General features: G+C 55.0%; 37 protein-coding genes (2 of these 37 only partly in view). 22 read left to right on the top strand and 15 right to left on the bottom strand.

Annotated elements, in window-relative coordinates:
* The 8 genes in view from MMC1_RS13095 to MMC1_RS13060 are tightly spaced (at most 11 nt apart) and all read left to right on the top strand, a layout consistent with a single transcriptional unit that may run on beyond the window.
* Positions 1–3,308, top strand: partial view of a phage tail tape measure protein gene (locus MMC1_RS13095; RefSeq protein ID WP_011714180.1) — the 3' portion only. It extends 244 nt beyond the left edge of the window; only the last 3,308 of its 3,552 coding nucleotides appear in the window; its start codon lies beyond the left edge, outside the window; its stop codon occupies positions 3,306–3,308.
* A gap of 7 nt (positions 3,309–3,315) precedes the next feature.
* Positions 3,316–3,681, top strand: a complete 366-nt coding sequence (locus tag MMC1_RS20280; RefSeq protein ID WP_011714179.1) for a hypothetical protein — start codon at positions 3,316–3,318, stop codon at positions 3,679–3,681.
* A 2-nt stretch (positions 3,682–3,683) separates the two neighbouring features.
* Positions 3,684–4,718, top strand: coding sequence for a hypothetical protein (locus MMC1_RS13085; RefSeq protein ID WP_011714178.1), 1,035 nt, complete (start codon positions 3,684–3,686; stop codon positions 4,716–4,718).
* 5 nt (positions 4,719–4,723) lie between these two features.
* Positions 4,724–5,704, top strand: a complete 981-nt coding sequence (locus tag MMC1_RS13080; protein WP_011714177.1) for a hypothetical protein — start codon at positions 4,724–4,726, stop codon at positions 5,702–5,704.
* Entirely contained in the window at positions 5,682–6,200 is a 519-nt protein-coding gene (locus MMC1_RS13075; protein WP_011714176.1) for a hypothetical protein, read from the top strand. The genes MMC1_RS13080 and MMC1_RS13075 overlap by 23 nt, the downstream gene beginning before the upstream one ends.
* Before the next feature lie 11 nt (positions 6,201–6,211).
* Positions 6,212–6,598, top strand: a complete 387-nt coding sequence (locus MMC1_RS13070; protein ID WP_011714175.1) for a hypothetical protein — start codon at positions 6,212–6,214, stop codon at positions 6,596–6,598.
* A 3-nt stretch (positions 6,599–6,601) separates the two neighbouring features.
* Positions 6,602–7,738, top strand: a complete 1,137-nt coding sequence (locus tag MMC1_RS13065; protein ID WP_011714174.1) for a hypothetical protein — start codon at positions 6,602–6,604, stop codon at positions 7,736–7,738.
* Positions 7,735–9,111 carry a hypothetical protein gene (locus MMC1_RS13060; RefSeq protein ID WP_011714173.1) on the top strand — a complete coding sequence of 459 codons (1,377 nt, stop codon included), beginning with the start codon at positions 7,735–7,737 and terminating at the stop codon, positions 9,109–9,111. The genes MMC1_RS13065 and MMC1_RS13060 overlap by 4 nt, the downstream gene beginning before the upstream one ends.
* Before the next feature lie 414 nt (positions 9,112–9,525).
* On the opposite strand, the gene MMC1_RS21285 is transcribed toward MMC1_RS13060, so the two are convergent.
* Together MMC1_RS21285 and MMC1_RS13055 are read right to left on the bottom strand one after the other, a co-directional pair.
* Complete coding sequence (locus tag MMC1_RS21285; protein ID WP_227665231.1) at positions 9,526–9,975, bottom strand: M48 family metalloprotease; 450 nt, start codon at positions 9,973–9,975, stop codon at positions 9,526–9,528.
* A gap of 60 nt (positions 9,976–10,035) precedes the next feature.
* Positions 10,036–11,310: an IS256-like element ISMama1 family transposase gene (locus tag MMC1_RS13055; RefSeq protein WP_049757689.1), complete on the bottom strand. Its 1,275-nt coding sequence runs from the start codon at positions 11,308–11,310 to the stop codon at positions 10,036–10,038.
* A 14-nt stretch (positions 11,311–11,324) separates the two neighbouring features.
* On the opposite strand from MMC1_RS13055, the gene MMC1_RS13050 reads away from it, so the two are divergent.
* On the top strand, positions 11,325–12,365 hold the full coding sequence (locus MMC1_RS13050) for an integrase core domain-containing protein (RefSeq protein WP_227665226.1): 1,041 nt from the start codon (positions 11,325–11,327) through the stop codon (positions 12,363–12,365).
* Positions 12,366–12,876: 511 nt separating this feature from the next.
* Here MMC1_RS13050 and MMC1_RS13045 read toward each other — a convergent pair.
* The 3 genes from MMC1_RS13045 to MMC1_RS13035 form a co-directional block, all read right to left on the bottom strand.
* Positions 12,877–14,889 carry a tetratricopeptide repeat protein gene (locus tag MMC1_RS13045; protein ID WP_011714169.1) on the bottom strand — a complete coding sequence of 671 codons (2,013 nt, stop codon included), beginning with the start codon at positions 14,887–14,889 and terminating at the stop codon, positions 12,877–12,879.
* Positions 14,889–16,055 carry an adenylyl-sulfate kinase gene (locus tag MMC1_RS13040; RefSeq protein WP_011714168.1) on the bottom strand — a complete coding sequence of 389 codons (1,167 nt, stop codon included), beginning with the start codon at positions 16,053–16,055 and terminating at the stop codon, positions 14,889–14,891. The genes MMC1_RS13045 and MMC1_RS13040 overlap by 1 nt, the downstream gene beginning before the upstream one ends.
* A 284-nt stretch (positions 16,056–16,339) precedes the next feature.
* Entirely contained in the window at positions 16,340–17,365 is a 1,026-nt protein-coding gene (locus MMC1_RS13035; protein WP_011714167.1) for an integrase core domain-containing protein, read from the bottom strand.
* A 42-nt stretch (positions 17,366–17,407) separates the two neighbouring features.
* Between MMC1_RS13035 and MMC1_RS13030 the strand changes: the two genes are divergently transcribed.
* The 3 genes from MMC1_RS13030 (at position 17,408) to MMC1_RS13015 (ending at position 32,747) form a co-directional block, all read left to right on the top strand.
* Entirely contained in the window at positions 17,408–18,352 is a 945-nt protein-coding gene (locus tag MMC1_RS13030) for an Rpn family recombination-promoting nuclease/putative transposase (RefSeq protein ID WP_011714166.1), read from the top strand.
* A 474-nt stretch (positions 18,353–18,826) separates the two neighbouring features.
* Positions 18,827–19,111, top strand: a complete 285-nt coding sequence (locus MMC1_RS13025; RefSeq protein WP_011714165.1) for an ATP-binding protein — start codon at positions 18,827–18,829, stop codon at positions 19,109–19,111.
* 298 nt (positions 19,112–19,409) lie between these two features.
* Complete coding sequence (locus tag MMC1_RS13015) at positions 19,410–32,747, top strand: hypothetical protein (protein WP_041641236.1); 13,338 nt, start codon at positions 19,410–19,412, stop codon at positions 32,745–32,747.
* A gap of 423 nt (positions 32,748–33,170) precedes the next feature.
* Here the strand turns inward: MMC1_RS13015 and MMC1_RS13010 are convergent, their stop codons facing one another.
* Positions 33,171–33,590 carry a BLUF domain-containing protein gene (locus tag MMC1_RS13010; protein WP_049757688.1) on the bottom strand — a complete coding sequence of 140 codons (420 nt, stop codon included), beginning with the start codon at positions 33,588–33,590 and terminating at the stop codon, positions 33,171–33,173.
* A 686-nt stretch (positions 33,591–34,276) separates the two neighbouring features.
* On the opposite strand from MMC1_RS13010, the gene MMC1_RS13005 reads away from it, so the two are divergent.
* Entirely contained in the window at positions 34,277–36,415 is a 2,139-nt protein-coding gene (locus tag MMC1_RS13005; protein ID WP_011714162.1) for an adenylate/guanylate cyclase domain-containing protein, read from the top strand.
* 12 nt (positions 36,416–36,427) lie between these two features.
* The gene (locus tag MMC1_RS13000; RefSeq protein ID WP_011714161.1) at positions 36,428–37,435 is read left to right on the top strand and encodes a TRAP transporter substrate-binding protein; all 1,008 of its coding nucleotides are present in this window, start codon (positions 36,428–36,430) and stop codon (positions 37,433–37,435) included.
* A 142-nt stretch (positions 37,436–37,577) separates the two neighbouring features.
* Here MMC1_RS13000 and MMC1_RS12995 read toward each other — a convergent pair whose 3' ends face one another.
* From MMC1_RS12995 to MMC1_RS12970, 7 genes are all read right to left on the bottom strand, one after another.
* Entirely contained in the window at positions 37,578–39,812 is a 2,235-nt protein-coding gene (locus MMC1_RS12995; protein ID WP_011714160.1) for a DNA topoisomerase III, read from the bottom strand.
* Between the two features lie 535 nt (positions 39,813–40,347).
* Positions 40,348–40,500, bottom strand: coding sequence for a hypothetical protein (locus MMC1_RS21955; RefSeq protein ID WP_160162714.1), 153 nt, complete (start codon positions 40,498–40,500; stop codon positions 40,348–40,350).
* A gap of 613 nt (positions 40,501–41,113) precedes the next feature.
* The gene (locus MMC1_RS12990; RefSeq protein ID WP_041641235.1) at positions 41,114–41,485 is read right to left on the bottom strand and encodes a sulfur globule family protein; all 372 of its coding nucleotides are present in this window, start codon (positions 41,483–41,485) and stop codon (positions 41,114–41,116) included.
* Positions 41,486–41,855: 370 nt separating this feature from the next.
* On the bottom strand, positions 41,856–43,043 hold the full coding sequence (locus MMC1_RS12985) for an MFS transporter (protein WP_011714156.1): 1,188 nt from the start codon (positions 43,041–43,043) through the stop codon (positions 41,856–41,858).
* Between the two features lie 270 nt (positions 43,044–43,313).
* Positions 43,314–45,719, bottom strand: coding sequence for an ATP-binding protein (locus MMC1_RS20275; RefSeq protein WP_011714155.1), 2,406 nt, complete (start codon positions 45,717–45,719; stop codon positions 43,314–43,316).
* A complete protein-coding gene (locus MMC1_RS12975; protein WP_049757687.1) occupies positions 45,716–46,627 on the bottom strand; it encodes an ABC transporter substrate-binding protein in 912 nt (303 codons plus the stop codon). Before MMC1_RS12975 ends, MMC1_RS20275 begins: the two co-directional genes overlap by 4 nt.
* 405 nt (positions 46,628–47,032) lie before the next feature.
* Positions 47,033–47,230 (bottom strand): hypothetical protein, encoded by a 198-nt coding sequence (locus MMC1_RS12970; protein WP_041641234.1) that lies wholly within the window; start codon positions 47,228–47,230, stop codon positions 47,033–47,035.
* A gap of 279 nt (positions 47,231–47,509) precedes the next feature.
* Here MMC1_RS12970 and MMC1_RS12965 point away from each other — a divergent pair, with 279 nt between their 5' ends.
* A complete protein-coding gene (locus MMC1_RS12965) occupies positions 47,510–47,851 on the top strand; it encodes a zinc ribbon domain-containing protein YjdM (protein WP_011714152.1) in 342 nt (113 codons plus the stop codon).
* Positions 47,852–48,047: 196 nt separating this feature from the next.
* Positions 48,048–48,329, top strand: coding sequence for a pyrimidine/purine nucleoside phosphorylase (gene ppnP / locus MMC1_RS12960; RefSeq protein ID WP_011714151.1), 282 nt, complete (start codon positions 48,048–48,050; stop codon positions 48,327–48,329).
* A 58-nt stretch (positions 48,330–48,387) separates the two neighbouring features.
* On the opposite strand, the gene MMC1_RS12955 is transcribed toward ppnP, so the two are convergent.
* Both MMC1_RS12955 and MMC1_RS12950 read right to left on the bottom strand, forming a co-directional pair.
* Positions 48,388–49,563 carry a glycerol-3-phosphate dehydrogenase/oxidase gene (locus MMC1_RS12955; protein ID WP_011714150.1) on the bottom strand — a complete coding sequence of 392 codons (1,176 nt, stop codon included), beginning with the start codon at positions 49,561–49,563 and terminating at the stop codon, positions 48,388–48,390.
* A gap of 78 nt (positions 49,564–49,641) precedes the next feature.
* Positions 49,642–50,622, bottom strand: coding sequence for a zinc transporter ZntB (locus tag MMC1_RS12950; RefSeq protein WP_011714149.1), 981 nt, complete (start codon positions 50,620–50,622; stop codon positions 49,642–49,644).
* A 490-nt stretch (positions 50,623–51,112) separates the two neighbouring features.
* Between MMC1_RS12950 and MMC1_RS12945 the strand changes: the two genes are divergently transcribed.
* The 6 genes from MMC1_RS12945 to MMC1_RS12920 form a co-directional block, all read left to right on the top strand.
* Positions 51,113–52,243 (top strand): SpoIIE family protein phosphatase, encoded by a 1,131-nt coding sequence (locus tag MMC1_RS12945; RefSeq protein ID WP_160162713.1) that lies wholly within the window; start codon positions 51,113–51,115, stop codon positions 52,241–52,243.
* A 203-nt stretch (positions 52,244–52,446) separates the two neighbouring features.
* Positions 52,447–53,526 carry a cytochrome-c peroxidase gene (locus MMC1_RS12940; RefSeq protein WP_011714146.1) on the top strand — a complete coding sequence of 360 codons (1,080 nt, stop codon included), beginning with the start codon at positions 52,447–52,449 and terminating at the stop codon, positions 53,524–53,526.
* A 191-nt stretch (positions 53,527–53,717) separates the two neighbouring features.
* Positions 53,718–54,929, top strand: a complete 1,212-nt coding sequence (locus MMC1_RS22450; RefSeq protein WP_011714145.1) for an HD-GYP domain-containing protein — start codon at positions 53,718–53,720, stop codon at positions 54,927–54,929.
* A 243-nt stretch (positions 54,930–55,172) separates the two neighbouring features.
* Entirely contained in the window at positions 55,173–56,057 is an 885-nt protein-coding gene (locus tag MMC1_RS12930; protein ID WP_011714144.1) for a Dyp-type peroxidase, read from the top strand.
* A 165-nt stretch (positions 56,058–56,222) separates the two neighbouring features.
* Positions 56,223–57,497 carry an efflux RND transporter periplasmic adaptor subunit gene (locus MMC1_RS12925; protein WP_011714143.1) on the top strand — a complete coding sequence of 425 codons (1,275 nt, stop codon included), beginning with the start codon at positions 56,223–56,225 and terminating at the stop codon, positions 57,495–57,497.
* Positions 57,494–57,671, top strand: the 5' portion of a protein-coding gene (locus MMC1_RS12920; protein ID WP_011714142.1) for an efflux RND transporter permease subunit. The gene runs 2,903 nt beyond the window's last position; the window shows 178 of its 3,081 coding nt (coding positions 1–178); it begins with the start codon at positions 57,494–57,496; the stop codon falls past the right edge of the window. The genes MMC1_RS12925 and MMC1_RS12920 overlap by 4 nt, the downstream gene beginning before the upstream one ends.

The following is a 57,671-nucleotide window of genomic DNA, read 5'->3' as shown; positions in this document are numbered from 1 at the left end:
TCGCGGTGCAGATGCGGGAGACCGAAACACCCACCCGCGCCATGACCCGCGCCTTTGAGCAGGCCAAGCGCAATGCCCGTTCTCTGAAGGATCAGGTAGAGGCTCAGCGGGAATCCCTTCATGGCCTGCGGGGTAACCTGCGTCAGGCCGGGATCGATACGACCCGCCTCAGTGAAAGCCAGGAGCGGCTCCAGCGGGATCTGCGCGCCTCTACCCGTGAGGTGCAGGCTCAAAGTCGCGTGAACCGTGCCTTTGCCACCATCGGCGTCCGATCCATGCGCGAGGTAGAGGACGAAGTCCAGAGGCTAGAGAATGCCTATCGGGAACTGGCCCGCTCCGGTCGGGTTTCTGCGGCGGATCTCAACCGTGCTCATCAGCAGATGCAGAGCCGGGTGCGTACCCTGCGTGGTGAAATGCAGGGCTTAAACGGTGCCATGACCGGAATGGCGGGTACTGTGCGCAATCTGGCAGCAGCGTATGCCGGGTTTGAATCCATTCGTGCGGCATCCAACTTTATCAAAGACTCCATCCTTACCTATGCCGCCTTTGACGACACCATGAGGCAGGTGGCGGCTACATCTGGCGCGACATCAGAAGAGCTGACCCAACTGACCGAGTTGGCCAAGGAGATGGGAGCCTCTACCCGATTCAGCGCCACTCAGGCAGCGGGTGGTCTCAAAGCCATGTCCCTGGCGGGGCTCTCGGCATCCCAACAGCTGCAAGCCCTACCAAAAGTTCTGGAGTTGGCTGCAGCCGGTTCGGTGAATCTGGAAACCGCAGCAGGCATCGCCACCGCCTCTATGGCCCAGTTTGGGTTGCAGGCCCGTGATCTGGGCAATGTAAACGACATCCTGGTCACCGCCTTCACCAACTCCGCCACCAACATTCAGGATCTAGGTCTTGCTCTACAGTACGCAGGACCTGTGGCGAAGGCCGCTGGAAACAGCTTTGAAGAGACCGCCACCGTGCTGGCCTTGCTGGCCAAGAACGGCTTCTCTGGGGAAAAAGCGGGTACCGCGCTGCGTAGCGCCTATGCCCGTCTGCTGGCCCCGGTGGATAAAGCCCAAGAGGCCATCAACCGTATGGGCCTTCAGACCCGTGATGCCACTGGCCAACTGCTGCCCATGACGCAAGTGCTGCGCAACCTGAGGGCAAGCGGGGCCGATGCCGCCGACATGATCCAGATCTTTGGGGTGGAAGCTGCGCCTGCGTTAACCGCTGCCGTAGGCATGTCCTCCCAGGCCTTTGAGGCGTTGGTATCCAAGTTTGAACAGGTGGGCGGTGTCGCCGGGCGTGTGGCCACAGAGATGGAAGCGGGCATGGGCGGATCCATCCGTTCCCTGGAGTCCGCCTGGGAGGGGGTGAAGATTGCGGTTGGTGAGGCCATCGACAAGCACAGCAGCCTTAATTTTCAAGAGCTCACCGCCGCCATCAATGAAAACAAGGATGCCATCGTCGAGTTGGCTCTGGCTGGTGTGGATCTGGCTGCCATGTTGGGCCGTGTGGCTCTGATGGTGGGTGAGTTCATCCTGGCGTGGAAAGAGATCATCGGCGTGCTGGGTGGGGCGTATCTGGCCATCAAAACCCTGCGTGTGGCCATGGCAGCACTCACAGCACTTCAGACCGCTCAGTGGTTTCTAACCGTTACCCGTGCTGCCTCTGGCTTGGTAGCCGTGGTAGGCGCTCAGGGATTGGTTGGCGCATTGGCGCTGGCCCGCACCCGTCTGCTCTCTCTTATCTCCATCAATCTGGCCGGGTTCTTTATCCGGGGTGCTGCGGGCATTGGTAGTCTTCTGGCTCTGCTTACCGGTCCGGTGGGGCTGGTGGCTGGGGCGACGGCGGCTGTGGGCGCACTAGGCTACATGGCCTACTCTTGGTGGAAAACCAAGGATGCCCAGGATGAAGCCGTAGCATCGGGACAGGCAGCTGTTGAGACCCAGGAGCAGTTGGCTGCCCGTTTGAAGCAGATCGGGCAGCAACTGGGGATCAACATTCCCGACATGGAGACCTTCAACCGTCTACAGCGGGAAGGCACCATCATCGCGGATAAAAGCACTGGGGGATGGCGCCTGGCTGCAAAGGCCGCTTCCGATGCCATTCAGACCCAGAGGCGCGCAGCCCAAGAAGCGGCCAACCAGCTATCCAACCTGACCCGCCAGCGGACATCTGCCCAGCGTAAACTGGCTGCTCTGGAGCAGCAACTGGCCGAAGAACAGAAGCGCCAGGCCCGTGAGGTGCTTACCGAGAAGATCCGTACTGCTGAACAGTCGGTCCAGGCCACGGAACGCGCCCTGCAACAGAGCCTGACTGCTGAGAAGCGATTGGCCGATCAGATCCAGGGCATCGAAGAGAAAAAGCGCAACGCCCGTATCTCCACCGAGGATAAGGTGCGCTCGCTATTGGAACGCAACATGTCCGACCGGGAGAAAGAGACCTCCCGCGCTGCAGCCGCCTCCCAAAAGCTGGCTGAGGCCCAACAGCTGCTCTCCAAAACAAACCTTTCCGAGCAGGATATCAAGTGGGCCGAATCCCTGGCCCGTGGGGCCCAGGATGCCTTCTCCAGCCTGAATGACACCTCCACCGCCATCCGGGGTGTGCAGGATGCCGGGGATGTGCTGGATAAGCTCTATCAGCGCCAGGAGGAGAGTGCACGAAAAGCGCTTGCTACTCAGAAGGATCAGACTGCCTCCCTCACCGAGCAGTTGGAAATAGCACGTGGTCAGGTGGATCTGCTCAAACAGGCCATGGAAGCCCTTCCTGACCGTGTGACCAAATCAGTCGAGTTGCAAGCCCAGGTTGAGCAGGCCCAATCTGCACTCTCAGCCATCGAAAAGCAGATGGCGGCACTGAAGGATAAAACCGTCACCATCACCATGAAAACCATCGAGGCCAAACAGTCAGGTGGGATGATCGGTCTAAACCGAGGTGGACGTCTACCTGGCTACGGCGGTGGGGATCGGGTTCATGCCTTGCTTGAAGCCGGTGAGATCGTGATCCGCAAAGAGCGCTCCAGGATCTTCAAGGATTTGCTGCTGACCATTAACTCCGCTCCCATGGAGACCGTGAAGCGTATCCTGCCCAACCTGCCCAGGTTTCAAACCGGGGGGATGGTGGGGTTGCCGGAGATCCCAGCGCTTCCTCAGCTCTCCTTTGCAGGAGCTGCTGGTGCTGGGCAGCCCCCAGTAGAGGGGATTGTTCAGCTTGATCTGACCATGAACGGCAGACCGACCGCTTCCATCACCAGTCCCCGGCAACAGGTGCGGCAACTGGTAGATGCCCTCAAGGAACTGCAGCGCGGTACCTTCTGATATCCCGATGAAACAACTTGGTGATTTAACACTACCTGAGTCGATCCAGTGGAACGACCGTCGGGCGTGGTCTCCTGTGGCCATGGAGGCAGCCCGTACCCTGGGGGGCACCCCTGTGCTCTGGTCCCAACCCCTGATCAAAGGCAGACCCATCACCCTGGAGGCCGCAGATGGGGTGACATGGCTGGATCAAGCCACCGTGATGGCCATTGAGGCCATGGCCGCCCAGTCCGGGGCGGTGTTCCTGCTTATCTGGGGGGCAGAGAGTTATCAGGTGATGTTTAGCCATCACGAACCACCGGCCATCCAGTTCCAACCCCTCTGGCCGCACCATGATCTCTACACCGGTACCATCAAGTTAATGGAGATTTGAAATTGCCCATCCAAACATCAGAACTACGCTTCTACAAATCCTCCACCGTCAGTGACACCTCCAGTAATGGGGGGCGCATCTCTGCCAATGAGATCGCCGATGGGGTGAAGAACAATGTCTGGCCCGACGTGCCTCAAGGGGAACGACTGGCGGGTTCCACCAAATACCGCAAGGTGTTCTTCAAGGTCGCCAATGATGCCGATATCAAGCTGATTGACCCGCGCATCTATGTGGAGACAGCCACCCCAGGGGATGATCGCATTCTGATCTTTCCCGGAACCCAAACCGATACCCAGGGGATGCTCACCGGATCCGAGCGGCTCTATGGGGCAGGAACGCTAGATGCCAATGTCTCCATCGGGGCCACCAGCATCGATGTCAACACCGAGTCGGCCACCGATGCCATCTTCCAGAACGGGGACTTGATCCGCATCTCCGATCAGGACCATGTGGATGATGCCTCCGGTAACGTCGAGTTTATCCGTCTGGCCAGCAGTGGTGGGGTGACCTGGAATGGGGATAAAGCCACGCTGACCTTTGAGGCCGGACAGAGCTTGCAGAGCGCCTATGCCTCCAGCAATACCCGCGTTGCTTCAGTCATTGAGCCCGAGGATATCGAGGCAACCTGGGGTAGCTGGACCGGATCCACCGTTGCGGGTACATACGACGGATCCGGTCCAACGATAGCGCCCACCAATATTATACCGATTCTCGATTCAATCGGCAGCATTGAACAGACCTGGACCCTGACCTTCAGCGATGCCAACAGCTTTAGCTGCGTGGGGGATATGCTGGGTAGTGTGGGCAGCGGCTCCCTCTCTGGGGGTGATTTTGCCCCCAATAACCCTGATTTCAGCCGTCCCTATTTCACCCTGCCTGTGGCGGGATGGGGCGGGGCTTGGTCCAGTGGGGAAACCATCACCTTCAAAACCCATCCCGCAGCCGTGCCCATCTGGTGGAAACGTATTGTTCCCGCTGGGGCCAATAGTCTCTCAGCGGACAAGGTCGTCGTCGCCATTACAGGTGAGAGTGCGTAATCGCCATGGGTGAAATCAGCACCTCACTCACGATTCAGTTTTCAGCGCCTGAACTGGATGAGCCCTTTGAGCTGGTGGTTAACGATGATGACCAAGGGGGCTCTGCGCCAGTGCAGGTGGCTTTTAGCCGTCTAACCTCGGGTGTCTGTGGCTGGGGGCGTATCTGCTATAGCATGAGTCAGATCACGCCCCTTGAGGTGATAGAACCCGGCAAAAAGCGCGTAAAGCTCTACTGCTCCAAGCGCGTGGCGGCCACCGCCCGGCTCATCATCAGCGGCGGTGAGGCGCGTCTGGTCGGGCGTCGCTCCGAAACGGTGGTGGAAACCATTACCTGGTCCAAAGAGCATACCAAGAAACTGCGCTGGCTCTATGACAACCCGGTGTTGGAAATCATCGAGCAGACCTCCTTTCGCAACAAGCAGGGGGATCTGGTCACACCACCCCGTTATGACCGCCAAAGGGGTGCGTTTCATGCATCCCAAGAGGTAATCGGGGCCCTGGTGGTGCGCTACACCACCGGCTTCTCCCTCTATGAAATCACCTATGGCAATGGAGAGGAGAGCGTCTCAGTCGCCCAGTTTGTTGAGATGCAGAATGCCTGGCAGTCCGGCAACGTGGAATCGGCAGAGGTTCCACCGGTACGCATCATTGCCCTGTCCGACTGGCATGCCACCCAGGCCTCCTTCCCCCGTAAATTCTGGCCCTCGGGAGCCCCCAGCGTCAGCCTGCGCCAAGCTTCCCCTTCAGGTGGTAGTGATGAGGACGCCCCCGCAGAGGACGAGGTGGACGAGCCCTCCCAATCCGACAGCTTCTACCAGGAGGTTCCAGGGACCCGTCAAACGGTATTGGAAAAGGTCTATCACCCCGATGATCCCGAGCAGTTCATAGAGGTGAAAAAGACCCTCTATCTGGAGGCTCGGGACAGCTCAACCGGTAATACCCTGAAGCTCAGGTTCCTCAACCATGCCACTTCAAGCCCCTCTTGATCTCGGTTTTTTGGAGGAACTGTCGGGCTATCGATGGATCACCGACAAGGTCTGCATCACCATCATTGATGAGGCCTCCCCCTACGCCGCAGTTCCCCACGATAGCTTCTACGCGGACCTGGCTCAACTGAGGGCGACTCTCTCCTCAACACGCGTTCAGGTTGGCTGTATGGAGCTGAAAAGCCGCCCCTCATCCCTATTGACCCCCGTAGGGGTCCCCTTTCCCAGCGAGGTCCATCGATGGGTCAGCCAAAGGCCCTCCATAGAGGATTGGGATATGTTGTTGCAGAGCATGAGATCTATGCCCAAGCGTGTGCTGCTCTCCTGTGATGCATCCGGTTCAACCAATGGGTTTGGTGACAGCCGGATCAGAGTCAGCCTTTTCGCCTGGATAGCACAGCTTGAAAACAGGGGGGTAACGGTCATTACCCGTGAGTATCAAGATGAGCGGTGGTTACGACAGCTTGTTAAAGATATCTCTGAAAACTCGGCATAAAGGAGAATCCCATGACCCTTTTTTTTAATGACACCCTGCGCAACTCCCTGATGAACAATCTGAGGAGCTACATCGATGGGATCTGTTTTGTCTATCCTGGCACCCGCCCGCCCAACCCTGATTTCCCCACATCAGAGCTGCCCCTGGTGCGCTTTACGCTGCAGTATAACAGCGCCACCGACGGAATGATCAGCTTGAGCAACGCACCGGTAGCCAGTGAGGTGGAAGCGACGGGCATCGCTACTTGGTTTCGGCTGGAGGATGGCAACTACAAGATTGATGGGGATGTCTCTGTCGAGGGGGGCAGTGGTGATGCCATCCTGGATAATGTGAGCCTGACCGCTGGGGAGATGGTAACCCTCAAGCAGATGGACTTCTCCATTCCCAACCCTGCCTGATCCATGCCCCTCTCTGCTGCTATCCAGTGCCCGTGGTCCATCCTTCAAGAAAAGGCCCTTGGTGCGCCCTACAGCTTGACCTTGGAGCAAACCCTTTCAACCTCCTGGTCCATTCAGGTCTCTTGTGGGGTAGGGGGGTGGGCACCGTTGCTGCTGTCCCGGCAACTTGAAGCCACCTTCGATTATCTCCCCCCATCGTTTGCGCTCAACACCCAACTGCCCATTGCCCTGACAGCGGATCTGAACCGGGCCAGGCGCTTTACGCTCCATCATGAGCTTACGTTCGCCTTGAGCAGTCGCTTCAGTGCCAGGGTGCAGGATGCCCGGGCAAGTTTCACACTCCCCATAGAGAGCACCACACGCCTTCAGGCGGATGCCTATGGTATGCGCTGTTCGGCGGCATTGGGATTTTCCCTCGTTTCCCGTGCCGAGCATGGCAGCCGGGACATCTCCATCACCGGCGAGATCCCCCTCTTTCTCAGCGGCGCCATCACGGCAGCGCGACATACAGCCCGGGCCTCTGGCGTTATCACCGTTGAATCCCCCGCCATTCTCCTTACCGCCCAAAGTAGCACTCTGCAAGCCGCACCATCACTGCCCATCCAGTTGCGGGGTCACATCTCCTTTGCCCCCAGGTCCAGGCAGGTGACCATCCCCTATGCCATCCGCTTTCCCGTTACGCGTTATTTGGCCGCAGGGTATCGGTGTGGAACGTTCATTGAACAACACCTGGAAGCTTCGTGGGGCATTCAGGTCACGGGCTCATGCCGCACGCCATGGGCGCTGGGTGAATTTGTTTGGCCGCACTCTCTTACCGCTTCGTGGAAGGTTCAGGTTGGGCGGGGGTTGGAGGCTCGTTACGGTGCCCCTATCGACCGCGCGCTCTCTGCCCCCTATCAGGATGCTCTGCTCAAGACCTTACAAGCGGGCTATGCGCTGATGGGGTCGGTGCAGCAAAGTTTGACTTGCCAATGGTCTGCTACCCAGCCGGTGCATGCATCTCTCACAACGGGCTATCAGCTTCAAGCGCGGGACTCTGCTCATAAGGCTGTGACCGCATGGTGGGATCTGCTGGTGGATCAGCCTCCCGTGCAAGCCTCTTCTGGCGTTCGTGCCATCCACTTTGGGTTGCCGCTATGAGCGTGATCTCCGCATCCCTGGCCATGGCCGAGGGAGACTATGCTTGGACCGGCACCATGGAGCTGGCGGACCCTGCCTCGTTCCAGCGCATCCGTATCGACGATCCCGTGACCTTGGAGTTGGGTGGGGAAACCTTCCAGATGATGGTGGATAACAAGACTCTCTCCCGAGATGGGGTAAGCAGGCCCAGACTGGTGGTATCGCTGATCAGCCTCACGGCCCGTTTTGCGGCACCCCGGGCCACATCTATGGAGCGAATGTGGAATAGCCCTGTTTCCGCGCGTGCGGCCGCCGAGGAGGCTGTAGGAGAATCCATTCAATGGGACCTGGTGGATTGGACCATTCCCGGTGGGCGGTTGGCGGTCTATGATGCTGCGCCCCTTGATGTGGTGCGTACCATTGCAGAGGCGGCCGGTGGGGTGGTGGAGACTACGCCCGGGGGCACGCTACGCGTTCGTCATCGCTTTCCAACCGCTGTGCCCCAGTGGGTCAGTGCTACACCAGATCACATCCTCACCGATGCTACCGATAACCTTTCATGTCGAGAATCACACCGCGCCCGCTATCGGGTAAACAGAGTGACGGTGAGGGGGTGGTTGCCCAGCGGCGGCCATCTGTCGGCGGAAGTGGACCGGCGCGAGGAGGGCCTCAACCGGGGCTGCACCAGCTTCCATTCCTGCGGCACCGCTCATCTGCTGGTGAATAGCGGCCCGGAGACCGCCATTCAGGGCATCACCACCTCCACCGGCGCGGTTCTGGCCAATGCCGACCAGTCCTTCACCGTCACCGAAGATGTCACCTTCGACGGGAGCAACACCGCCACGCTCTCCCAGCCCGCCCAATCCATCCAGTCGGTGATTTGGTTGGGCAATGATCTGGGCGCATTGACACTGGCCTCAGACGGTATGACCGTTACGTCGACCAATAGTAGCGTAGCCATCGCCCGGGTCACCTTCACCGTGCTGACCCGGTCCTGGCGACTTTCCGTCCCCAGCCGGGTGGCGGGGCTGGATTCATTCCCGGTACAGGTACGAATCACCGGCCAGTCTGGTGATCTGGTGGGCGATGGCGAGATCGTCTGCCAGCGGGGCGATGGTGCACACCCTGGTGAAGATATCTCCGATCCGCTTCTGGCCACTACCGAAGTCAAACTATCCCGTGGCCGGGCTGAGATTGATGCCGGGGAAGATCTGCAAGAGGTGTCTCTCACCTGTGTTCATCGGCCCGGCATCATGCCCGGACAAATTATTGAGGTTCATGATGCCCTTATGGGCCGATCCTGGCGGGGGAAGGTGACTGGCGTTGCCCATGAGGCCGCTGGTCCCCGCATCACTACATCTCTGGAGGTGGTTCGTGTCGCACCCAGTTCATGATTTGCAGCGACTTATAGTAAGCCAAAAGTCAGTTACAGGGCGAGTGGTTGCCATTAAAGGCGGTAAGACCCGCATAGCAACAGGGCAGGGGATCGTTCAAGCAACGGGGAATAACCTTGCTGTGGGTGACTGTGTTGTGGTGGAAAATGGCACTACGCGTCCAATTTCCCAATCAACACAACAGGTCACCCACAAGGTATAACCACATGCCGGAGCCAGCTCGTACCTGTTGGGGAGCTCTGTGTCCGGGAGTGGATATCTCGATTTTCAAAGAGCTGATTATGACGTGAGCCAGCATATCACGCTGATGGGAAAATAGCTGTTATTTCAACGTGGATGAGGTTTTTGGGAGGGACAGCGGTGGCCAGATGCGGAGAACTTCCATTTGAATCCGTATTTCGGCCCAGAATTTTTCTACCTCCACTCCCATCGGATCGCTGGCCGATAAATCACCGGGCGAATCACTCGAGATCGCGGTTGTACATACGTTTGTCTTGGGCGAGAGAGTACTTGCACAGGATGTGAATGGATGACCTGATCTGCTCCTGACATGGAGAGTAATTTATCGATACGGGCCTGGATGTCCGGGTGCGTTTTTAACCAGTGGTACTCCCGCTGGTGCTGAATGGGGCGGAGAAAACGTGACATCCAGTTCCACCTGGGCATCTCAATGCGCTTGAGTGCTGAGGCCAGCCCATGAGGGTCATTGGTCAAGTCGACAGCGCTTCGATCCGCTTCAAATTCACGTGTGCGAGAGAGAGCCAGTTGAAGCGCGATCCCCACAAATGGGGCCGCCAGCAGAATCAGAAGGGCCAGCCAGGAGATCTGTACAATACCCAGTATCCATAAGGGAATGGCAAACAAGATGATGATCTGGGGATTGTCCCGAGCTCTGTTGAAATTCGGATGGGTGCCTGATCCATCTTACGCGGCCTCAGATTGCTTTTGAAGCGAAGTTTCCGCCAAGACCTTTTGCGTATGTTCCTCAAGTTTGGCCTTTAAGTGGGGTAGCTGTCTATAGGCCCGTAGACGCTGGAACCCTTTTTTGGCCTCCAGCATACCGGCAGCAGTCCACCTGAGGCGCATATTGCTGTTTTTCCACCGCTTGACGTTGCGCGTCACACGCCGAATGGTTCCCATCATATTTTCGATGGCATTGGTGGTAGCCAGCGCCTTGCGCAGTTCTGGTGGTAATCCGAGCCGAATCAGGCAAAGAATCTCATCCAACCCCTCCAGAATACTGGCTGCAGCCTGCTGATTGGTTGATTTTAGGCGATTGGCCAGATTGCGCAGCAGTTTTTCAGCCAATTCTGGGCTCTCAGCATCCCACGCCTGTCTAAGAGCCTTGCGCACGGAAATCTTCATGGCCTCATCCAGTCGGTCGAGGATATTCCGCGACTTATGAACCTGACAACGCTGAATCAGCGCCAATTGGCCGTAAGTGTTGCGCACTGCCTTACTCAGCGCTTTGGACCCATCCAGTAAGAAGAACATGGCGCGTTTTGGATTCACACCCCGCTCAATAAGATCATCCAGAAGAGCCTGTACCACCACGTGGTTTTCAGTGGCTCCCTCCATCAAAGACAGTGGGTGCTTGATACCTTTGGTGTCAATACCCATGGCCGCTATCATAGAGTGTTTGTTCACCACCAAACCGTCAATTTGGATCACCAACAGGTCCAAATCCGATAGGTCCTGTTGCAACCACTCCTGCATTTTAACTTGGCTAAGGGCCACAAAACGACGGGATACAGCGGATTTGGATGTGCCATCCCCATCCTGGCGTGGGATATCTCCTTCGGGTAGGCGCACCGAGCGACCAAAACGCCGGGTTGTTACGCCCAAAAGCATCTGGTTCATGGCCCAGCGGCTCAATAAGGCGTGGTCCCTTGCCTCCAGGTAGCTATCCAAAGGCTTCTCTTTGCCGGATTTATCACGCACACGGGGTCGCTTTATCTGAACCTTGCCGCCATGAAACGGGACCTCGCCCTTGGTGCTACCCCATCGATAAGCTTGCTGGTCATCTCGTGCGTGACTGGGGCCACACAACTGCTCCACTTCCTCGGCCATCAGCGTTTCGAGTGCCTCCAGTCCGGTTCGTAGGCAAAATCGGTCAAAACTCTCGCTCAATTCGTCAAAAGCTTCTCGTGTTTCTGTGGAGACTACGGTCAGTTCTTGATTTACGCTATTCTTACTCATGGGTGTCGATCTCCTTGATTGGTTTGGTCGCCAAGCAGAGCATAGCGCACTGCAGGGCGATCGACACCCACCCTCAATTTTCAACATTCAGCGGGACATCCCCAATCCTGGCTCTGCGCCATCAAATCAATATTCTTCGACGACAAAAACCAAAACGGCCAACGTTTTCACGTTGGGATAAGTTGTTCTGGGTCTGGCTTTCCCGGCGGTGGTCGGGTTGGAAGAGTGCCCTCGTGATCATTAAGCCAGCAACCGTGGTCAAGTGGCACAAACAGGGCTTTAAGCTCTACTGGAAATGGAAATCGCAACCTAAACGCCCTGGTCGTCCTCGTATTCCGAAGGAGGTGCGTGATCTGATCCGTAAGATGAGTCGGGAGAATCCACTTTGGGGTGCACCACGCATACATGGTGAGTTACTGAAATTGGACTATGATATAGGAGAGACATCAGTCTCAAAGTACATGCTCAAACCTGACAAGCCCCCTTCACAGACCTGGAGGACCTTCCTTGATAACCACGTAAATCAGATCGTGGCCATGGACTTCTTCACCATACCGACAATCTTTTTCAAGGTGCTGCACGTCCTCATTCTGATCGACCACGATCGCCGCCGGATTATCCATTTCAATGTTACGACCAATCCAACGTCAGCTTGGGTGGTTCAACAAATCCGCGAAGCATTTCCCTGGGATTCAGCTCCGCGTTTCCTGCTGCATGATCACGATCCACTCTTCATGGCCAGTCAGCACTCACTCAAAGCCATGGGGATCGAAACGCTGATCACAGCCCCAGGATCGCCTTGGCAAAATGCCATCGCAGAACGGATGATCGGTAGTTGTCGCAGAGAGTGCTTTGACCACATCATCGTGCTCAACGAAGAACACCTGCGACAGCGGCTTGGGGAGTATGTGGATTATTACCACCAGCGGACCCATTTGGGTTTGGCCAAAGATTCGCCGGTTCACCGTCCGATTCAGCACAAAGATTCAGGCGACGTTATCGTATTCCCAGTTCTCGGCGGTCTGCACCACCGATACGAACGCATCGCTGCCTGACATCTGCCAGCTATAGGTTCCTGATTTTCAAAGAGCGCATTGGCTTGACGTTCCAAACTGCTGTGTCCAAAATCAAAATTTGAGCGGGGTCCAGGCACACCAAGCACCTTATATGTCAGCAATTCTCCCAGAATTTTCCCCATCAGACCAGAAAAATGGCTCCGCCACTTTAGTAACCATGGCCATTTTCGCGCGTATGAGGTTTTCGGGAGGGACACCAAACATTTCATACCCCGTCGATTTTCCCAGATTTCGCCTCGACAGACCAGAAAAATCGCTCCGTCGTTGCATCAACCATGGCCAGACTGTGTGCAGATGGAATAAACGAGAGGGACAGTTCGTTTCGGGAGTCGAACCCTCCAGGTGAAATTCGTCAATGGGGAAAGAGCTGCAGAATCTAAGGAAAAGAGCAGGATCGCCGCCTAATCAGAAAATGCTCATACACCAGATTTGACCATAGCTCCGCTGATCCGATGCGGGCTTTTTGAGGAGGCCCTAGTTACGAAAAAAGTTATCTTGAAATGGGGCTGTACATATTAGGGTAGGTCCCATGGTGTTGAAGAAGATTCCAGCGACCCCGCAGCATGTTATGAAAGGAGCGATAGGCCCCTGTCTGTTCCAGCGCTGGGATATGTTGTGGGAACGTCATAGCCAACTGCTTTTCAAAATCAAAAGGCTGGTCAAGCATCGGCTTGATCTGTTCTAAATCCCTTTTAAACCTTTGGGGATCTTCTGTGGTGTAGCCAAACCGCGCCCGTAACGGATAAAAGAGCACATTGAGAATATAGCGATCCTGATCGCTGAAAAGTCGTCCAGCCTTGTCCTTGGTTGGGTCCTGTGAACCATGGTTGGCGGTCTGCTTTTTGCCATATAAAACGCTGCTTGGATCCCCCCACCACTCAAGCCCCTGCATGGTCGATTGCAGCATGGTTTCGGCAAATTCAATCCCCATCCAGTGACTGACATCCTCCATGGTGCTTGGTAACGCCACTTTCAGATCTTCAAGTCGAATGGCAACGGCATCGCGTCGGGCAAACAGGGGATGGTTGATATCCACCAAGGTGCGATTCAATTTGCTGACAATGTGCATATAAAGGGCATATGGCGTGGGTGCCAAACGATCGGAATCGGCCTTGATACACCACGATTCACAGGATTGAACAGGGTTGCGTATAATCACCAGCATGCGCAAATCTGGTCGATGTTTAAGCAGATTGCTTAGGCTAAAGGGGTCGATTTGGTGGATATGGTTGAAAATCACCTTCATCTGTTGGGGGTTGCGCGCCAAAACGGTTTCATACGCATCATGAGCCAGTTCAAAGACAGATCCCTGATCCACATAGGCTTGAGCATGAATACGTCGCTGAAGCTCCGCGACAAACGCATCTCTATTGAGCTTCAAGGCTTCGTTTCGTTGCGGTCCCATCCGGTCGAAACCCTCGGCCACCCCTACACCCACGCGGCTGCCAAGTACATCGCCAATAAACGGAGGTGGAGGTTTGACCGTGCTGCGCGCGTCGAACAGAACCTCATAAAGGGTGGCAAACTGTTCCGCAATCTGGCCAAACCCATGTGCCGTTAGTTGTTGCCATACATGCCGTCCAAAATAGCCGCTCATATAGACGCCAGGGGTCGTGCTTATCTGAGGATGGTGATCCAAAAGACTATGGATGTATCCAGATCCAGAGCGGGCAAGGTTGATCAGGCCCACCATATCCTTGCGCCTATGTGTCGAAGCATGCCTTGGAGGCTGGGTGGGCTGTTTGGATGGATCAACAGGACTTTTCAGACGGGTGGTTGGGAGCGCCTCTATGATTTGCTGATGAGGCTGTTCCAATGCCAATCCCAAAATCTGCTTCACCTTGAAACGTAAGATGGCGTGCTCAACGGGATTGTCCGGCATTTGGGAAAGCCAGTTTTCCAGCCAAGTGTGCAGGTGATCTTCAGATGACTGCATGTGTTGGCAAAGGGACTCCAGTGTGAGCCCCATGGCACTATAGATGGTTTCTGCAGCCGGTTGGGCTATCAGGGCGTTTAAATAGTGTTGCATGGCAGCTCCAAGGCGGCCCAGCTCCACCTCAATGGTGCCTATGGTGTTGTAGACTTCAATCTGTTGGGGGTTGATCTTCAGACTTTGCTGGTAGACCTCAATGGCCTCTTTATGCTGTTGCATATCCCGTAACAGGTTGCCCAGGTTGTTATGAAAATCCACCTGATTGGGATCCAGGGTAAGCGCTTTATGATAGTGGGCCAATGCTTCCTGGTGGCGGCCTTGCTTGCGAAGAAGAATGCCCATGTGGGAATAAGGAATCGGATGGTGGGGTTGAAGGGCGATGGCTTTTTGATAGCCATCCACCGCTTTGGCCAAATCATCTGCCTGCATGTGAAGTAAACTGATGTTGACCCAAGCGATAAAATGGTTGGGATCATGCTGCAAAAGCTTGGTGTAGCACGCAATGGCAGGCTCGACTTCACCGGCTTGTTGAAGCTTAAGCGCACAATCAAGCAGCAGGTCATCATTCATTAAGGGGTTTCCTTCAGGGGCTTTTCTGCCTCAATGCGAATGACCACAGGATCTTCGTCCTTGTGGGGGGCAAATCCTTGACTCTCCTGCTGCTGAAGTATCGTAAAGCCTGCTTGTTGGAGACGATTGACCAGCTCTTCCATGACGATAAAGCGCCGATAATGACCGCTGATACGCTCTGAAGGACTGATCACCTCCCCCTGTTGTGCCAACGGATCATTGATAGATCGGCACTCAATATAAAGCCGCCCCATGGGCTCAAGCAGCAGGATAGCTTCATTGAGAAAATCAACCTCTTCCTGTTTGGTCATCGCATGAATGCAAAATCTGGAATAGATCGCCGAGAAGCTGTTTATATGGGTTGCCGAGAGACCTTTGGCACGGCGTGCAGAGAAGGTTGGATTATCCGTGATTGCCGATTCTTTGCACAGAGCGATGGCCTGTTCAGAGGCATCAATGGCCATGGTCTTGTGCCCCAACCGTGCAAAGTAGTTGGCATCGCGACCGTTGCCGCAGCCCACTTCCAATAAAACCGATGAGGGGGATAACGCTTTGGCTACTTCCTGAGCAAAAAGCGAAGGCTCCTCGGGCGCTGCTGCTTGACGATAATAGGTGTTCCAGTGTTCCCCGCGACCATGTTGGCTTTCGATCTGCGGCTGCTCGCCGTAGAGGTAGAAGTGACCAATGGTCTCAGCGGCTTGTAAAGGGGTTGTGGCACCATGGTTGAGGACCACCAGATCTGGATTTAACGGCTCATCATAGAGCGATTTAAAGTCCTGTTTTTTATAGACATGTTTGCTTTTTTTATCACGCTTACGCCGTTCGCTCTCTGGTACATCCAGATAGATTTCCAGGGGATTGTTTACATGCATTTTGAACCATGTACGAACCTCTTCGTACATTGCTACAGCCGCAATGATTACCGTGTAACCCTGGGACGACAGGTGGCTGCACAGACGAAAATAGACCCTAGCCAAATCAATGCGATCGGCACGTTCATAGCCCCAGCGATGATCAAAGATGGATCTTAGCTGGTCGCCATCCAAAAAAATGGTCTGGACTCCAGCTTGGCTGAGATTGGCATCCAGTAAACGGGCGACGGTCGTTTTACCCGATGCGGAATATCCTGTGATCCAAATGACCCCAGACCTGTTTTCGTTGCCCATCTTGAATTCACCCCATACTGTTTTTGTGAAGAAGAGTAGCCCATATTAACCCGGCAATTCAATAGGTGTGCCTCTCGAAAATGTCGTCCGCACCACAATTGGCACTGATTCTGGCAGCGGCATAGCGATTTTTCTGGTCTGATGGAGTGGAATCTGGAAGAATCGACAAGAGATGAAGGGCTTGGTGTGTTTGGATTCTGCCAGAATTTGGATTTTAGGCACAGAGGGTTGGAACGCCAGGTCAATGCGCTCTTTGAAAATCAGAAACCGATAGCTGACAGATGTCAGGCAGCGATACGCTTGTACCGATGGTGTAGGCCACCGAGAACTGGGAGCGCAACGATGTTGCCAGACTCATTGTGCTGAATCGGACGGTGAACCGGGGAATCTTTGGCCAAACCCAAATGGGTCCGCTGGTGGTAATAATCCACATACTCCCCAAGCCGCTGTCGCAGGTGTTCTTCGTTGAGCACGATGATGTGGTCAAAGCACTCTCTGCGACAACTACCGATCATCCGTTCTGCGATGGCATTTTGCCAAGGCGATCCTGGGGCTGTGATCAGCGTTTCGATCCCCATGGCTTTGAGTGAGTGCTGACTGGCCATGAAGAGTGGATCGTGATCATGCAGCAGGAAACGCGGAGCTGAATCCCAGGGAAATGCTTCGCGGATTTGTTGAACCACCCAAGCTGACGTTGGATTGGTCGTAACATTGAAATGGATAATCCGGCGGCGATCGTGGTCGATCAGAATGAGGACGTGCAGCACCTTGAAAAAGATTGTCGGTATGGTGAAGAAGTCCATGGCCACGATCTGATTTACGTGGTTATCAAGGAAGGTCCTCCAGGTCTGTGAAGGGGGCTTGTCAGGTTTGAGCATGTACTTTGAGACGGATGTCTCTCCTATATCGTAGCCCAATTTCAGTAACTCACCATGTATGCGTGGTGCTCCCCAGAGTGGATTTTCCCGCGACATTTGCCGAATTAGGTCACGCACTTCCTGCGGGACGCGAGGACGGCCAGGGCGTATTGGTCGCGACTTCCGTTTCCAATAGAGCTTGAAGCCTTGCTTGTGCCATTTGATGACGGTGGCTGGTTTTATAATCACTAACGCGTGTTTCCACCTAGGCCAGATCTGAGATAGCCAAACCCAAAAGATCCTGTCCATATAGCGTAGGGTAGGGCGCTTGGGGCGTTGGCGTTGTAAGACATTAATCTGGTGGCGCAGGGCGAGGATTTCCAGTTGCAGGGCTGCACGAGACCTGAACAACCCCGTGATGTAGTGGATGAGTTCTGTTAGAGTGCCGAGCATGTTATACCCTTGGGAAAATGCTTTGAATGGACTGACCACTGTATGACGAAGATTACCCAGCCGCACGATCGGTTTCTGAAGGCATTGCTGAGTGATCCAGATAAGACTGGAACTTTGCTTCGGGAGCGTCTGCCAAAGGAAGTAGCAGAGTTACTGTCATCTGAGCCGCCTGTGTTGGTGGATGGGTCCTTCATTGATGGTGAGTTTCGGGAGCATTTAACGGACCGGCTTTTCAAGGTTAAGACTCAAGAGGGGAAGGCGGCATACATTTACGCCCTGATTGAGCACAAGAGCTATGCAGACGAATGGGTTGCCTTTCAACTTTTGCGCTATATGGTCAGGATCTGGGAGCGGTTTCTAAAAGAAGGGCAGCAGAAGCTACCTCCGATTGTGCCTCTGGTGGTTTATCATGGGGCTCGTGAGTGGACGGTCCCAAACCAGTTTTCAGCATTGCTTGAAGCAGATAAGGGTTTGTTACACCATCTGCTTGATTTCAGCTTTGCAGTGACGGATTTAGGGCGCATCGCGGATGATGACCTGTCTCAGGATACTCATTTGCGAGCTGCTCTGATGGCGATGAAGTATGCGTTTCATAGTGCGGATGGTGTTGTTGTCATTCCGCAGATAGGGAAGGGTGCCCAAGGGGATCCCGAGTTTGCCAAGCTAGTACTGAGATATCTGATTCAGACGTACAGGGGAATGACAATGGCAGATGTACGAGCTTATGCAGAGGAAGCTTTTCCTGGTGAGGCAGAGCACTATGCATCGCAGTTTGCGCGTGAGATGATGTCTAAGGGCCGTCAAGAGGGCCGTCAAGAGGGCCGTCAAGAGGGTGAATCTTCACTTCTTCTACGCCTGCTTCATCGCCGATTTGGAGAAGTACCTGCTTGGGCTGAGTTAAAAGTAGCGAATGCTACAATTGATGAACTTGAGACCTGGGGTGAGCAAATTTTTGATGCGGAGACGCTGGAAGCCGTATTCAAGTAGGGTCATGGTTCGTGAATTTATTTGATCGGGCGAGCGGACCTTTGAAGCAAACTTTTAGGGGTCGAGTTGGAAGCTTTTTTGCTGTTTTATTGATAAATATCAAGGCGATGTGACTTGTTTTTGCTAGAGTTCTTGGGTAGCGATAGTGACCCTCTTGCGAAACAAAAATGCCTAAAAAATAGGCGGAGAAGGTTTGCAGGGAGGTCGTCTTTGGTCAACCAATAACCTCAGGTTCTAACGAATCTGGGGTTTTTTGTTGTCTGAAATCTGCTAATAAATTCAATGGTTAGCGATAGATCGCCACTCTCTGTTTACGCCCTCTCTGCCCCACTATTCTCTCTTCTCCCCCACATTCTCTAAAAGCCGAGGCGTTTGACAGGTCGGTTTTCTGTTAAACGGCATCCAATAATGACCCCTTTGAGGGGAAAAACGGCGTGCAAAAATGCCCCCATAATCGTTTTTTAGGCGGCCATCATGCGACGTCATGAACTGATCGATGGTCTCAAGAGGCTGAAGTTGCACGGTATGGTGGCAGCCTTTGATGAAGTGGTGGTGGTGGATGAACGGCGAAACAGAACGATTCATGAAATTCTGGGCGCATTGATTGAGGCTGAGCAGGTAGAACGAAAGGTCCGATCTATCCACGATCAGATGTCAGTCGCTAAATTCCCTTCGCAGAAAAATCTGGATAGCTTTGATTCTACGGCCTCATCAGCTAATGAAGGGCGAATCCGCACGCTCCAGATTAGTGCATCATAAGTACTATTAATAAATACTGCTTATAATACATAAATATAATTTTGCCAAAATCCGCAAGATGGATATGTATCCTATTGTATTTAAAAGATATGAATACTTTCCCTTGCCCCCGTTTTTTGCTGCCAGTACGAGCGTACCTTGATATGATGATGGTGTCGGAATCTATCCGACTCTTTTCCGTACGTGCCCCTATTATAAAGGGCGCAGATTTTACCAAATCGTGTAACGGAATGGGCAACCAATCGAGATCAAAACGCTGCTGGGCGTTTTTCTTATACTCATGGCAGGAGACGGGATCATGGCCGAAGATACTGGCAACCAAACCCCTAAGGTTCAAGTAGCTGCTGACGATGGTGAAGAGGCCCGGCAGAATCTGGACGACATGACTGTCCTGCAAAACGACAATAGTGTCAATTTGGACGCTGAGCAGCAGCAGGGACACGATGGCAGCCGCAATCAGAATGAAGACCTGCAAAGCATGTCGACCATTCAGATGGGCAGCCGAGTTATACCCAATGAGTCGGTTACCACCGATGCTGAGATAGCCGCTGTGGAGAGCGGCACGGTTGAGGTTGAGAAGACCGATAACGAAGCCCCCGTGCAAGCAGAGAGCAACATCGCGGATGCTCAAGGGAGCGAAGGTGGTGATTTTGCCATCACCCCCCCCACGGCGGGCATTGCATCCCAGGCTGGTTTCCAGTTTGGTTTGCCTGAGACCGAAGCGGCGATCCCAGCCAACAACGAGAGTGAACCGAATGCTGCTGTCGATGAGCCTGCCGCTATCGCCACCCCTGAGCAGACCGCTTTTGCCCCTGAGTCCACCACCCCAGAGGTTGTTGAAGAAGAGGTGGCAGCTGAAGAAGAGGCTGTTGTTGAAGAAGAGACACCGGATGAGACAGAGGTTGACGACACCTTGCTGGCCGATGGCATTACTTTAACGCCCGAAGCTGCCGCCGGGAACGAAGATGGTTGGATTGATATCAACCTCAACGTCTCTCAAGAGGATGGCGCGGAACAGTTGGTTGTTAAGATTGAAGGGGTCCCAGAAGGTTCTGAAATCCGTTCGGATGCTGCGGATGCTTTCCTGGCAGAAAATCCTGACGCGGAAAACCCTATTGTCGACAATGGCGATGGCACTTGGACCATCACTGGGGATTTTGCCGATGGCTTGCAACTGCTGCCCCCTGCGGATTCCAACGAAGATTTTACCCTTAACGTTACGGCCACCACCACAGAGACCTCATCGGGTCTTTCTAATACCGTCACCGCAGATTTGAATGTGACGGTGGCCTCGGTGGCCGATGCCCCTGACTTGAGCGCCGCTGATGCCACAGGCAATGAAGATGCCACCACCATCCCTCTGAACATTGAGACCGCCATCACCGATATGGATGGTTCTGAGTCCATCACCTCGGTGGTGATCTCGGGTGTGCCCGATACCGTCACCCTGTCGGCGGGTACCGACAATGGCGATGGCACCTGGACCCTGGAAGCCGGGGATCTGGATGGCCTCTCCGCCACCGTGGATGGCAACGTCTCCGGTGTGTTTGACATGGGCGTTACGGTTAATGTGCTGGATGTCGATGGTGACAGCGGTGGGGATGATACCACCAGCGCCTCCACCAGCTTTACCCTGACGGTGAATCCCGATGCCGATGAGGTGACCTTTACCGCAGGCAGCGCCAGCGGTGCCGAGGATAGCTGGATTGATGTGAACTCCAGCTTTGCCGTCACCGATACCGACGGCTCCGAGGCGGTGACCGGCGTGACCATCACCGGTATTCCTGAGGGTGCGACCCTGCAAATGGCCGATGGCACCCCCATTGAGATCACCGATGGTTCCGCCACCCTGAGCATGGATCAAGTCACCGACAATGGCGATGGCAGCTACAGCCTAGCTGGCTTGCAGGTGATGGCCCCGGCGGACTCCAACGAAAACTTTGAGTTAGGCATCCGCGTCACCACCACCGACGACAATGGTGCGACTACCGATACCGAGATCACCAATGGCACCATCTCCGTGGAGGTGGCCTCGGTGGCCGATGCGCCAGAGTTGAGCGCGGGGGATGTGACCGGCGGTGAAGATGCCACCACCATCCCCTTGGATATCGCCTCTGCGGTTACCGATATGGATGGCTCTGAGTCCATCACTTCGGTGGTGATCTCGGGTGTGCCCGATACCGTCACCCTCTCGGCGGGTACCGACAATGGCGATGGCACCTGGACCCTGGAAGCCGGAGATCTGGATGGCCTCTCCGCCACCGTGGATGGCAACGTCTCCGGTGTGTTTGACATGGGCGTTACGGTTAATGTGCTGGATGTCGATGGTGACAGCGGTGGGGATGATACCACCAGCGCCTCCACCAGCTTTACCCTGACGGTGAATCCCGATGCCGATGAGGTGACCTTTACCGCAGGCAGCGCCAGCGGTGCCGAGGATAGCTGGATTGATGTGAACTCCAGCTTTGCCGTCACCGATACCGACGGCTCCGAGGCGGTGACCGGCGTGACCATCACCGGCATTCCTGAGGGTGCGACCCTGCAAATGGCCGATGGCACCCCCATTGAGATCACCGATGGTTCCGCCACCCTGAGCATGGATCAAGTCACCGACAATGGCGATGGCAGCTACAGCCTAGCTGGCTTGCAGGTGATGGCCCCGGCGGACTCCAACGAAAACTTTGAGTTAGGCATCCGCGTCACCACCACCGACGACAATGGGGTGAGCACCGATACCGAGATCACCAATGGCAGCATCTCCGTGGAGGTGGCCTCGGTGGCTGATGCGCCAGAGTTGAGCGCGGGGGATGTGACCGGCGGTGAAGATGCCACCACCATCCCCTTGGATATCGCCTCTGCGGTTACCGATATGGATGGTTCTGAGTCCATCACCTCGGTGGTGATCTCGGGTGTGCCCGATACCGTCACCCTCTCGGCGGGTACCGACAATGGCGATGGCACCTGGACCCTGGAAGCCGGGGATCTGGATGGCCTCTCCGCCACCGTGGATGGCAACGTCTCCGGTGTGTTTGACATGGGCGTTACGGTTAATGTGCTGGATGCCGATGGTGACAGCGGTGGGGATGATACCAGCAGCGCCTCCACCAGCTTTACCCTGACGGTGAATCCCGATGCCGATGAGGTGACCTTTACCGCAGGCAGCGCCAGCGGTGCCGAGGATAGCTGGATTGATGTGAACTCCAGCTTTGCCGTCACCGATACCGACGGCTCCGAGGCGGTGACCGGCGTGACCATCACCGGCATTCCTGAGGGTGCGACCCTGCAAATGGCCGATGGCACCCCCATTGAGATCACCGATGGTTCCGCCACCCTGAGCATGGATCAAGTCACCGACAATGGCGATGGCAGCTACAGCCTAGCTGGCTTGCAGGTGATGGCCCCGGCGGACTCCAACGAAAACTTTGAGTTAGGCATCCGCGTCACCACCACCGACGACAATGGGGTGAGCACCGATAGTGAAATCACCAATGGCACCATCTCCGTGGAGGTGGCCTCGGTGGCCGATGCGCCAGAATTGAGCGCGGGGGATGTGACCGGCGGTGAAGATGCCACCACCATCCCCTTGGATATCGCCTCTGCGGTTACCGATATGGATGGTTCTGAGTCCATCACCTCGGTGGTGATCTCGGGTGTGCCCGATACCGTCACCCTCTCGGCGGGTACCGACAATGGCGATGGCACCTGGACCCTGGAAGCCGGGGATCTGGATGGCCTCTCCGCCACCGTGGATGGCAACGTCTCCGGTGTGTTTGACATGGGCGTTACGGTTAATGTGCTGGATGCCGATGGTGACAGCGGTGGGGATGATACCAGCAGCGCCTCCACCAGCTTTACCCTGACGGTGAATCCCGATGCCGATGAGGTGACCTTTACCGCAGGCAGCGCCAGCGGTGCCGAGGATAGCTGGATTGATGTGAACTCCAGCTTTGCCGTCACCGATACCGACGGCTCCGAGGCGGTGACCGGCGTGACCATCACCGGCATTCCTGAGGGTGCGACCCTGCAAATGGCCGATGGCACCCCCATTGAGATCACCGATGGTTCCGCCACCCTGAGCATGGATCAAGTCACCGACAATGGCGATGGCAGCTACAGCCTAGCTGGCTTGCAGGTGATGGCCCCGGCGGATTCCAACGACAACTTTGAGTTAGGCATCCGCGTCACCACCACCGACGACAATGGTGCGACTACCGACAGCGAAATCACCAATGGCACCATCTCCGTGGAGGTGGCCTCGGTGGCTGATGCGCCAGAATTGAGCGCGGGGGATGTGACCGGCGGTGAAGATGCCACCACCATCCCCTTGGATATCGCCTCTGCGGTTACCGATATGGATGGCTCTGAGTCCATCACCTCGGTGGTGATCTCGGGTGTGCCCGATACCGTCACCCTGTCGGCGGGTACCGACAATGGCGATGGCACCTGGACCCTGGAAGCCGGGGATCTGGATGGCCTCTCCGCCACCGTGGATGGCAACGTCTCCGGTGTGTTTGACATGGGCGTTACGGTTAATGTGCTGGATGCCGATGGTGACAGCGGTGGGGATGATACCAGCAGCGCCTCCACCAGCTTTACCCTGACGGTGAATCCCGATGCCGATGAGGTGACCTTTACCGCAGGCAGCGCCAGCGGTGCCGAGGATAGCTGGATTGATGTGAACTCCAGCTTTGCCGTCACCGATACCGACGGCTCCGAGGCGGTGACCGGCGTGACCATCACCGGCATTCCTGAGGGTGCGACCCTGCAAATGGCCGATGGCACCCCCATTGAGATCACCGATGGTTCCGCCACCCTGAGCATGGATCAAGTCACCGACAATGGCGATGGCAGCTACAGCCTAGCTGGCTTGCAGGTGATGGCCCCGGCGGATTCCAACGACAACTTTGAGTTAGGCATCCGCGTCACCACCACCGACGACAATGGTGCGACTACCGACAGCGAAATCACCAATGGCACCATCTCCGTGGAGGTGGCCTCGGTGGCTGATGCGCCAGAATTGAGCGCGGGGGATGTGACCGGCGGTGAAGATGCCACCACCATCCCCTTGGATATCGCCTCTGCGGTTACCGATATGGATGGCTCTGAGTCCATCACCTCGGTGGTGATCTCGGGTGTGCCCGATACCGTCACCCTGTCGGCGGGTACCGACAATGGCGATGGCACCTGGACCCTGGAAGCCGGGGATCTGGATGGCCTCTCCGCCACCGTGGATGGCAACGTCTCCGGTGTGTTTGACATGGGCGTTACGGTTAATGTGCTGGATGCCGATGGTGACAGCGGTGGGGATGATACCAGCAGCGCCTCCACCAGCTTTACCCTGACGGTGAATCCCGATGCCGATGAGGTGACCTTTACCGCAGGCAGCGCCAGCGGTGCCGAGGATAGCTGGATTGATGTGAACTCCAGCTTTGCCGTCACCGATACCGACGGCTCCGAGGCGGTGACCGGCGTGACCATTACCGGCATTCCTGAGGGTGCGACCCTGCAAATGGCCGATGGTACCCCCATTGAGATCACCGATGGTTCCGCCACCCTGAGCATGGATCAAGTCACCGACAATGGCGATGGCAGCTACAGCCTAGCTGGCTTGCAGGTGATGGCCCCGGCGGATTCCAACGTGGACTTTGAACTGGGTATCCGCGTCACCACCATCGACGACAATGGTGCGACCACCGATACCGAGATCACCAATGGCACCATCTCCGTTGAAGTAACCGGCGTGGCCGATGATCCGAGCTTGACCGTTAACGATACCACCGGTACGGAAGATCAGGCCATTACCCTGGATATCAGCGGTGGTTTGGCAGATGTGGATGGTTCTGAGACCCTGGTGGTCACCATTGGTGGTGTGCCCGCTGGGGCGCAGCTCTCTGCGGGTACCGACAATGGCGATGGCACTTGGACCATTACCAGCACAGGGGATGCCCCAGTTGACTTTAGCGCCATTCAGTTGACCGATCTGCCCGAGGATTATAGCGGTAAGTTTGATCTGGATGTCTCTTGGAACCTTAATGATGTTGGTGACGATGGCGTCACGGTGGATGATTCCTTAAACGGTTCGTCCAGCTTTACAGTGACGGTTAACCCCGACGCCGATGCACCTGACCTGAATGTGGGGGATGTGGTGGGTCAAGAGGATGCCACCAGCATTCCTCTGGATATCGCCGCAGCGGTCACCGATACCGATGGTTCGGAATCCATCACCTCGGTGGTGATCTCCGATGTGCCCGACACCGTGACCCTGTCGGCGGGCACCGACAATGGGGATGGCACCTGGACCCTCTCTGTGGGGGATCTGGACGGTCTTTCTGCCACGGTGGATGGCGATGTCTCTGGCGTCTTTAATATGGGCGTTACCGTACATGTGTTGGATGATGGTGCCAACAGTGGCGGTACGGACACCACTTCGGTCTCTTCGCAGTTTACCCTGACGGTCAACCCCGAAGCGGATGGGGTGGAGATTACCGCAGGCAGCGCCTCCGGTCGTGAAGATCAGTGGATCTCGGTCAACGAGCCCACCTTTGCTCTGCAAGACACGGATGGGTCTGAATCGGTAACGGGCGTTACCCTTACGGGTATTCCCGATGGTACAGAGATCCGCTTGGCTGATGGCACGGAGATCACGGTTAATGCCGATGGCACCGCCGTTATCCCCATGGGGGCTGTGACTGAAACCGCCACCGAGGGAACCTTTACCATTGATGGTTTGGAGATCAAGGCACCCAGCGACTCCAATGTGGACTTCTCCTTGGGCATTACGGTCGAAACCACCGACAGCAACGGTGTCACCACCGATACGGTGCTGGATAGTGGTGCGATTCATGTTGAAGTGACCTCGGTGGCCGATACTCCGGATCTGGTGGCCAACAATGTGGCCGGCAATGAAGATGCCGCCACCATCCCCTTGGATATTGCCGCCGCCGTCACCGATATGGATGGCTCCGAGTCCATCACTTCGGTGGTGATCTCGGGTGTGCCCGATACCGTCACCCTGTCGGCGGGTACCGACAATGGCGATGGCACCTGGACCCTGGAAGCCGGAGATCTGGATGGCCTCTCCGCCACCGTGGATGGCGATGTCTCTGGCGTGTTTGACATGGGCGTTACCGTTAATGTGCTGGATGCCGACGCGGACGGCGCGGCGGGGGATGATACGACCAGCCGCAGCACCAGCTTTACCCTGACGGTGAATCCCGACTCCGATGGTGTGAGCATTGTGGATGGCAGCGCCTCGGGTTTGGAAGATCAGTGGATCTCGGTCAATGAGCCGGTCTTTACTTTACTGGATACAGACGGATCTGAGCATGTCACGGGGGTGGTCATTACCGGTATTCCAGCGGGTGCGGAATTGCAGATGAGCGATGGCACCCCCATTAACGTCAACAATGGCCGCGCCACCATCCCCATGGATTATGTGGTGGAGGGCGATGCCGAGAACAGCTACACCATTAATGGTCTGGAGATTAAGGCCCCGGCGGATTCCAACGTGGACTTTGATTTGGGCATCCGTGTTACCACCATCGACAGCAATGGTGTCACCAACGACACGGCGCGCACCAATGGCACCATCTCCGTTGAAGTAACCGGCGTGGCCGATGATCCAAGCCTTGCCTTTAACGATACCACCGGTACGGAAGATCAGGCCATTACCCTGGATATCAGCGGTGGTTTGGCGGATGTGGATGGTTCTGAGACCCTGGTGGTCACCATCGGTGGTGTGCCCGCTGGGGCGCAGCTCTCTGCGGGTACCGACAATGGCGATGGCACTTGGACCATTACCAGCACAGGGGATGCCCCAGTTGACTTTAGCGCCATTCAGTTGACCGATCTGCCCGAGGATTATAGCGGTCAGTTTGGTTTGGATGTCTCTTGGAACCTTAATGACTACGCTGAAGATGGCGTGACGGTGGATGATGCCCTGAGCGGTTCATCCAGCTTTACGGTGACGGTGAACCCTGATGCCGATGAGGTAAGCGTTACGTCCAGTGCATCGGGTAGTGAGGATAGCTGGATTGATGTGAGCACCAGCTTTGCCATCACCGATAACGATGGTTCGGAGTCGGTGGGTAGTGTTACCTTCTCGGGTCTGCCGGCGGGGGCGTCTCTGCAAATTGTGGATCCTGATAGCGGGGATATTATTGATCTGGGCACCTCTACCGGTACGGGGGATAGCTTTACCATTCCGGCTGAGTATGTGGTTACCAGCGACCATGAGAACTTTGAAGTGGTCGGTTTGCAAGTGCAGGCCCCTGCCGACTCCAACGTTGACTTTAACATGAATCTTAATGTTGAAGTGACCGACGACAATGGCATAACCACCGATACCATTACCAGCACCAACGCGGTGCATGTGGAGGTGGTTGGTGTGGCCGATGGCGTGCAGAACATGGCCGATGCCCAAGATGTGGATGTGCGTGAGGATAACTGGTTCTATCTGAACAGCAGCAGCAACGGTCCTGGCATCTCCAGTGATTTGATTGACACCGATGGTTCGGAGCAGATCTTCTACCAGATCAACGCCGACAGCAGCGATGTCAAACTGCAAGTTAAAGTGGGCAACAACTGGACCACCCAATCCACCGATGGCGATGGTAACTGGAACGTCTCGGCGGCGGATGTGGACTCTGGCAAGGTGCGCATGTATGGCGGTTCTAACGAAGACAGCGACTTTACGGTCAACGTCAACGCCTACACCAAGGATTTTGCTGAAGATGGCAGCACGGTGGATGATGTCAGTTCGCTGCAATCCACCAGTTTTTCGGTGAACGTGCAGTCTGATGCCGACGGCACCAAGATCTCCTTTAGCGGTGCGGGTGTTGAAGATACGGCGATCACCATCAACAACTCGATCCAGCTTAATGATACCGATGGTTCTGAGAGCTTGCAGGGTCCGGTGATCATCTCTGGGGTGCCTGAGGGTGCGACTCTGAGCATTGTTGGGGATAATGCGGGCTTTATTCATGACAATGGCGATGGCAGCTACTCCATTGATCAAGAGGCGTTGAGCCCCACGGCCAATAATGCCCATGGCGACTATAAGTGGGAGATTCCTGGACTGACCTTTACCCCGGCGGAGAATGATTCGACGGATGTTAAGCTGACCTTTACCACCACCACGGTGGAGGCCACTGATGATGGCAATGGTTATGCCACGCAGTTGACCAGCAAAGCGGTTACGATCCGTGTGGATGCGGATGCGGATGGGGCGACCATCAACACGGTGGATGCCCATGGGCTTGAGGATCATGCCATTAGTCTGGAGCCTACCATCACCCTGAATGGGGATATTGATGGATCTGAGACCATTTTGGGGGATGTGATTATCACCTCGGATGATCCTGGTGCGGCGGGTGCGACGATGGTTGTGAATGGTGTGACCATTCAGAGCAGCAGCCATACGGTGACCACACCGGTGACTGATGGTGCGGGCAACGTGGTACTGGGTGACAATGGCAAGCCGCAGACCACCACCGAGACCACCACCACATGGCGGGTGCCCACCGCTCTGCTGTCGGTTACGGTGGATGGAGATGGCAACACCACCGGTTGGACCTTTGACACGATGACGGTGACACCGCCCGAGAACAGCGATGCCGATTTCCAGTTGGATTTCGCCTTGGTCATTAGTGATGACGGGCAAGATACCGCCATGGCCACTGGCAGCATCCATGTTGAGGTGGATGCGGTGGCTGACGCGCCAGAACTGAGCGTGGGCAACGTGGGCGGTACCGAAGACACCGCCATTAGCCTTAACATCAACGCGGCGCTGGTGGATGTGGATGGCTCTGAGAGCATGAGTGTGGTGATTGCGGGGGTTCCCAGTGGTGCCATGCTGAGCGCAGGTACGGACAATGGTGATGGCACGTGGACATTGGAGCCGGGAGATCTGCAAGGGTTGACCATTACCCCGCCGGCGCAGAGCAATGATGCGATGCATCTTACGGTGACGGCCACCTCGACGGAGAGCAACCCTACCACCGATCAGGATGCGGGTACGGTGGATACCCCCAGAGCCTCGACCAGCGCCAGTTTTAGTGTGACGGTGATTGGGGATGCGGATGCGGCGGAGTTTGGGGATCTTTCTGCCAGCATGGTGGAGGATCAGGTGGTTGCGGGTGCGCCCAATGGTTCGGTATTGCTGGATTTGACCAGTATTACGCTGGGTGCGGATGCAGATGACAACTCGGAACAGTTGTCGGTGGTGTTGAGCATTCCCAATGATGCCCCTGCGGGCACCTATTTGTGGGCACCGGAGGCGGATGATCTGAGCTATGCGGGCAATGGCAACTGGGTGGTTAGTGAAGATGCCATGGGTTCGATTCGACTGGTGACGCCGGAGGATTATTCGGGTGAGATCAACGTGGATGTGGCCATTACGGTGACGGAGCGTGGTTTCCAGGTGGATGATCAGGGCAACTTGATGTTGGATGGCAACGGCGAGCGCATTGAGTTGACCGGTGGGGATAAGTGGACCACCACGGAGCAGTTCCATGTGACGGTGATTGCGGACGCGGATGAGCCGCACATCAGCATACAAGCGGCGGGTCATGAGGATATGGATGGGGGTATTCCTTTTACCATCTCTCCCAGTGTGACCGATGGCAACGCCCATGGTGGGGCGGAGGTGATCACTTCGGTGACGGTATCTGACATTCCGGCCAACGTGGTGTTGATGCAGGATGGCCTGCCGTTGACCCCGGATGCGGATGGCAACTATGTGTTTGAGCCGGACAATCTGGATGGTTTGACCCTGGTTACGCCGACCCACAGTAACGAAGATTTTCAGGTTACGGTGACGGCCACGGCCATGGATAACAATGGCGATGTGGAGAGCAACAGCGTTGTTCACACAGTCGATGTGGTGGGTGTGGCCGATGGGGTGAATGATCTGGTGGTCGATAGCGATAACGGCTTTGTTAGTGATGGGGTGCATCAGATCCCCCTTCAGATTGACTCCACCATGATTGATCAGGATGGTTCAGAAGCGCGTTACTATATTGTCAGCGATCTGCCCGATGGCGCGTTCTTGGCTGCGGGTGTGGATGGCGCTGGCAATGCGATCCACGCAGGCATCAATGCGGGTGAGGGACAGTGGATCGTTACAGAGGATCAGTTAGCCCAATTGCACATTGTGCCCCAGGGTGGTTTGGTGACGGGGGATCATTTTGATATAACCGTGACCGCCGTAACCGTGGAAAACGATGGCGATGTGAACTTTGACAGCCATGTCACGGTGAGCATTAACATTGATACCGATCTGGATCAGAGCGGCAACCCCGGCCCGGGCAATGGGCACCCTAACAGCGATGTGGCCTGGGATGGTGAAGTAAGCGGTGTTGCGATCACCAGCGGTGGCGTTGGAAATGAAGATAGCACCATTGATATGGGGGTTGCCGCAACCGCTTTGCAGGATAATGGCACGGAGATCACCTCGTTTGTGATCGCGGATGCCGACCTGCCAGAGGGAGCCTCTCTGTCAGCGGGCATCTTTAATCCACTCAATGGCACCTGGGTCTTTACCGCTGAGCAGGTTGAAACCCTGGAGATCACACCGCCTGAAGATTTCAGCGGTGAGATGAACATCCCCATGCAAGCGATCACCATTGATGTAAACGGTCAGGAGTTGGTGCAAGATCACATCGTGACTGTAGATGTCAATGCCATAACCGACGGTCCAAACATCCATATCAGCCCTGTGGGCGGGATGGAGGATAGCGCCATTGAGATCCAAGTCACGCTGAACATGCCCGATGCGGATGGCAGCGAGACCCTGAGTGGTGTGGTGGTTGTGGAAGGGGTGCCAGAGGGTGCCACCCTGAGCTTGGGTGAGCAGAACCCCGACACCGGTAACTGGGAGATCCCTGTTGCAGAGCTTACGGTGACGGGCAGTGCCGAGGATGGTACCGCCACCTCGTGGCGTACCGATGGCCTGACCCTTACGCCGCCTGAAGATGGAAACACCAACTTTAATCTGACCTTTAAAGCCACCGGCGGTGAAGGTGGGGTCGATGGTGCGGAGGATATTACCGTTAGCGCGACGGTTAATGTCAATGTGGTCGCCGATGCCGATGATGTGCTGCTGACGGTACAAGATCAGGTTGTCACGGGTCTTGAAGATACCGGCTTTGAGCTTGAGGGTCTCTCGGCGGTATTGGATGGCAGCGGAGCAGAGTCGATCAATGTGGTGATCAGTGGCTTCCCAGAGGGGACCACCTTCTCCCATGGCTTTAACAATGGCGATGGCACATGGAGCGTCGCCCCCGATGATCTGGATGATCTGAGCGTTAAACCGCCGGTGGATTTTTCGGGCAACATGGATCTGCAATTGACCTCTTACTCGGTGGACCGTGATCCGGATACCGGTGAGATTGATATTCAGGCCAATAGCTCGGCTGAGTTTACCGTGACCTTTGAGGCTGATGCCGACATCTTTAACGCCTCGGCTGAAGATGCAGCGGGTATTGAAAACTCGGCCATTAGCCTTAACCTGAGTGCGGCATCGCTGGATATGAGTGACGCCTCACCCGAGACCATGCTCATTATCCTGGATGGTTTGCCTGATGGCTCGCAGCTATCCGTAGGGACCGACAATGGGGATGGTACCTGGAGCTTGACCGGCGACCAGCTGAATGGTCTAACCATGACCCCACCGGAAGAGTTTACCGGTACCATCCATGTCACCATGTCGGTCAGCAGTGACCAGAACAATGTCAACGTGGTGGATATGGATCTTGGCTTTACCATTGAGGTGGATGACACCCCCGTGGTGACCATGGATGAGATGCTGGTGTATGACGATATTGGCGATGGTTTGGTGGATATTGGCAGCCATATCACCATCACCGACACCGACAGCCAGAACTTTAGCGGCGCAACCATTGCCATTACCGATGGCGAGGGTGCAGGAGACAGCTTTAGCTTTAATGGCTTCCAAGTCAGTGAGCTGGTGGCCGATGATGGTTCGAGCACCTTTATGATTGATGGCACCAACATTACCGTGAGTGGCGGTGGTTTTGGTGGAGAGGGTGATCTGGTACTCTCTGGTGTAGAGAGCACCGATACCTATGAAAATGTTCTGCACTCCATACAGTTGGATGTGGATGAGCCTGGTACCCGTAGCCTCTCCGTTGAGGTTACTGACGAAGAAGGTGCCACCAGCGAAGCTGGCCTGTTTGATGTGGCGGTCACTCAAGATGAGATCCAGGGTACCGCAGGCGACGATGTTATGACCGGCACCGATGGTAATGATCATCTGAGTGGTGGTGACGGCAATGACATCTTCCAGGGGGGCATGGGCGATGACATTCTCGCCGGTGGTGCTGGGGATGACCTGTTCATCTTTGGCATGAACGATGGTTCTGACTTTATCAGCGGTGGTGCTGACTATAATGATGTGATCCGTATGGATGGCATGACCAGTGATCCGGTGCTGGATCTGGGGGATGTGGGTAACTGGACCATTGACACCAACTCGGACTTTACCTTGCAAACCATCGATGTGGGTGGCGATGTCTTCGATGCCATCACCTTCGATGCGGGCGATGCAGCGGGTTACATCACCTTGGAGGATGGCACCCAAATCGACTTCGACGGCATCGACCAGATTATCTGGTAAATCAGCAACACTTAACCTTACATACCGCCAGGGGGCGTTTGCCCCCTGGCGACTCCGACCGAGCCGGATGACCTTCACGTCATCCGGTTTTTTCATGAATGGCAAAGCCTCATGGCAAAGCCTCATGGCAAAGCCTCATGGCAAAGCCTCATGGCAAAGCTGCGGGCCATGGTTGGGGGATGCGCTCGTTAATGGGTAGGGCGAGGTTTAAATGGTTACGTGACAGGGGCTTTTAGCGGTGGAAGGGTGTTCTCCCCATTGTTAAGGGCGAAGGCTGCGTGGTCGCGGAGATTTGCCTGAGCAGGGGGCGAGGCAAACTCTGGGGACGGTGTTTCTTTGCTGTAGGGGGTGTTTTTTTGAAAACGACCATAGGGCTGGATACATCGACAAAAAGGTGGACATGCGGTATTGGTGCGGGGATCGTTATCGGTTGTTCATTGAAAACTCCCCAAGAATCCTTAAAAGCTGATTGGGGTTGTTTTTAAGATCCATAGGGTTATTCCAAAAAGCCATAAGGTCAGAATAGCCCTTTTTGGTGTCACATTCATCCTTGGAAAGTTCTCTAAAGCCCATAGACCAATCGGGGAAAAGGCGTGAGGTGGCATCCTTTGCAAAAAGCTTTATGCATCCCCTATGGCGCTTGTCCTGAGTGATTTTTTCATAAAGCGCATCAACATCTTTTTTTTCGCCTTCAAGAAGCTGTAAAAAGTTACCGTTAGCGTAGAGTAGTATGCCTGTGATCCCTTTGCTTTGATTATGCGTACGGGAAACTTCAAGGATCCCAATAAGCTCGTCTTTTGTAAACAGGCGAACGGATGAGCTTACGTAGACTAATTGAATCATTACTGCATCCTCATCATTATAAGTGGCCAACGTATAGGCGTTAAACCACGCTATGGTGCCCAAACTTCTTATATTCGTTAGGGCAGTTTACTTAGGGTGGAAATTCAAGTCAATAGGGTAAGGTTGTCGTTTTAAAAGTATGAAAAATAATCATTTACGTTTTATGTTATGACGACGTAAAGCCAGAACGTTGGTCGAAAATAGGGTGTCTGTACGGACCAGGGTGCTGTGAAAGAGGGGGGATCATCCTGCTATTATCGACGGTGTTCTAATCGTGAGAGGATGGTGTCTTGAAAAAGGGCTTGGGATGCCTCGAATTCGGAGCAATTTGAGGAATGAATAGGCCCTTGCAGGCATTAAAACAGAAAAAGATCCTGATTGTGCGGTGCGTTGTAAGGTTCTTGTGTAAATTTGGGGAACAATTCTGCTATTTTGAGAACGTGTTTTTTTGTGCGAGGTTGCTCCCACAAACCCATTCGGTATGGTCCGGTTAAACGTTCTTTCCCTGCGACAGCACTCTCAGGGGGGCCTGCTCACGAGGGCGTGGGGTGTAGATAGATTTTGTCTGTTTGGTCTATTTTTCTGGCGCCAAATAGCGTTGTTTGAAGTGTCGTCCGAACCCGCTCTGTGGTGCCCAATAAAACGATTTTAAAGAAGGTACGCCCTACCCAAACGAGGCAACGGCAATGATGCATAACAGACAAGTTGAACTGCGTATTGGTATCTCCTTGGCCTTTGGCTTGGTTATGGCCCTGCTTACGGTTTCTTTGGTCGGCTACCTCTATTGGGATAACTCCAAACTTATTCTAGAAACCGCCTCAAAGACCATGGCCCGTGCGACCCTGCAAGTGGATCGTGATGTGCAAGGCTTGCTGGCCCCCGTGGAGCGGGTGGTGCAAGCCACCGCAGAACTGGCCCGGGTGGATACAGGTTCCTTGCAAACGGTGCAGGGGCTTGGCTATTTGCAACGCCAGCTCGTTTCGTTGCCTCAAGTGTTTAGCTTTTACCTAGGGTTTGAAAATAGCGGCGATTTTTACCAAGTTTTTGCGGTGCCACCCACCCTAAAACAGTTGGGACCTTCTAAAGAGGATCTTCCGCAGGGAGTACGTTATGCCGCCCGTCTGTTAAATGAAAGTTCTGGGCATCGAGCAGATAGTTTTATCTTCTATAAAGAGTGGGGTGATGTGGTTAAGGTGGATCGCGGCCCGGTACGTTACGACCCACGGGTACGGCCCTGGTATAAAAAAGCCTGGGAAGTGCCGCAAGTGGCCATTTCCGACGCCTATGTGTTCGCCAGTTCAAAGTTGATTGGTTTAACCTTGTCGAGCCACGTCAGCACTCCATCAGATATTAAAATTGGGGTGGTTGGCGCCGATATTACCCTAGATACCCTCTCCAGCTTTCTCTACAAAGCTCAAATTGGTCTCTCTGGGCGGGTGTTTCTGCTCAATGCGGATAACTATTTGGTCGGTCATCGCGAACCCGATATGGGGGTTGAGGTGACAGAAGAGAAGGTGCGCCTGCGTAAGGCCACCGAGGTGCGCGACCCGTTGGTGGCCGAGGCTGTGCAGCATTGGCAAAAATCCGGGGTAGATCGGTTTGAAACCACCCTTGGACCCAATGGTGATGAATATATGGTCTCCTTCGCCAAAATTGGTGGGAGCTTGGGTTGGACTGCTGGGGTTCTGGTGCAAAAAGAAGAGCTGATTGGTCCTCTCGCCGATGCCAGTATTAAGATATTGGTAGCGGGTAGCTTGGCGATTAGCTTGGCTATTTTTCTGTTTATGATGCTCTCTCAGTTACTTACGCGACCCCTGAGCAAGGTGACACAAGAGACGGTTAAAATTCGCCGCTTTAATTTAGAAGGCAACCTTAATCTAACCTCCTATATTTCAGAGGTGCGCCAGTTGGTCGATGCGGTAGAGACCATGAAACGCTCTTTGCGCAGTTTTAGTGTCTATGTGCCTAAGGAGATCGTGCGTGCCATTGTGGAGGATGAAGACGAGACCAGCATTGGTTCAAGGCGTCAGCCGTTAACGGTTATGTTCTCTGATATTAAAGGCTTTTCCAATATTAGTGAAGAGCTGCCGCCAGAGCAATTGGTGGGCTCGCTGTCGGAATACATGGAGCAGATGTCCCAGCCGATCCACCGTTATAAAGGTACCATTGATAAATTTATTGGGGATGCCATCATGGCGCTTTGGAATGCCCCCAGCAAAGACCCTGACCATGTTGTAAACGCTTGTCGGGCGATGCTTGGCTGTCACCGAGCCGGTTTGGCGTTGGCGGAAACGTTTGCAAAAAATGGGCGTACCCCCTTTTACACACGCTTTGGTTTGCATACGGGTGAAGCGGTTGTGGGCAATGTTGGCTCCACTGAGCGGATGCAATACTCCGCTTTTGGGAACATGGTGAACATGGCCTCTCGTCTTGAGTCCATGAATAAACAGTATGATACCGAGTTGATGGTGTCAGAACATGTTGCTCGGGTGGCGCAGCCCCACTTTTACCTGCGTCGCCTGGATAAAGTGGTGCCAGTGGGTAATACGCACCCTATGTATGTTTATGAGCTTATGGGGGAAAAAGATCCAAAATCCCCTCTAGCAGCGACAGAAGAACAGAAGCTCAAGTTAAGTTTGTGGCATGCCGTGATGGACCACTACGAAGCGCGTGATTGGCATGCTGTGTTGGAGAAACTGGCACTCTATAAGCAATCCTTTCCCCATGATAAAGGGGCTGAGCAGATAGAAAAACGGTGTCATCTCTTTATCGTGACACCGCCACCAGCCGATTGGGATGGCGCCGAGTGGCTTAAAAATAAATAAGGGGGGGTTGCGATGTTTTGGCGCGCGTGTCTGTTTGTGGTAACACTCATGTTCTGTTGGCAGGGGGTGGTTTTTAGCGCCTTTGCCGCCGAGCAAAAGCTCTATTTAGCCCATCTTAACCCGAACCAGAGTGATAATCCAAGCGGGGCCATGGCGCTGGCCTTTGAGAGAGCCTTGGCCAAATTGAGCAAGGGTGGTTTGGCGGTTGAGACCTTTCCCGAAGGACAGCTTGGCAAAGCGAAGCAGCTTTTGGATCTTGTGCAACAAGGTGTCATTCAGTCGGCCATTGTCTCCCTGGATGGATTGGCGGACCGTTATCCCCTGATAGGCATTCTAAATTATCCCTTTCGGTTTCAAAATTTGGAAGAAACCTATAGTGTTTTTGATGGCCCGTTTGGTAAAGCCCTGGGGGATGACATCCTACAAAAAACGGGTCTACAGGTGTTAGGCTATGGGGATACCGGCGGCTTGTTTGTGTTGACCAATAGTCGCCGCCCCATCCGCGCGCCAGGGGATATGGCCGGGTTGCGTATGCGAACGATGAACTTAGAGAGCCATATGGCGTTTATGCGCAGCTTGGGGGCCGACCCCGTAGCGGTGGCTTGGGGAGAGTTATTGTCTCTATTAAAAAATGGTAGCTTGGATGGTCAAATGAACCCCGCCACTATTATTCGCGTGGGTAAATTGGAGCGTGCGCAGAGATATTTAACCGTTACCAACCACCTCTATACCCCTTATGTATGGGTCGTCAACCACCCTTTTATGCAGAGCTTGCATGCAGCCCAGGCGGACGCGGTGAATAAAGCGGCGCAGATGGGCGTAACCGCTAGCCGCGCTTTAGCCATGAAAGATGATTCTTTGACTGAACTGGCTGAAAAAATGCAAGTTTATTATCCAACCAGCGAACAGTTGCAAGCTTTTCGTGATCGGGCGCAACCCGCTATGGAGCAATTTCTTGAAAAACAGTATGGCGAGCAGGGGGCAAAATTGCTGCAACTGTTTCGTCAGGAGAGCCCCTGATTGTTGGATAGAACCCCTTGGCCAAGAAGGACGCAGGGCCTGTGCCCACAGCGACACACCAGCCCATGGTTAAAAGGGATTGAGTTGTGACACGGGGGTAAGTCTGTTTGTATAGGCCGGCCTACTTGTGCTGTGCAACACGTTATGACTCTGTGGTTTGGCTGGCTTGGGTGTAGCGGCACTGGGGGTAACGCTGGCAGCCCCAGAAAGGTTGGCCGCTATTTTTGCCGCGATAGGCGGTGCGCTGTACCAGGGGGGCTTGTTGGCACTTGGGGCAAAGAGGTCCGCGCTCTGGGTTGGGTTGCATAAGGGGCGAGTGGGCTGCAAGGGGGCTCCCTGGCCGTGTGCCCGTACAGGTTGCTTGCTCTGCACAGCTCCAAAAAGCGCCTTGCGGGCTTTTACGCTGTAACATAGGCCCGCCACACTGGGGGCACAGGGGGGCGGCGTTTGGGGTGGGTGTGACCTCTGCTTTAGAGCGGCGTTGCCTGCGCGGAGTGGGCTGGGCTGGGTCGGTATGCGACGTGGAAGGGGGGAGACCTCGAAAGGGGTTTAGTCCCAGCTGCTGGCGTTGGTGAACATTGTGAATAAGCTTATTAAGCCATAACTCGGATTTGGCTAAAAAGGTCTCCAGCGATCCTCCACCATGGGCAATATCATCCAGGGTCTGTTCCCAGACTGCGGTGGTGGCGGGGTCGGTGACGCTATGGGGTAGGGCATCCACCAGCAGACGACCGGCGGGCATGCTAACAAGACTTTTTTTGCCCTGCTTGGCCAGCAGATTGCGTTTAATCAAGGTCTCCAGAATGGCGGCACGGGTGGCCTCTGTGCCAATGCCCGAGGTCTCTCTTAAAATCTTGCGTAGACGGGCATCTTCGACCAGCTTGCCGACGCTTTTCATCGCCTGGATTAAGGTGCCTTCGGTATAACGGTTGGGAGGCTTGGTCTGCTTTTGTTTCAGTTCAGCCCCCTCAATGGTGGCAGCTTCGCCGCTGCGTACCACGGGTAACGTTTGCTCATCCTCGTCGCCCTCTTTTTTTTCTTGGTTGGCAGCCAGCACCCTTTTCCACCCTGGAATGAGCTCAACCCGGCCTGTGGCGTGGAATGTTTCCATGGCGACCTGGGTGTCGATTACCGTGCGGTCATACTCGAAGGGGGGGTAAAATTGCGCCAAGTAGTGACGGCGAATCAGATCATACAGCAGAGCCTCTTCGCGGCTGAGGGCGTCGATGTTTATCTTGGCGGCGGTTGGAATGATGGCATGGTGAGCGGTGATTTTTTTGTCGTTCCACGCCTTGGAGCGGAGCTGTGCATCTGCACCCTCCACCAAGGGGGTGAGGCTGGCATCGTTGGTTGTCAATCCCTGTAGTACCGCCGGGGCCTCTTTAAACTGGTTGCTGGGTAGATAACGGCAATCGGTGCGGGGATAGGTCACCGCTTTATGCTTTTCATAAAGGGATTGGGCAATCTCAAGGGTCTGTTTGGCACCCATGCCCCAGCGCCGCGAAGCCTCTTGTTGCAGAGTCGAGAGCTCCAATGGCAGCGGGGGCGGCTCTTTGACGCGCTTGGTCTCGGCTTTTGTAATGGTGCCGCTGTGGCCTTGCACCTTGTGTATGACCGTTTCGGCGAGGGTGCGGTCCAAGCAGTGACCCTCGGCATCGCAAGGCTTAGGGGGCGGTACCCATTTGGCGATGAACGTCCCTGAGTGAACGCGGTGTAAGGCAAAAATCTCAAAATAGTCGACGGGTTTAAAGTTCTCGATCAGCCGGTCCCGGTCCACCACCAGTTTTAGGGTGGGGGTTTGCACGCGCCCCACGCTCAACACCCCTGCATAGCCCCCCTGCCGACCCAAAAGGGTATAGGCGCGGGTAAGGTTCATCCCAACCATCCAATCCGCACGAGATCGGCCAAGCCCGGCTTGGTAGAGGGGCTCGGTTTGCTCCCCTGGTAGCAGGTTGCCCAACGCTTTGCGAATGCTGGCATCATCCAGGGCAGATAACCAGAGGCGAGAGATCTTACCCCGGTATTGGCAGCGCTCCAACACTTCACGGCCAATGGTCTCACCTTCGCGGTCGGCGTCGGTGGCGAGCACCACCTCCGTTACACCCTTGAGTAACCCTTGGATAACCTTAAACTGCTTGCGCCCACGGGCGGTGAGCTCCAGCTGCCACTGTTGGGGAATGATGGGTAGGGTATCCAGCCGCCAACTTTTCCATTCGGGTCTATAACCATCAGGGGCCACCATCTCCATAAGATGACCAATACACCAAGTTACGCACACCCCTGCTCCTGCCACATAACCTTCATGACGGCTGGTAGCCCCTAAAACGCGGCCAATATCCCGACCCTGAGAGGGCTTTTCGCAAAGATAGAGAATCATGGTTATCACGACATGCTACGGTTAGTGTCTAACCCGGATCTTTCATGAATCCCTTCAAAGATCAAGCGAGAGCGTCTGGGATTCATGAAAGATCCGGGATAAGCGGCCACGGTGGTATTTAAGCCAAAAAAGCTTTTGTGTTAGCGCGGATTTCTTTTTTCCAAGCAACAAAAGAGCAGGCCATTTTGCCCTTACCGAGCTGGTGCATAAGGGCCAACTGGAGTAGGGGGCGGTGCAAACAGCATGCTCTGTTGGGAAAATAACCGAAATTGCGACATTATGCACGCCGCCATACTCTGAGTGACACAAAGGAATGGTGCCAACTATGGGAGCAGTGGAAAGCGCCAACGCGCCTACCGTGGGGTTTGAGCGAGCGGTTGCTTGGTCGAACAATCCGCGTGGCCATGCAGTAGGGGGGCGTAGAAAGGCTAAGGGGGTGGTGCGTTGGGCCGCGTGGCAACGGCTTTAACGGCCTACCGGTGCCACGCGGGCCCATCATCTACGAGGAGATGCTGTCCCAAACCCAGGGGACAAATCATGCTATGTCGGTTTGGGGGCGAAGGTTTTGTGACTTCTTCAGATCATTACGCAACCAAGCGGCAAGGAGAAAGAAAAAGATGGTGAAGGGTAAAAAAGCAAGAGTGGTCAGCGCTTGTTCCGTGGTTTCGCGCAGAGAAAGTTTGTTCATGGTGCGGCTCCTATTATTCGGTTTAGTCGGGCCAGCCTCCTGCCGGCATCCGGTATGCACCTTGGTGGTGCGGTGTTGGGCTGAATTATAAGGGATGAATTTTATATCTCCTAATATAACTTTGTCGCAAAAGTGCAACATCATTAACGGGGGCGCAACACACGCTGGCCTGTCAGGTCGGTTGAATTTGGGTGGGCATGGCATTTAAGTATAGGAATACAAAAGAAATAGATATTTTTTTGGTAACTGTAAATTTGTTTTACAAAGGGTGCTATCCAGTGGCAAAAAAACTTATCCAGCCTTTCATCGGTGGTGGTTTGGTCGCCAGTGGAGCGAGTGGTTATGGCGTTTATTGAGTCAAGTTGGTTTTTAAGGCCCCTAGGTTTGCGCCGTGCCGGGAGAGAGGCCAACCACAGAGCTGTTTGTGCAAGAGGCTCTGTGTGGTGCAGCCATCTATCCATGTTTTTCCTGTTTACCCCCTGTATGGCCACAGTGGATAAGCCCAAGCTGGCGGAGTAGGGGTTCTGTTTTAGCCAATAAGAAACAAACGCCACAAAGGTTACCCTTTGCGGCGTTTGCTCAAATAAGCACGGGGTAAGGGGGTGGTTATCCCTTACTTGGCGGCTTCGGGGGCCTGGGGTGCAGCAGGGGCGACTGGTGCAACGGGCGCCGCATAGGCCCAAGGAGGAGGCATGGGAGCGGTGTAGCCATTATAGCCATTATAGCCGTTGTAACCATTGTAGCCATTATAGCCGTTGTAGCCGTTGGCGGCGGTTTGGGCGTTGCCGCTCATGTTAAAGTTCATGCCAAAGTTGCCGGAACCATTGCCCGCACCATTGCCCGCGCCGTAGCCATTGCCGTTGCCGTAACCATTATTATCCCAGGGTGACCCCCACCAAGCTTGGGCGTCAGAGGTGGTCAAAGCGGCGGTGGAAAGCGCTGTGAAAGCAGCTAAAGCCAGGAATAAGGATTTTTTGTTGGTCATGTTTTTTCTCCGTAAGGGTGCGATAGATCGTGTATCAGCCATCCGCTCCACCTAACTTAGACGCGCTAAGCGATCCTGCTGGATGGCGCTGTATGCTCTGTTGGAAAGCATCATGGCAGAGTTTGTATTAGAATAGAAGCAAATTCTTATAAACAAGTGTAAGCAATGAATTACGATTGTAATGGGCCGGTAACAAGCCTGTAAGTGTGTGCGTAAAATGAGCGTATGGAGCGCGTAAAATGAGAGTAAGAAAGTGGGTGCTCTGGCCGTGGGTTGGGTGGCGGTGAGGGGGTTACATTTGGCAGGCATCCATGGGGATAGGGCTGGCGCGTGTTCAGGTTGGGTCGTTGGTAAAGGGCAGGGGGTGTTGTTAAGGGAGGGGGCGTGCGTGCATAGCTTGTTGCGCGACGCTCCGTTTTTCCATCCAACCTGCCATAAAGGGCAGGGCCAGCATGCCAACACAGAGGCCCATCACTCCAAACCAACGCCACGCCTCGAAGGCAAGGCCAGAGAGGGTAACGCCCATCCAGCCACCCAGATAGTAAAACAGCACATAGAGCGCATTGGCCCGCCCATGGCCCGCTGTCATGCGATGGTTAAGGGCACCAACCGAGGCGGTGTGTAGGGTGAAAAAACCTGCGCACAGCAGCAGCATGGCGGCAATAATGCCAACCAACCAGGGCGTGCCCGAGAGCACCACCGCCAGCAGCGTCACCACGGCCCCCCCCATTAATGTCTGTCCGCTGCCCCACCGGTTACTGAGCTGGCCTGCCGCAGGACCCATGAATATCCCAATAATATAAACAAGATAGATTGCCGTTATGGCGTTGGTCGAGAGAAAAAACGGGGCTGCGGCCAGTCGAAACGGCAGATAGTTAAAGAGGGAGGAAAAGACAAAAAAGCCCCCCATGCCGCTTAAAAAAAGGCGTAGCGTGGGCCACTGGGTCAGTAAAGTGATAAAGCCCACTCGGCTGTGTAACGGCTGAGCGGGCGGTCTGGGCTCTTTGGGTAACAGCCGCATCGCAACGCCAATGGCTACCAACGTAAGCAGCGCGGCACTCACCAAGGCATACCGCCAATGCAGGGGCGGATGCAACCAGCCCCCCAACAGACGACCGCCCAAGCCCCCCAGCACCGTGGCCGCTACATAGCTACCCATGACCACATGGCGACGTTCCGCAGGGAGCACCCGGGCCAGATAGGCCACCAGACAGGTGGTGAGAGCGGGTATAAAAAGACCCTGTAAAAAACGACCCATCACATGCCAAGTAAAGCTATCGACCCAGGCGGTCAGCAGCCCTCCCAACGCGATTAAGAGCCCCCCTGTGAAAAGAATCGGACGAATGGGCCAATGATCCGCCAGCAGGCCAAAGGGAATATTCGCCAGGGTTATGCCCAAAATAACCGCAGAGATGCTCCATGAAGCGTATGCCGCAGAGATGCCAAACTCCTGCTGTAAAACAGGTAGAACCGGTTGGGTAAGATAAATATTGGTAAAGGCCGAGGCAACCAGGGCAAACACCACCCCTTGCAACGCCTGGGATTTAGAAAGTCTCATGCCAACAGATTAGCAGAATGGGTCCGGCGCGGGAATAAACCAACGTAGAATGCCCCTCATTCCCGACGCTGCTGGATCCCCTCGTGTTCTTGCCCATCTGGTTTGTCTGGCATGGTCGGTGTGGGCAGGGTAGGGGCCGTTGGTGGGTGGCGGGTAAAGCCCATGGGGTGGCTGTGGCATCACTCTGGCAAGGGTGCGGCGTGACGGCAGAACGCAGGTTGTGTGTGAAAGGAGCCCGCATGTGATGCCCCCAAATAGCGGGTAAACAGGTTAAAGGGTCTCTGCTGGGGGTTGGTGGTCTTGGCGCACCAGCCGCTGGGCGATGCTCTCCAGCAGGGCCAACAGATCTTTTTTGCGAATGGGTTTGGTCAGGTGCAGATCACACCCTTCGGCCAGGGAGCGTTCCCGGTCCCCCACCAAAGCGTGGGCTGTGAGGGCGACAATGAGCATGGGGGTGCGAGCCTCTGCCTTTTCCCATTGGCGAATGGTGCGGGTAGCGGTGTAACCATCCATGATGGGCATTTGAATATCCATAAGCAGCAGATCGTATGAGCCATTGCCTACAGCCGTCACCGCCTCTTCACCATTGGCGACAATGGTTAAAATATGCGGGGTGCGTTTTAGATATGCCTTAATAAGGGATTGATTGTCAGGAGAATCTTCCGCTAACAATAGGTTGAGAGCAGGGTCGAGCCGGGGGCACAGTGTGTCTGTGGGAGCGAGGGCCGGGTGTGCCTCGATGATCCCTAGGCTAAGCGCTTGGGGTTGGTCGGATCGAGGCGGTTGAGTGCGCTCTACCGGCAGCAAGATTTCAAATTGGGTGCCGCACCCCAACTGGCTATCCATACGGATCTGCCCATGCATCAACTCCACAAGCCGCCGCGACAAGGTTAATCCAAGTCCGGTTCCCCCAAAGCGGCGGGTGATGGTGCCATCTTGTTGGGTGAAGGGTTCAAAAATGGCGTGATGATGCGCAGGATCTACCCCAATGCCGGTATCTCGAATAACCAGGGCAAGCTGCTGTGGGTCACGCATGCTCAAGGTGATGTTTACGCTGCCTTTTTCGGTAAATTTTATGGCATTACCCAATAAATTGAACAAGATTTGCCGCAGGCGCAGCTCGTCGGCCAAAATCCATTGGGGTACGCTTGTGTCAATTTGGTGGGAAAGAAGAAGGTTTTTTTCAGAAGCAAGCACCGCCACCAGTCCCACAACCTCCTTAATAAGCTCATGGAGATTGAGCGCTTCTGGTTGCAACTGTAAGTGCCCGGCATCCAACTTGGAGAGATCCAAAATTTGGTTGATCAGGGCAAGCAGATTTTTCCCTGCCTTTTGTACGCTGTGCAACTGCTCTTGCTGCTCTTGATCTAAAGTGGACTCTTGCAGCACCTCCACCATGCCCAGCATAACGTTCATCGGGGTGCGGATCTCATGGCTCATAACCGCTAAAAAATCCCCTTTGGCTTGGTTGGCAGCCTCTGCGGCCTCTTTGGCTTGGCGCAGCTCCTCGCTTTCTTGTTTGCGGTGGGTTAAATCTTGAAAGATTACCAAAGCATGATCATCTATGACCGACATATGCACTTCAATAAAACGAATGTTACCATTGTTGCAGGTCACATTGGCGGTGACAGGGTGCATAATTTGCGTTTTTTTCAGGGACATCTCCTCAACACGTGCCTGCCAAAGCTGCTGGATCTCCTGTCGATAGGTTGGATCGGGGTATGCGAGAGGCCACCAGTGGTGGATGTCGGGAACATCGGCCACGGTATAGCCAAACAGATCGGTAAAGCTGCGGTTCATCAAGGCTACTCGTTGGTTGGGTGCGGCACGGGTAACCAACATGGGGATGGGTGAGGTCTCCACCAAGGTCCTAAAACGAGATTCGCTCTGTTGAAGGGAGCGACGTTCTTGCAGAATGTGTCTCTGCATGGTGTTGAGCACTTGCCCAAGATGGGCCAGTTCACTTTTCCCTGAAAGTGTGGAGGTCGCCTGCCAGTCCCCCTCAGCCAAGCGGGTCGCCATTTGCTCCAGATGCTCAAGGGGACGGAACAAAACACGATTGAGCAAAATGAGCAGAAGGACCGTTACGAGAAAAAAGGTAACCAGCCAGCGTAGCAGGCTTTGGGGTGAGGTCAGGTTTTGCCAACTGGCGGCTTTGAGGGTGTGCAGCGTGTTGTGTATAAAAAGCAGCCCGCGCGTTTGGGCGCGGATGCTGTGCGTAGGGGAGGGCATTTCGACCGGCACATAACCCAACACGCTATTATGATCGTCGCTTAGGCGGGTGACAATTTGGTTGTGGGTGCGTGCCTCCTGAGCATCCTGTAGACGAAACAAGGGGGCGATTTCCGCTATTTTTCTATCGATATCTGAGCTGCGGGACGAGGCGATGACGATGCCCTCGCTGTTGCTGACCGCCAAGCGCTCCAGGCTAATACGGGTGCCTTGAGAGGCCACCGAAAAGCGCAATTCACTCTGTTTGTTGGCTAATAGGTAGCGGGAGTAATCATTGGCCAGCACATAGCAGCTATCGTGCATCTCGGCCAGTTGTTGATTTTCGATCTCTCTTGCCATAACAACTTGATATTCATAGAGTCTGTCCAGCAATAAAGCGAGGGCAACGATGGCAATGATGGCCACAATCAGGGTGTGCCGGAGCGGTTGGCTAATGGTGGTCATGGTTGGGGTAGCCAATTTGCGGTAAAGCAGTTTTGCATATCAACCGGTTGATCCAACATGTGTTGGTTTTGCATAAGCTTAACCAAATAGGTTGTCTGCACCAGCAGCGGGGCGGGTTCGCCCTGTAATAAATGGTGGTTGGTCGCCAAATCGGGCAGCTCGATACCTTGAAAGGCCTGTTCTAACTCACGCATGGGCAGACGCTGACGGGTCGTCATGCTTTGACGGGCTTGTTCGGGGTTCTGTTTTAGATGGATAAGTGCTTGAAAATGACCATTGATTAATCGGCGCAACGTCTCTGGATGATTGTGTGCAATGCGCTCTGTGGTAATGAGCACGTCCACAATGCGGCCAGGAATTTTGCTGGAGTCAAACAGCAGGTTGGCGCCTTGATCCAAAAGCTGAGAGCGCACTGGCTCGAAGGTGACCACGGCGTCGACCTGTTGGCTTAAAAAGGCTTGGGCATGCTCATCGACGGTAAGATGTTTGATCTGCACATCGGCGGGGGTCAAACCGGCGGCTTCTAAGCCCGCGTTGAGTAAAATGGCCCCTACCGCGCCACTCTCAACCCCAATACGGCGACCACGCAGTTGTGCAAGGGTGGTGATGTTGGGCGTGCTGACAATAACATCCGCGCCATGCGATACATCAAAGACCAGAACGACCCTCAGATCTTTTAGGTGCGCGGCCATGGAGATGGCCTCATCCAGGGTGGTCGCTGCTGCTTCCAGCATGCCCGCGCGTAGGGCAGACATGACTTGGGTGGTGTTGGGCATGGTCACCAAGCGGATGGGGCTCCCTTTGAAGGCGTCCAAGGATTCCGCAAGATAGAGCGACTCATAGCCAATCCAGATATTGGTGCCCACCCGAAATGGAGGTTGAGGGTGGTCGCACCCTGCAATCAGCACAAGGCAGAGGATCCACAGAGATGTGGTTCCGCTTAATAAGGGCGTTCTCCAAAGCTCTCTTGATGGCATGAGCGCAGCAATACGAGACATAGGCGAACTCTTGATTAAGGTAAAAGAAGGGAAATCTTGGTTATGATATTACGCCAATCCGGTAAGAAACAGTAACGGTTTTCTGGTGGCATAACCTGATTTATGCGTAAATCTGCGTTCTCACGTGTCATTAAAATGAGCTGAAGCATTAAAATATAGATGTGTTGTGTTGGCTCGGGGGTGTTAAGGGTGTTTGTTTAGGTGTAACGGCTGCCTGCTGTGGGGCACAACGACCTGCACAACATCGTTTGCGGGGTGTTGTGCCATCATCTTGGTAGCGGGGCTCTGCCCGGCAGAGATTACCGCGCCGGGGGATCAACGGAGGCTTTGCGCTTTTTCAAGAGCCCGCAGGATATGGGCCTTGGCGGCATTAAGGCGGGCACGGATTTCGGCGCCATCTTGGCGTTCCCCTCGGGCGGTGCTGGTTTTGTTGCTAAAATAGTCCAGCGCTTCGCGAGCTTTGACAACTTGGTCAAGAATTTCATTGCTGGTTTTATCGGTTGTTTTAGCCATCGAATTTGCCTTTCTCTGGGGTGTCGTGGTTGCATGTGGTTGTGTAGGGTTGCGTGGTGGTGGGGGGGGCCTTGGCGTTAGGCATGGTGCCAACGGAGGCATGTTGACCCATAAACCCGCTGCATTCTACAAAAATCGGTCATGGCAAGGTTTGTTGGCAGTGAAGCCTTTCTACCCTGCGGGCAGGTAGGCTACTATGTGCGGCATCCAAAACCATGACCGGCGATTGTTGGTTTGGGTTCATGGTTCAACCAACCGAAAAAGAGTAAGAAAAACGTTATGAGCGATGCCATTCCCCCTTGTCCCAAGTGTAACTCCGCCTTTGCCTATGCCGATGGCCCCCTTTATATCTGCCCTGAGTGTGGCCATGAGTGGCCCGCTGGCGCGGTGGCTGCCGAGGACGACGCCTTGGTGGTCAAGGATGCCTATGGCACGTTGTTGCAGCAGGGCGATAACGTTACCCTAATTAAGGATCTTAAGGTTAAAGGGAGCTCTTCGGTCGCAAAAATTGGCACCAAAGTTACCATCAGTCGCTTGGTGGAGGGCGATCATAATATCGACTGCAAAATCGCGGGTATCGGTGCCATGATGCTCAAGTCGGAGTTTGTTAAAAAAGCCTAATGGCACGGTTGTTTCGCCTGATCCAAGGGGGAATAATGTGGACCCGCACCGATTGTGAGGGGTAAGCGGCTTAACTTGGTTTGCGGGGGAGAAGGGAACCGTACGGGCCTGTGGTGGCTGGGGGCGTGGGCGGTAGGGGTACAGGGTTGTATGGGGTTTGTCATCGGTGTTACGGCACTTTTAGGAGGTCAGTGTTATGTTGAAAGTGAATGAATATTTTGATGGGGCAGTGAAATCCATCGGTTTTCAGAGCGAAACCCTGCCCGCGACGGTGGGGGTTATGGCACCGGGTGCCTATACCTTCGGTACCGACCAAAAAGAGACCATGACCGTGGTTAGCGGTGCTTTAACGGTTAAGCTCCCCGGTCAGGATGGTTGGCAGCGCTTTGCCGCCGCGGAACATTTTGAGGTGGAGGCCAACCAATCGTTTGAGCTTAAAGTTGAGGTTGCCACGGCTTATCTCTGCACCTATGGCTAAGGGTGCCGCACACCGCCCTTCTCCCCTGTCGTCAAGTGGCCCTGGGGGCGGGCTGGTCTCAAGGGGGTGTCGTTGGCGGCAGGGGCAGCAAACCGGGATCGCCCGCCGTGTTGGCCGGGGGGAGCGCCCCTTGCAACCGCTTGATAATGGCTCGGGCGGTGGGGTGGTAACTGGTGAGTTTACCGCCGATCAGCGTAACCAATCGCGGCTTGGTGGGGTCGTCTACCGGCAAAAGCGCCTCGCGGGATGCGCGGTTGGCATCCCCCTTGGGCAATACCCGGATGCCCGCAAAGCTGGCACCGACGGTCATATCCGCCTGGGGGAAAAAAGGGTGTGCGGATTCAAGCAAGTAAGCCTGCTCTTGGGGGGTGCATGCCGCCTGGGCAGGGTCGCCATCAAAGGGCGTCTCGGTGCTGCCTAGCAGAGCGCCGCCCTGCCACGGCAGGACAAAAAACACCCGCCCATCCAGGGGCGATTGCAGGGTAAAAGCCCCAGGAGGATGCCAGTTGGGCAGGCTAAGGTGCGCACCCTGCACCTGCGCAAAGGGGGGTAGCTCCAGGGGTGGCTGACACTTGGCTGCCACGGTGCCGATCCATGGCCCGGCCACGTTGACCACCACACGGGCTTGGATCGTAAAGGTTACCGCGCCACGTTGACCACTTAAACGGTAGCCTTGGGGTAAACGGTGGAGCTGTTGCAGCGTGGTCGCGCACCATAATTGAGCCCCGTATGATTGGGCGGATGCCATCACCGCCACAGTTAGGGCACGATCATCGGTTTGGGCATCGTAATAACAAAAAAGCTGTTTCAGTCCGCTCTGCCGCAGACCCCCTAGCGTATCCCACTGGGATTGCGGTAGGCGTTCATAATGGCCGCCCGGGTTGCGGCCCGCCAACATGGCGTATAGGGTGAGCCCTGCACGGATCATCCAGGGGGGGCGGCTAGCGTGCTGGTAGACCGGTAGGTAAAAGGGGATTAGCCGGACCAACTGAGGGGCCACGTGTAACAAACGGGTGCGCTCTTGCAAACACTCCCGCACCAAACCAAACTGCATCTGTTGTAGATAGCGCAAGCCACCATGGATCAATTTGCTGGATCGGCTAGAGGTGCCCGCTGCCACATGCGCTTGCTCCAACACCACGCAGGACCAACCCGCATGGGCCGCAATTTGTGCCACCCCGGCACCGTGGATGCCTCCGCCAACCACCGCCACATCATAGTCATAGCTTGCCATGTGTCGCCCCTTTGTGGTGTGCTGAGTCCGCCCTGGTAGGCACCTTAACGCCCTATTGTGCTACGCCGGGTTGGGCGGTTAGAGCAGTTTTTTTCTATAAAAAACAAATAGGTTAATGGCCGTAACGGCAATCATTAATAGACAGACCAGCCAAAAGGCCCAAGGGTTGTCTGCACCGGGCATGCCCCCCACATTAATACCCAGCAGACCGGTTAAAAACCCCAAGGGTAAAAAGATTCCCGTAATCAGCGAAAGCATGTACATAGCGCGGTTCATGCGCACATTCATTTGGTTGTTGATCTCCTCGCGGATCACCACGGCACGCTCTCTATAACTCTCTAGATCCCCTAAATAGCGCTGTAGTTCATGCTCAACCTCACGAATTTGGCGTGTGCGCCCTTTATTGAGCCAAGAGGGGGGGCTTTTGCTCAACAGCGCCAAGGCGATTTTTTGGGGGGCGAGGTAGCGCCTTAAGTTAATCACTTTGCGCCGTAACATCAGCAACTCTTCGCGTAGGGACTCCTTTTCACCTTCTCCCATCAGCAGGGCTTGTTCGTGAAGATCCAGCTCTTCTTCCAAGGTGCCTAATAGGGGCTCCATACGGGCGTGCAGAGAGTCCAAGATGGTTGCCAAAAAACCGCCTGGGCGCATGGGGCCGCAGTTGTTTTGCAAATCGAGGGCGATGTCATGAATGGTCATGACCCGATCTCGACGGGCGGTAATGGCCCGGTTATTGTCAATGTAAATATTAACAAAAACCATATCTTCTGGTTCAGATTGCTGGTTGAAGTTTAACCCTCGCAAGGTGCCCAGCAGGCTATCACCTTCCCGGATCAGACGGGGGTGGTTTTCGGTGCTGTTTAAGACATCGCCCACCACAGGATCAAGATGGCTAGATTCGTTCATCCACCTGTGCAGACCATCGCTATCCAGTTTCCAATGTAGCCAGAGAAAACCCTGCTCAGGGCGCCAAGTGGCCAGTTGGGTGCCGTCCAGCAGGGTGCCTCCTCCCTTGCCGTCAAATAGCAGGGCGTGAATCAAACCATCCGGCATATCCATCTTGGGTTCTCCTGTTTTTGATTCTAAGGGGGCTCACCACACTCTAGCGAAAGCCGCTGCACAGTGCACCACTTGGTGTTTTTTAAGCGCAAGGTCTCTTGCTAGCATGGGGTGGGGTCTCTTGCGAGGGCATGCAGATACAGCGCGGGCATGGCAACGGCTATGCTCGCGCGGGTCACATTTCCTGTTGCAGGGCCTATCTGCATCATGAAGAAAGCCATGAAGCATGTTATACTCATGGGGGTTGAGGCATCGGAATAGGCGGAGCTGCTCAAACAAGCCTGATGGAACAGGGTCTGTTTTGCTGCCAGCGGGGGCTGGCGGTGCGACGGCTCCGCATAGGGCTGGGCAAACCTGCTGGTAGGGTAGACCAAGATGCCAGAGAGGGTGGACATGGTGTGACAACGCGAACAGGATAGCCAACAAAACATCGAGAAGATGATGAAGAGTCAATGGCTGTTCCTTTTGATCAGCAAGAAGAGAGATGCCCGTGCAATCTGAAGCTGAAGCAAAACCGGTTATCTTGGTGGTGGACGATGTGCCACAAAATTTGGATGTGCTGAAAGGGGGGTTGGCCGATGCGTACCAAGTGCGTTTGGCGGTCAGTGGTGAACGCGCCCTACGTGCGGCGCAGATTGAGCCTTTGCCCGATCTGATTTTATTGGATGTGATGATGCCGGACATTGACGGCTTTGAGGTGTGCCGACAGCTCAAAGCCAACCCATTGACCGCCGAGATTCCCGTATTATTTGTCACGGCAAAATCTGAAATGGTGGATGAGCTGCACGGTTTAGCCTTGGGTGCGGTGGACTATATTTCTAAACCCATTAGCATCCCCATTGTGCAGGCGCGGGTGCGCACGCAGTTGGCTTTGCGACGGGCCAACTGCATGTTGCAGCGTCACACCGAGCAACTGTTGCGTGAGAGAAATGTGATTGAGCGCATCATTATCAAAATGCGTGACGCCGATCATTTAAACCAGCGCCATCTTCGCTATGTGATCTCTCCCGTTGAAAAAACAGCGGGGGATATGTTGCTGGCCACGCTGCTGCCCGATGGGCGTCAATGGGTCTTGCTGGGGGACTTTACCGGGCATGGTCTGCCTGCAGCCATTGGTGGCCCGTTGGTGGCGTATATTTTTCACACCATGGCGACACAAAATGGTCAGGCGATAGCCTGTCTTGAGCAACTCAATGAGCAACTGTGCCAACGACTGCCAAGAGAGTTTTTTCTGGCTTTTACCTTGGTTGAGGTTTCGCCTGCTCGTGACACCGCAATGCTCTGGATAGGGGGCATTCCCTCGGTCTACCATTTTGCAGGGGCGCTGCACAGCATTGACAGCACTTTGCTGCCCTTGGGTATTTTTGCCGATGAGTGTTTTGCGAACCCCTCTGCTCGCCTGTCGTTGCAGGCGGGTGAGCGACTCTATGTGTGTACCGATGGTATTGTTGAGGCAAGTGGAAAGTCCGATGAAATGTTTGGGGATGCCCGATTGGCGGTTTTTTTGAAGGCGCTCTGCCGTGGAGAGCAACAACCGGAGGATCTTATGTCGCTGTTGGATGCTTATGTTGGGGGGAGAGAACACACCGATGATATTACCTTGGTAGAGATAGAGATTTAATGAATCTGGGCAGGTCAGGGGGGTGGCGTGTGCGACACCGTTGTTGGTTTTACGGAAAAGCAAAAATCGTATTTTTAGAGAATTAAAGATAAAAAGATTTTTTCTGCGAAGAATCGGGGTATAAAATTGGGTGGTATAGCGAGAGCCTATGGTCGGCATAGTAACATAGTATTGTACAGATTGCGGGTGGGTGGATACTCTGCATGGATCATCCATTTAACGCGATTTGGAGAACTGCCGTGAAAAAGTCGATTGCGCTCTTTGCTGTGCTGGCTCTGGCCCCGCTGTCGGGAGCTTGGGCTGGAGAGGATTTAATGGCTCAGGCTCGTGAACAGTTCAAGCCCATTCCTTCGGCTCCCCCTGCTTTGATGGGTAATGCTGCAACCAAGGAGCGGGTAGAGTTGGGGAAGATGCTGTTTTTTGATCCCCGTATCTCCGCCAGTCACTTAATTAGCTGCAACACCTGTCATAATGTGGGTATGGGTGGGGATGATAATCTGGAGACCTCCATCGGTCATGGTTGGGCCAAGGGACCACGCAATGCCCCAACAGCATTTAATGCGGTCTTCAATGTGGCGCAGTTTTGGGATGGTCGTGCTGAAGATCTGAAAGCCCAAGCCAAGGGTCCGGTGCAGGCTGGGGTGGAGATGAACAATAAGCCTGCTCAGGTCGAGGCGACCTTGCGCAGCATGCCTGAATATGTGACCCGCTTTGAACGCGCGTTTCCCGGTGAAAAGGTTTCGTTGAGCTTTGACAATATGGCCAAAGCGATCGAGGCGTTTGAGGCAACCTTGATTACCCCATACTCCCGCTTTGACCAATTTCTTGAGGGTAATGCTACCATCCTGAACAAGCAGGAAAAAGAGGGTCTGGCGCTGTTCATGGATAAAGGCTGTGCCGCTTGCCACGGTGGGGTGAACCTGGGTGGGCAGGGTTACTATCCCTTTGGTGTGGTTGAAAAACCCGGTGCAGACATTTTGCCGGAAGGGGATAAAGGTCGTTTTGAAGTGACGAAAACGGCGGATGACTCCTATGTGTTCCGTGCGGCACCGCTGCGCAATATTGAGTTGACAGCCCCCTATTTCCACTCGGGTAAAGTGTGGGATCTGGAGCAAGCGGTGGCGGTGATGGGGCAGAGCCAATTGGGTGAAAAACTGAGCGATTCCCAAATCCAGGCGATTACCGCTTTTCTCAAAACCTTGACCGGTGAGCAACCCAAGGTGGAGTACCCCGTGCTGCCCGTGAGCACCGCGACCACACCTAAGCCGGTGGCAATGCAATAGTCGTGTAAAATCCATAGCCAGGAGGGTGATTACCCTCCTGGCTTGGTCTTGAGACAAGACGGCTCTATTCTTGCCATGCAGGCCTTCGACAATAAAAACCACACCCTTTCCCCGTAAAGAGACCTCGCGGATCAATCCTATCCATGGGCGTGAGGGTTGGGCTGCGGTGGCCACGCATAAGGAGCATTAAGATGGGCGAGATGCCGTTTAATCTGAATCGTTATCTGCTGGGGCTCTCTTTTGCCATTGATTGTGTGGAGCGTGAGCTGCTGGGGGTGACCACCAACCATGGTAAGCGGGTGGCTTATGTGACCATGCGCATGGCCCGCGCATTGGGTCTCTCGGAGGCCGAGGTGTTTGATGGGGCGGGCTTGGCCATTCTCCATGATAATGGCTTGGCCGAGGAGCGCTTGTCCCACAGTCACAGTAAGCCTGATCGTTTGTACCAAGTCGAAGATTTGCCCGCCCACTGCGAAATTGGTGAGCATAATGTGGCCGCCTTTCCCTTTCAAAAAGAGGGGAGTGGCGTGGTTAGGTATCACCATGAGTGTTGGGATGGCTCCGGTTTTTTTGGGCTACAAGGGGATTCGATCCCCCTGCTGGCGCAGATTGTCGGGTTGGCCGATTATACCGACTTAACCTGCCGTTTTCAGGAGCCTAACCCCAACAATTGGGCGAGTGTGCGTGCTTTTGTCGCCCAGGGCCAAGGTACTCTGTTTTCGGCGGAGTTGGTGGCATGTTTTCAGCAGGTCAGCCGCACTCCCGCCTTTTGGTATGATCTGCAAGATCCTTTTATCCATGCTGCGTTGAACCGCCAAATGCCCACCTTAACGGTGGCGATGGATTGGTCGCGGGTGTTGGATATTTCCAGGGTGTTTAGTCGCATTATTGATTCTAAATCACGCTTTACCTTACGTCACACCCAGGGGTTAGAAGAGAAGGTTGGCTTTATGGCTGATTATTTTCAGATGCCCGCCGAGGAGCGTGTCACCCTGCGCATTGCCGCCAGTCTGCATGATGTGGGCAAGCTGGCGATTCCCAACACCATTTTGGATAAGCCCGGCCCGCTCAACGATGACGAGCGGCGCACGATGAATACCCACACCTACTACACTCGGCTCTGTTTGGAACAGATTCCTGGTTTTGAGCAGATTACCGAATGGGCGGCCAACCATCATGAAAAATTGGATGGCGAGGGCTACCCCTTGGGTTTGGGTCCGGAAGATCTGGATTTTAAGTGTCGATTGATGACCGTTTTAGACATTTATCAAGCATTAACCGAAGAGCGCCCCTACCGGCACGCCTTAACCCACGCGGAGAGCATGGCGATCATTGGTAAACTGCGCGATGGGGGCGGCTTGGATGCGGGCATCGTGGCCGAGGTGGACCGCGCCTTGGCTTAACCCGCATATTTCATGAATCCCAGTCGCTCTCGCTTGATCTTTAAAAGCCAAATCTCTACGCGATCATCGAAGGGATTTATGAAAGATCCGGGTTAGGTGTGGTTGCGCAGGGGGGGCCTCTGTGGTTAGGCGTTTTGGCCCTATTTCATCACTCAAACGGGGTCCAAGGCGGCCCTCATGAACAAATCTCCGGTGGGCGGTTGGGTGGTATACCCGCTGTGGCACCGGTCCAAAGGAGCCGTCATGAACAGAGCCTCGCAGTGTGGCATTCTTGAAGAGATCCCCGCCCATGGCCGTGTATTGGCCTTTCATCAGCGTACCGAAGTCTCCCCTGAGCAGGTGCTGGCAACCCTAAGTAACCTACCGGTGGATGGTCGCTATGTGGTTGGGTTTGGTTTGGGGCTGGTGCAAGGGTTACAAAAAGAGATCCCCGGTCTACGCGCTTTTCCGGTGCTGACCGGTCCAGGGTGTTCCCTTCCTTCCACCCAAGCGGATCTATGGTGTTGGGTGCGGGGAGAAAACCCCGGGGATGTCTTGCACCATGCCCGCGCCTTTAGTGCTCTGGTGGCAGCGGCTTTTACCCTGGCCCAGGGGGTGGAGCTGTTTAAATATGGCAGCGGCTTGGACCTGACCGGCTATGAGGATGGCACGGAAAACCCCAAGGGTGACGACGCCTTGCATGCGGCGTTGGTGGCGGGCTGTGGGGCCGGGTTGGATGGTTCCAGTTTTGTGGCGGTGCAGCAGTGGCAGCATGATCTGGCCCGCTTTGAAGCTTACCCCAGGGCACAGCAGGATCAGATCTTTGGGCGGCGCTTACAGGATAATGAGGAGATGGAAGATGCTCCAGCCTATGCCCATGTCAAGCGCACCGCGCAAGAGAGTTTTTCCCCCGAAGCCTTTGTGTTAAGGCGCTCCATGCCGTGGGCTGATGCCAGTGGGGAGGGGTTGGTGTTTATCGCTTTTGGGCGCTCGTTGGATGCCTATGAGGCCCAACTGCGCCGCATGATGGGGCTGGAAGATGGTATAATGGATGGGCTGTTTCGCTTTACACGCCCCCTGACCGGCAGCTACTACTGGTGCCACCCGGCCAGCGAGCAAGGGTTGGATCTGAGCATGCTGGGCCTGTAGTTTTTCATCCATCGGTGGGGGGCTTGCTCAGACGGCATATAAAAAACGGGTTCTAATCCTTGCATAGATGTAGGCGCGAGCTTCTGCAATCTTGTACAATGGCAGGGTTTTTTACTACATCGCTGTACAGGGGTCTGTACGGGGCTTTTGGGGTTTGGAGTCGTTATGGTTGCGTCGAACGGTCCGGCTGTCGCCGGCAAGGGCAGATATGCTTGGCTCATCTGGCTGTTGGTGCTGGCTGGGTTGGGTTATGCGGGCTATCAGCGCGTGACCGAGTTGATGCAGGACCCCTCTGTCAATAAAGAGAAAAAACAGCGTGCCATCCCCGTCGAGGTTGCTCCGGTGGTGCGGGGTCCGTTGGAGGCCAAACGCACCTTTAGTGGCACCCTGGAGGCCAATGCTGAACTCAGTGTGGCCCCCAAGGTGGCGGGGCGTGTCACCCGCCTGGATGTGCGCTTGGCAGATGCCGTAAGCCGTGGGCAGTTGGTGGCGGAGTTGGACCGCCAGGAGCATGAGCAGGTGGTGGTGCAGAGCCGCGCTGAATTGGCGGTGGCCCAGGCCAATCTGGCCGAGGCCGAGAGCCTGTTGGAAAATGCGCAGCGTGCTTTAAAACGGTCCGACGAACTGCGTCAAAAAGGGATCTCCAGCGAGGTACAATCCGACACTGCGCTGGCCAATCAGTTGGCCTACAAAGCCAAGCGGGATGTTGCCCGCGCCCAGCTTATCCGAGCACAAGCCGTCTTAACCACCGCAGAGATCCGCTTGGCTTATACCCATGTAGAGGCCGAGTGGCAGCAGGGTGCCCCGCAACGGCTGGTGGCCGAGCGCTTGGTGGAGGTGGGGGAGATGGTGGCGGCCAACCAGCCCCTCTTGCGGCTGGTGGAGTTGGACCCCCTCAAGGGGGTGTTTTATGTCACGGAGAAGGATTATCCCCGTCTACAGGTGGGCCAGCCCTTGCAGCTTACCACCGATGCTTATCCCCAACGCAGCTTTCGCGGTACAATCGAGCGGGTTGCTCCGGTGTTTCGCCAAGCCGCCCGGCAAGCCCGGGTGGAGCTGCAAATTGAAAATCCCGGTCAGCTCTTAAAACCCGGCATGTTTATTCGTGCCACAGTGGTGCTGGAACAGGTTGCTCAAGCCACCATCGTGCCCTTTACCGCTCTGACAAAATTGAGTGGGGTCGAGGGGCTCTATAGCCTCTCTGCCGACCGCAGCAAAGTGCAGTGGTGCCCGGTGCGCGTGGGCATACGCCAAGCCAGCCAAGTGGCGGTTACAGGTGGCTGTGTGGGGGCCTATGTGGTCACTTTGGGGCAGGAGATGCTCAACGATGGCACGGCGGTGCGGGTTGTGGATAAAAACTCGGCTGGCAAGGCCCCGGCTGGCAAGGCCCCGATTGCTCAAGGAAACAAGGCCACTCCTGCCCAAGGCTCCACCCCATGAACCTTGCCCGCATCAGCGTTGCACGCCCGGTTTTTACCAGCATGGTCACCCTGATGGTGGTGATCCTGGGTTTGGTCTCCCTCAGTCGTCTACAGATTGATCTGCTGCCCAGCATTGAGCTACCCACGCTCTCGGTGCGTACCCAGTATGAAGGGGCCAGTCCCGAGGTTATGG

This window comes from Magnetococcus marinus MC-1 (assembly GCF_000014865.1).
Taxonomy (GTDB): Bacteria; Pseudomonadota; Magnetococcia; order Magnetococcales; family Magnetococcaceae; genus Magnetococcus; species Magnetococcus marinus.
Note: the sequence above shows the minus strand (reverse complement) of the source record. Positions and strands in the feature narration are given on the sequence as shown.

Coding starts and splice junctions, on each gene's coding strand:
- MMC1_RS20280 (WP_011714179.1), top strand. CDS start 3,316: ATGAAACAACTTGGTGATTTAACACTACCTGAGTCGATCCAGTGGAAC.
- MMC1_RS13065 (WP_011714174.1), top strand. CDS start 6,602: ATGCCCCTCTCTGCTGCTATCCAGTGCCCGTGGTCCATCCTTCAAGAA.
- MMC1_RS12940 (WP_011714146.1), top strand. CDS start 52,447: ATGGATCATCCATTTAACGCGATTTGGAGAACTGCCGTGAAAAAGTCG.
- MMC1_RS13080 (WP_011714177.1), top strand. CDS start 4,724: ATGGGTGAAATCAGCACCTCACTCACGATTCAGTTTTCAGCGCCTGAA.
- MMC1_RS13075 (WP_011714176.1), top strand. CDS start 5,682: ATGCCACTTCAAGCCCCTCTTGATCTCGGTTTTTTGGAGGAACTGTCG.
- MMC1_RS13055 (WP_049757689.1), bottom strand. CDS start 11,310: ATGAGTAAGAATAGCGTAAATCAAGAACTGACCGTAGTCTCCACAGAA.
- MMC1_RS20275 (WP_011714155.1), bottom strand. CDS start 45,719: ATGACCACCATTAGCCAACCGCTCCGGCACACCCTGATTGTGGCCATC.
- MMC1_RS12950 (WP_011714149.1), bottom strand. CDS start 50,622: ATGGATATGCCGGATGGTTTGATTCACGCCCTGCTATTTGACGGCAAG.
- MMC1_RS12930 (WP_011714144.1), top strand. CDS start 55,173: ATGAACAGAGCCTCGCAGTGTGGCATTCTTGAAGAGATCCCCGCCCAT.
- MMC1_RS13070 (WP_011714175.1), top strand. CDS start 6,212: ATGACCCTTTTTTTTAATGACACCCTGCGCAACTCCCTGATGAACAAT.
- MMC1_RS13040 (WP_011714168.1), bottom strand. CDS start 16,055: ATGGGCAACGAAAACAGGTCTGGGGTCATTTGGATCACAGGATATTCC.
- ppnP (WP_011714151.1), top strand. CDS start 48,048: ATGTTGAAAGTGAATGAATATTTTGATGGGGCAGTGAAATCCATCGGT.
- MMC1_RS12925 (WP_011714143.1), top strand. CDS start 56,223: ATGGTTGCGTCGAACGGTCCGGCTGTCGCCGGCAAGGGCAGATATGCT.
- MMC1_RS12985 (WP_011714156.1), bottom strand. CDS start 43,043: ATGAGACTTTCTAAATCCCAGGCGTTGCAAGGGGTGGTGTTTGCCCTG.
- MMC1_RS13000 (WP_011714161.1), top strand. CDS start 36,428: ATGTTTTGGCGCGCGTGTCTGTTTGTGGTAACACTCATGTTCTGTTGG.
- MMC1_RS13060 (WP_011714173.1), top strand. CDS start 7,735: ATGAGCGTGATCTCCGCATCCCTGGCCATGGCCGAGGGAGACTATGCT.
- MMC1_RS21955 (WP_160162714.1), bottom strand. CDS start 40,500: ATGAACAAACTTTCTCTGCGCGAAACCACGGAACAAGCGCTGACCACT.
- MMC1_RS12970 (WP_041641234.1), bottom strand. CDS start 47,230: ATGGCTAAAACAACCGATAAAACCAGCAATGAAATTCTTGACCAAGTT.
- MMC1_RS13025 (WP_011714165.1), top strand. CDS start 18,827: ATGCGACGTCATGAACTGATCGATGGTCTCAAGAGGCTGAAGTTGCAC.
- MMC1_RS12965 (WP_011714152.1), top strand. CDS start 47,510: ATGAGCGATGCCATTCCCCCTTGTCCCAAGTGTAACTCCGCCTTTGCC.
- MMC1_RS13035 (WP_011714167.1), bottom strand. CDS start 17,365: ATGCTCGGCACTCTAACAGAACTCATCCACTACATCACGGGGTTGTTC.
- MMC1_RS12995 (WP_011714160.1), bottom strand. CDS start 39,812: ATGATTCTCTATCTTTGCGAAAAGCCCTCTCAGGGTCGGGATATTGGC.
- MMC1_RS12955 (WP_011714150.1), bottom strand. CDS start 49,563: ATGGCAAGCTATGACTATGATGTGGCGGTGGTTGGCGGAGGCATCCAC.
- MMC1_RS13010 (WP_049757688.1), bottom strand. CDS start 33,590: ATGATTCAATTAGTCTACGTAAGCTCATCCGTTCGCCTGTTTACAAAA.
- MMC1_RS12990 (WP_041641235.1), bottom strand. CDS start 41,485: ATGACCAACAAAAAATCCTTATTCCTGGCTTTAGCTGCTTTCACAGCG.
- MMC1_RS13015 (WP_041641236.1), top strand. CDS start 19,410: ATGGCCGAAGATACTGGCAACCAAACCCCTAAGGTTCAAGTAGCTGCT.
- MMC1_RS13005 (WP_011714162.1), top strand. CDS start 34,277: ATGATGCATAACAGACAAGTTGAACTGCGTATTGGTATCTCCTTGGCC.
- MMC1_RS13030 (WP_011714166.1), top strand. CDS start 17,408: ATGACGAAGATTACCCAGCCGCACGATCGGTTTCTGAAGGCATTGCTG.
- MMC1_RS22450 (WP_011714145.1), top strand. CDS start 53,718: ATGGGCGAGATGCCGTTTAATCTGAATCGTTATCTGCTGGGGCTCTCT.
- MMC1_RS13045 (WP_011714169.1), bottom strand. CDS start 14,889: ATGAATGATGACCTGCTGCTTGATTGTGCGCTTAAGCTTCAACAAGCC.